Annotated in this window: 51 protein-coding genes and 3 pseudogenes (1 of these 54 cut by a window edge); 27 read left to right on the forward strand and 27 right to left on the reverse strand. The window is 60.9% G+C overall.

Annotated elements, in window-relative coordinates; all coding sequences use genetic code 11:
* Positions 1–91: 91 nt before the first annotated feature.
* Positions 92–829, reverse strand: a pseudogene (locus HMPREF9695_RS19535) (ArdC family protein); the annotation flags it as partial.
* A 571-nt stretch (positions 830–1,400) separates the two neighbouring features.
* On the opposite strand from HMPREF9695_RS19535, the gene HMPREF9695_RS19540 reads away from it, so the two are divergent.
* Positions 1,401–1,679 (forward strand): hypothetical protein, encoded by a 279-nt coding sequence (locus tag HMPREF9695_RS19540; RefSeq protein ID WP_006022624.1) that lies wholly within the window; start codon positions 1,401–1,403, stop codon positions 1,677–1,679.
* Positions 1,680–1,704: 25 nt separating this feature from the next.
* Here the strand turns inward: HMPREF9695_RS19540 and HMPREF9695_RS19545 are convergent, their stop codons facing one another.
* A complete protein-coding gene (locus tag HMPREF9695_RS19545; RefSeq protein WP_006022625.1) occupies positions 1,705–1,893 on the reverse strand; it encodes a DUF3606 domain-containing protein in 189 nt (62 codons plus the stop codon).
* Between the two features lie 104 nt (positions 1,894–1,997).
* Here HMPREF9695_RS19545 and ligD (HMPREF9695_RS19550) point away from each other — a divergent pair, with 104 nt between their 5' ends.
* Together ligD (HMPREF9695_RS19550) and HMPREF9695_RS19555 are read left to right on the forward strand one after the other, a co-directional pair.
* Positions 1,998–2,918, forward strand: coding sequence for a non-homologous end-joining DNA ligase (gene ligD / locus HMPREF9695_RS19550; protein ID WP_006022626.1), 921 nt, complete (start codon positions 1,998–2,000; stop codon positions 2,916–2,918).
* A 353-nt stretch (positions 2,919–3,271) separates the two neighbouring features.
* Positions 3,272–3,475, forward strand: a complete 204-nt coding sequence (locus HMPREF9695_RS19555; RefSeq protein ID WP_006022628.1) for a hypothetical protein — start codon at positions 3,272–3,274, stop codon at positions 3,473–3,475.
* Between the two features lie 95 nt (positions 3,476–3,570).
* Here the strand turns inward: HMPREF9695_RS19555 and HMPREF9695_RS19560 are convergent, their stop codons facing one another.
* Complete coding sequence (locus tag HMPREF9695_RS19560; protein ID WP_006022629.1) at positions 3,571–4,173, reverse strand: hypothetical protein; 603 nt, start codon at positions 4,171–4,173, stop codon at positions 3,571–3,573.
* A gap of 138 nt (positions 4,174–4,311) precedes the next feature.
* Between HMPREF9695_RS19560 and ligD (HMPREF9695_RS19565) the strand changes: the two genes are divergently transcribed.
* Positions 4,312–5,259 (forward strand): non-homologous end-joining DNA ligase, encoded by a 948-nt coding sequence (ligD, locus tag HMPREF9695_RS19565; protein ID WP_006022630.1) that lies wholly within the window; start codon positions 4,312–4,314, stop codon positions 5,257–5,259.
* Between the two features lie 52 nt (positions 5,260–5,311).
* On the opposite strand, the gene HMPREF9695_RS19570 is transcribed toward ligD (HMPREF9695_RS19565), so the two are convergent.
* From HMPREF9695_RS19570 to ku, 3 genes are all read right to left on the reverse strand, one after another.
* On the reverse strand, positions 5,312–5,776 hold the full coding sequence (locus HMPREF9695_RS19570) for a metallophosphoesterase family protein (protein WP_006022631.1): 465 nt from the start codon (positions 5,774–5,776) through the stop codon (positions 5,312–5,314).
* Positions 5,773–6,279, reverse strand: coding sequence for an NUDIX hydrolase (locus tag HMPREF9695_RS19575; protein WP_028145790.1), 507 nt, complete (start codon positions 6,277–6,279; stop codon positions 5,773–5,775). The genes HMPREF9695_RS19570 and HMPREF9695_RS19575 overlap by 4 nt, the downstream gene beginning before the upstream one ends.
* Before the next feature lie 284 nt (positions 6,280–6,563).
* Positions 6,564–7,496: a non-homologous end joining protein Ku gene (gene ku / locus HMPREF9695_RS19585; RefSeq protein WP_006022633.1), complete on the reverse strand. Its 933-nt coding sequence runs from the start codon at positions 7,494–7,496 to the stop codon at positions 6,564–6,566.
* 145 nt (positions 7,497–7,641) lie between these two features.
* On the opposite strand from ku, the gene HMPREF9695_RS19590 reads away from it, so the two are divergent.
* The 6 genes and pseudogenes from HMPREF9695_RS19590 (at position 7,642) to HMPREF9695_RS19615 (ending at position 15,740) form a co-directional block, all read left to right on the forward strand.
* Positions 7,642–8,037, forward strand: coding sequence for a hypothetical protein (locus HMPREF9695_RS19590; RefSeq protein ID WP_024337238.1), 396 nt, complete (start codon positions 7,642–7,644; stop codon positions 8,035–8,037).
* 46 nt (positions 8,038–8,083) lie between these two features.
* Positions 8,084–8,533 (forward strand): hypothetical protein, encoded by a 450-nt coding sequence (locus HMPREF9695_RS19595; protein ID WP_006022635.1) that lies wholly within the window; start codon positions 8,084–8,086, stop codon positions 8,531–8,533.
* 3 nt (positions 8,534–8,536) lie between these two features.
* The gene (locus tag HMPREF9695_RS19600; protein WP_006022636.1) at positions 8,537–9,262 is read left to right on the forward strand and encodes an SOS response-associated peptidase; all 726 of its coding nucleotides are present in this window, start codon (positions 8,537–8,539) and stop codon (positions 9,260–9,262) included.
* Positions 9,259–10,326 (forward strand): annotated as a pseudogene (gene dinB, locus HMPREF9695_RS19605) (DNA polymerase IV). Before HMPREF9695_RS19600 ends, dinB begins: the two are co-directional and overlap by 4 nt.
* A 234-nt stretch (positions 10,327–10,560) precedes the next feature.
* Positions 10,561–14,004 (forward strand): DEAD/DEAH box helicase, encoded by a 3,444-nt coding sequence (locus tag HMPREF9695_RS19610; protein WP_006022639.1) that lies wholly within the window; start codon positions 10,561–10,563, stop codon positions 14,002–14,004.
* Positions 14,001–15,740 (forward strand): phospholipase D-like domain-containing protein, encoded by a 1,740-nt coding sequence (locus tag HMPREF9695_RS19615; protein ID WP_006022640.1) that lies wholly within the window; start codon positions 14,001–14,003, stop codon positions 15,738–15,740. The genes HMPREF9695_RS19610 and HMPREF9695_RS19615 overlap by 4 nt, the downstream gene beginning before the upstream one ends.
* A gap of 311 nt (positions 15,741–16,051) precedes the next feature.
* On the opposite strand, the gene HMPREF9695_RS19620 is transcribed toward HMPREF9695_RS19615, so the two are convergent.
* The 9 genes from HMPREF9695_RS19620 to HMPREF9695_RS19660 all read right to left on the reverse strand — a co-directional run bounded on the left by HMPREF9695_RS19620 (position 16,052) and on the right by HMPREF9695_RS19660 (position 30,116).
* Positions 16,052–19,366 carry a UvrD-helicase domain-containing protein gene (locus HMPREF9695_RS19620; protein WP_006022641.1) on the reverse strand — a complete coding sequence of 1,105 codons (3,315 nt, stop codon included), beginning with the start codon at positions 19,364–19,366 and terminating at the stop codon, positions 16,052–16,054.
* The gene (locus tag HMPREF9695_RS19625; RefSeq protein WP_244432725.1) at positions 19,363–21,819 is read right to left on the reverse strand and encodes a PD-(D/E)XK nuclease family protein; all 2,457 of its coding nucleotides are present in this window, start codon (positions 21,817–21,819) and stop codon (positions 19,363–19,365) included. The genes HMPREF9695_RS19620 and HMPREF9695_RS19625 overlap by 4 nt, the downstream gene beginning before the upstream one ends.
* 194 nt (positions 21,820–22,013) lie before the next feature.
* Positions 22,014–24,044: an ATP-binding protein gene (locus tag HMPREF9695_RS19630; protein WP_006022643.1), complete on the reverse strand. Its 2,031-nt coding sequence runs from the start codon at positions 24,042–24,044 to the stop codon at positions 22,014–22,016.
* Complete coding sequence (locus tag HMPREF9695_RS19635; RefSeq protein ID WP_006022644.1) at positions 24,034–25,338, reverse strand: SIR2 family protein; 1,305 nt, start codon at positions 25,336–25,338, stop codon at positions 24,034–24,036. The genes HMPREF9695_RS19630 and HMPREF9695_RS19635 overlap by 11 nt, the downstream gene beginning before the upstream one ends.
* A gap of 18 nt (positions 25,339–25,356) precedes the next feature.
* On the reverse strand, positions 25,357–26,373 hold the full coding sequence (locus tag HMPREF9695_RS19640) for a nucleotidyl transferase AbiEii/AbiGii toxin family protein (protein WP_006022645.1): 1,017 nt from the start codon (positions 26,371–26,373) through the stop codon (positions 25,357–25,359).
* Complete coding sequence (locus HMPREF9695_RS19645) at positions 26,366–26,959, reverse strand: DUF6088 family protein (RefSeq protein ID WP_006022646.1); 594 nt, start codon at positions 26,957–26,959, stop codon at positions 26,366–26,368. Before HMPREF9695_RS19645 ends, HMPREF9695_RS19640 begins: the two co-directional genes overlap by 8 nt.
* Before the next feature lie 81 nt (positions 26,960–27,040).
* Positions 27,041–28,372, reverse strand: coding sequence for a hypothetical protein (locus HMPREF9695_RS19650; RefSeq protein WP_006022647.1), 1,332 nt, complete (start codon positions 28,370–28,372; stop codon positions 27,041–27,043).
* The gene (locus tag HMPREF9695_RS25315; RefSeq protein ID WP_006022648.1) at positions 28,372–29,484 is read right to left on the reverse strand and encodes a toll/interleukin-1 receptor domain-containing protein; all 1,113 of its coding nucleotides are present in this window, start codon (positions 29,482–29,484) and stop codon (positions 28,372–28,374) included. Before HMPREF9695_RS25315 ends, HMPREF9695_RS19650 begins: the two co-directional genes overlap by 1 nt.
* Positions 29,481–30,116: a hypothetical protein gene (locus tag HMPREF9695_RS19660; protein ID WP_006022649.1), complete on the reverse strand. Its 636-nt coding sequence runs from the start codon at positions 30,114–30,116 to the stop codon at positions 29,481–29,483. Before HMPREF9695_RS19660 ends, HMPREF9695_RS25315 begins: the two co-directional genes overlap by 4 nt.
* 93 nt (positions 30,117–30,209) lie before the next feature.
* On the opposite strand from HMPREF9695_RS19660, the gene HMPREF9695_RS19665 reads away from it, so the two are divergent.
* The 12 genes and pseudogenes from HMPREF9695_RS19665 to HMPREF9695_RS26790 all read left to right on the forward strand — a co-directional run bounded on the left by HMPREF9695_RS19665 (position 30,210) and on the right by HMPREF9695_RS26790 (position 41,793).
* A complete protein-coding gene (locus HMPREF9695_RS19665; RefSeq protein WP_006022650.1) occupies positions 30,210–30,764 on the forward strand; it encodes a hypothetical protein in 555 nt (184 codons plus the stop codon).
* Positions 30,765–30,776: 12 nt separating this feature from the next.
* A complete protein-coding gene (locus HMPREF9695_RS19670) occupies positions 30,777–31,700 on the forward strand; it encodes a hypothetical protein (RefSeq protein ID WP_024337236.1) in 924 nt (307 codons plus the stop codon).
* A 51-nt stretch (positions 31,701–31,751) separates the two neighbouring features.
* A complete protein-coding gene (locus HMPREF9695_RS19675; RefSeq protein WP_006022652.1) occupies positions 31,752–33,146 on the forward strand; it encodes a hypothetical protein in 1,395 nt (464 codons plus the stop codon).
* 55 nt (positions 33,147–33,201) lie between these two features.
* Positions 33,202–33,876: a phage exclusion protein Lit family protein gene (locus HMPREF9695_RS19680; protein WP_006022653.1), complete on the forward strand. Its 675-nt coding sequence runs from the start codon at positions 33,202–33,204 to the stop codon at positions 33,874–33,876.
* On the forward strand, positions 33,867–34,124 hold the full coding sequence (locus HMPREF9695_RS19685; RefSeq protein ID WP_006022654.1) for a phage exclusion protein Lit family protein: 258 nt from the start codon (positions 33,867–33,869) through the stop codon (positions 34,122–34,124). The genes HMPREF9695_RS19680 and HMPREF9695_RS19685 overlap by 10 nt, the downstream gene beginning before the upstream one ends.
* 18 nt (positions 34,125–34,142) lie before the next feature.
* Positions 34,143–34,646: a GIY-YIG nuclease family protein gene (locus tag HMPREF9695_RS19690; RefSeq protein ID WP_006022655.1), complete on the forward strand. Its 504-nt coding sequence runs from the start codon at positions 34,143–34,145 to the stop codon at positions 34,644–34,646.
* A 316-nt stretch (positions 34,647–34,962) separates the two neighbouring features.
* Positions 34,963–35,233, forward strand: a pseudogene (locus tag HMPREF9695_RS25950) (ArdC-like ssDNA-binding domain-containing protein).
* Between the two features lie 56 nt (positions 35,234–35,289).
* Positions 35,290–37,080 carry an SIR2 family protein gene (locus HMPREF9695_RS19700; RefSeq protein WP_006022656.1) on the forward strand — a complete coding sequence of 597 codons (1,791 nt, stop codon included), beginning with the start codon at positions 35,290–35,292 and terminating at the stop codon, positions 37,078–37,080.
* A gap of 39 nt (positions 37,081–37,119) precedes the next feature.
* Complete coding sequence (locus tag HMPREF9695_RS19705) at positions 37,120–38,985, forward strand: competence protein CoiA family protein (protein WP_006022657.1); 1,866 nt, start codon at positions 37,120–37,122, stop codon at positions 38,983–38,985.
* Between the two features lie 39 nt (positions 38,986–39,024).
* Positions 39,025–40,299, forward strand: coding sequence for a DUF4238 domain-containing protein (locus HMPREF9695_RS19710; protein WP_006022658.1), 1,275 nt, complete (start codon positions 39,025–39,027; stop codon positions 40,297–40,299).
* Between the two features lie 253 nt (positions 40,300–40,552).
* Positions 40,553–40,918, forward strand: coding sequence for a hypothetical protein (locus HMPREF9695_RS27010; RefSeq protein WP_237863170.1), 366 nt, complete (start codon positions 40,553–40,555; stop codon positions 40,916–40,918).
* Positions 40,919–40,959: 41 nt separating this feature from the next.
* Positions 40,960–41,793 (forward strand): DUF2971 domain-containing protein, encoded by an 834-nt coding sequence (locus HMPREF9695_RS26790; RefSeq protein ID WP_006022660.1) that lies wholly within the window; start codon positions 40,960–40,962, stop codon positions 41,791–41,793.
* A 50-nt stretch (positions 41,794–41,843) separates the two neighbouring features.
* Here HMPREF9695_RS26790 and HMPREF9695_RS19725 read toward each other — a convergent pair whose 3' ends face one another.
* The gene (locus HMPREF9695_RS19725; RefSeq protein ID WP_006022661.1) at positions 41,844–42,446 is read right to left on the reverse strand and encodes a hypothetical protein; all 603 of its coding nucleotides are present in this window, start codon (positions 42,444–42,446) and stop codon (positions 41,844–41,846) included.
* Between the two features lie 696 nt (positions 42,447–43,142).
* Here HMPREF9695_RS19725 and HMPREF9695_RS19730 point away from each other — a divergent pair.
* Positions 43,143–43,517, forward strand: a complete 375-nt coding sequence (locus HMPREF9695_RS19730; protein ID WP_006022662.1) for a hypothetical protein — start codon at positions 43,143–43,145, stop codon at positions 43,515–43,517.
* A 27-nt stretch (positions 43,518–43,544) separates the two neighbouring features.
* Here HMPREF9695_RS19730 and HMPREF9695_RS19735 read toward each other — a convergent pair whose 3' ends face one another.
* The 6 genes from HMPREF9695_RS19735 to HMPREF9695_RS19760 all read right to left on the reverse strand — a co-directional run bounded on the left by HMPREF9695_RS19735 (position 43,545) and on the right by HMPREF9695_RS19760 (position 47,725).
* Complete coding sequence (locus HMPREF9695_RS19735) at positions 43,545–44,312, reverse strand: thioesterase family protein (protein ID WP_006022663.1); 768 nt, start codon at positions 44,310–44,312, stop codon at positions 43,545–43,547.
* A 36-nt stretch (positions 44,313–44,348) separates the two neighbouring features.
* Positions 44,349–45,317: an NAD(P)H-dependent flavin oxidoreductase gene (locus HMPREF9695_RS19740; protein ID WP_006022664.1), complete on the reverse strand. Its 969-nt coding sequence runs from the start codon at positions 45,315–45,317 to the stop codon at positions 44,349–44,351.
* A 102-nt stretch (positions 45,318–45,419) separates the two neighbouring features.
* Positions 45,420–45,968, reverse strand: a complete 549-nt coding sequence (locus tag HMPREF9695_RS19745; protein ID WP_006022665.1) for a hypothetical protein — start codon at positions 45,966–45,968, stop codon at positions 45,420–45,422.
* Positions 45,969–46,063: 95 nt separating this feature from the next.
* A complete protein-coding gene (locus HMPREF9695_RS19750; RefSeq protein WP_006022666.1) occupies positions 46,064–46,645 on the reverse strand; it encodes a YqaA family protein in 582 nt (193 codons plus the stop codon).
* Between the two features lie 63 nt (positions 46,646–46,708).
* Positions 46,709–47,170, reverse strand: coding sequence for a phosphoribosyl-ATP diphosphatase (gene hisE / locus HMPREF9695_RS19755; RefSeq protein WP_006022667.1), 462 nt, complete (start codon positions 47,168–47,170; stop codon positions 46,709–46,711).
* 129 nt (positions 47,171–47,299) lie between these two features.
* Positions 47,300–47,725 (reverse strand): hypothetical protein, encoded by a 426-nt coding sequence (locus HMPREF9695_RS19760; protein ID WP_006022668.1) that lies wholly within the window; start codon positions 47,723–47,725, stop codon positions 47,300–47,302.
* A 232-nt stretch (positions 47,726–47,957) separates the two neighbouring features.
* On the opposite strand from HMPREF9695_RS19760, the gene HMPREF9695_RS19765 reads away from it, so the two are divergent.
* The 3 genes from HMPREF9695_RS19765 (at position 47,958) to HMPREF9695_RS19775 (ending at position 51,779) form a co-directional block, all read left to right on the forward strand.
* The gene (locus HMPREF9695_RS19765) at positions 47,958–48,998 is read left to right on the forward strand and encodes an ABC transporter substrate-binding protein (RefSeq protein WP_006022669.1); all 1,041 of its coding nucleotides are present in this window, start codon (positions 47,958–47,960) and stop codon (positions 48,996–48,998) included.
* Between the two features lie 291 nt (positions 48,999–49,289).
* The gene (locus tag HMPREF9695_RS19770; protein WP_006022670.1) at positions 49,290–50,732 is read left to right on the forward strand and encodes a metal-dependent hydrolase family protein; all 1,443 of its coding nucleotides are present in this window, start codon (positions 49,290–49,292) and stop codon (positions 50,730–50,732) included.
* A 192-nt stretch (positions 50,733–50,924) separates the two neighbouring features.
* The gene (locus tag HMPREF9695_RS19775; protein WP_245258797.1) at positions 50,925–51,779 is read left to right on the forward strand and encodes an Lnb N-terminal periplasmic domain-containing protein; all 855 of its coding nucleotides are present in this window, start codon (positions 50,925–50,927) and stop codon (positions 51,777–51,779) included.
* Positions 51,780–51,835: 56 nt separating this feature from the next.
* Here the strand turns inward: HMPREF9695_RS19775 and HMPREF9695_RS19780 are convergent, their stop codons facing one another.
* From HMPREF9695_RS19780 to HMPREF9695_RS19790, 3 genes are all read right to left on the reverse strand, one after another.
* Positions 51,836–52,078, reverse strand: coding sequence for a hypothetical protein (locus HMPREF9695_RS19780; protein ID WP_006022672.1), 243 nt, complete (start codon positions 52,076–52,078; stop codon positions 51,836–51,838).
* A 50-nt stretch (positions 52,079–52,128) separates the two neighbouring features.
* Positions 52,129–53,136, reverse strand: coding sequence for an NADP-dependent oxidoreductase (locus HMPREF9695_RS19785; protein WP_006022673.1), 1,008 nt, complete (start codon positions 53,134–53,136; stop codon positions 52,129–52,131).
* A 131-nt stretch (positions 53,137–53,267) separates the two neighbouring features.
* A complete protein-coding gene (locus HMPREF9695_RS19790) occupies positions 53,268–54,371 on the reverse strand; it encodes an alkene reductase (RefSeq protein ID WP_006022674.1) in 1,104 nt (367 codons plus the stop codon).
* Between the two features lie 154 nt (positions 54,372–54,525).
* Between HMPREF9695_RS19790 and HMPREF9695_RS19795 the strand changes: the two genes are divergently transcribed.
* On the forward strand, positions 54,526–55,008 hold the full coding sequence (locus tag HMPREF9695_RS19795; RefSeq protein ID WP_006022675.1) for a winged helix-turn-helix transcriptional regulator: 483 nt from the start codon (positions 54,526–54,528) through the stop codon (positions 55,006–55,008).
* A gap of 17 nt (positions 55,009–55,025) precedes the next feature.
* Here the strand turns inward: HMPREF9695_RS19795 and HMPREF9695_RS19800 are convergent, their stop codons facing one another.
* Positions 55,026–55,322 carry a copper-binding protein gene (locus HMPREF9695_RS19800; protein ID WP_006022676.1) on the reverse strand — a complete coding sequence of 99 codons (297 nt, stop codon included), beginning with the start codon at positions 55,320–55,322 and terminating at the stop codon, positions 55,026–55,028.
* Positions 55,323–55,524: 202 nt separating this feature from the next.
* A protein-coding gene (locus HMPREF9695_RS19805; RefSeq protein ID WP_006022677.1) for a hypothetical protein crosses the window boundary here: on the reverse strand, positions 55,525–56,728 show its 3' portion. 785 nt of this gene lie beyond the right edge of the window; only the last 1,204 of its 1,989 coding nucleotides appear in the window; its start codon lies beyond the right edge, outside the window; its stop codon occupies positions 55,525–55,527.

Below are 56,728 nucleotides of genomic sequence, written 5' to 3' on the forward strand. Positions count from 1 at the left end.
GCTTGACCCGGACGTCTGAAGAGCCTCACCGGAACCACCGGTGATGCATCTCCATGGCTGATTCTGAGACAGGATCACAGAGTCAGGATAAGGCGACCAGCTCTTCGAAGGCATATTTCTTGGTACCGTAGGATCCGCTCTGGTCGCGATTGAGACGCGACGGGTGCCCAGTCGCATGACCGAGTTCATGCAAGGCCGTACGGTGCCAGTTGATGGGTTCGAAATAGGCCTGCGGCGGCGGGACCTGAACATAGTCTTCGGCTGTTGCATAGAATGCGCGATCTCCACCGATCCGAAATGGAATTCCGCTGGCCGTGATCAGGGCATCGACCGTCGGTTCGATGAGGCCGGCCGGCGGCGGCGGCGCAGCGGTGGCAATGTCGTCGGGCAGTTGCTCGCACTGATCGGTGTTGAAAACGGTAAATCGCTTGAGGAACGGGATCGCCTGCGCGTCTTCGCCGGTCTCGGCGGCGCGGCGCTTTTCATCATTCGGCACGAAACGATCCGCGTAGACGACGGTAGTCCCGCGCTCTCCCTTGCGAACGTGGCCGCCAAGAGAGAGTGCCTGGCGGAAAGTGAGCCAACTTTGACCGGTAAATCCGCGTTCGATCACGACTCCCCAGAGGATGAGGATGTTCACACCACTGTATTGCCGGTTGGTCGACGCATTTTTCGGCATGGCCAGCGGCGCTTTCGCCGCGGCAGTACCCCAGGGCTGAACCCAGGGGACGCGTCCGGCCTCAAGCTCGGCGATGATCTTGTCGGTGATTTCGTTGTAGAGGTTCGCCCGGTCCTGGCCGGCGCGCGCGCAAGCATTAGGGTTTGACATCGCGGGTCTCCGCGACGGGCACCGCGAGCCTCTCTCGCAGATTGTAACCCGTCACGGAAAACCAGCCTGCACTCTTACTCTCAGCTTCTTGCCTTAGGCCGCAGGCCTGATCCGGCGTGCGCCAGGGGCGCATCGCCCCAAGAGAAATGGCACCCGCAGGAGCGTGAGCATAGCGACGCCGAAGGCGGCACGCGGGACCGAGTGCAGCGACGAGACCGGTTAAAAGGGCACCCGGGAACGGGGCAGTGATAACGATCGCCGCAGGCGAGCCCCTTTTCCGAGTGCCCCCGGCGAGGAGCACCAAAGCTCTGGCGCGAGGGATCGAAGCCGCAGGCCGAGACGCGGCGCGGCTCGGTTCACGAGAGCCCGGTGCGGCCCTGGCCGCACGCGCACAACCACTAAAAGACTTGAGCGAAAGTGATGCTGGCAATCCTGCGAGAACAGCCTGGCAATTTCACAGTGGTCTCAGAACGGGCGAAAACCTTGTCCTCTGCTGACTGAGAATCCCAGCCTTGTGTTAGCAGCCGGAACAAACGGCGGACCACTAGATTCGTGTATTCGGAGTTATTCAATGCTGATGACCAGTGAGCGAAGGCCGGCGATACGGACACTGCAGGGTTGGGCGATCCACGTGCTCCAGGAAGCGGGCGCCATCCGCGAATGCGAAGAGCATGGTTGGATGCAGGACCGCGCCGATCCGCATGCACGAGAGCGAGCCTTCGATATTGCCCGTCGAGACCCGCCAGCAGACGTCTCCCGTCAAGCCGCGGAGGCCGCGCTTCACGACGTGCTCGACTCGATTGGCGATACCTGCCCAGAATGCCCCCCTGACGAGGAGGACCCGCGCTAAGCACCGACGCCGACCCGTCTGCTACTCAGCGGCCTAGCCGTTTCTCCACCCGCTTGCGCGCGTTGCCGACCTTTTTGACGGCCTTTTTCACCGCCGGCGCCGACTTTCCGGTCTTCTTCGCCTCGTACTGCACTTCGTAGTCCTGCCCGCCTGCCACCCGCGCCCGGTCCTGCTTTCGTCCGCGCGCCGTTTTGCTCTTCTTCGCTGCCGCCATCGGTGCCTCCTGTTGGGACATCGAAGCAACGCGACAGGGATTCGCAGGTTCCGGAACGATTCGAACTGTGCCAATTTGAATCGGCTGTAGCGTGGAGTTCTTCAGTGGCGTTTCAGCGTAACAAGCCGGCGGCTATCGGCGTCAAGGCGCCTTTCCCCGCCTTCATCGAACCGGCCCTGGCATCCTCGACAGAGAAAGTGCCGTCGGGAGAGCGCTGGATCCACGAAATCAAGTTCGACGGCTACCGTGTTCAGGTCCATCTGGCCAACGAGACGGCGAAGATCTCCACCCGGCGCGGCCACGATTGGACGCACCGCTTCAAGAAGGTCGCTCATGACGCCTGGCGGATCAAGGCGAACTCTGCGGTGGTGGACGGCGAGATCGTGGTGCCAGCTGCCGATGGCACGACCGACTTCTCGGTCCTGCAGAACGAGCTCAAGGGTAAGTCGAGGAGCATCGTGCTCGTGGCGTTCGATCTGCTCTATCTGAACGGCCGAGATATCCGGAAGCTACCGCTTTTTCAGCGCAAGGCCGAACTCAAGAAGATCCTGACCGGCACCGACATCCAGTTCAGCGAAAGCTTCGCGATAGACGGCCGCGAGATGTTTGCGCACGCCTGCAAGCTTGGCCTCGAAGGTGTCGTCTCGAAGGTCCGGGACGGCGCCTATCCGGCCGGACGCACGAATGACTGGGTCAAGAAGACCTGCGTGCAGCGTGAGACCCTGACTATTGCGGGTTTCGCGCTCGATGGAACGAAGTGGGACGGCATCTACGTCGGCCGGCGTAAGGGCGACGATCTAATATACGCCGGGAAGGTGGACCATGGATTCGACAAGGCATCAGCCGCCGACCTTCAGAAGCGTCTGAAGCCGCTGATCCGCAAGACGCAGCCTTATGCAAAGCGGATTGCGCACAAAGGAATCTGGGTCGAGCCCAAGCTGCTGGCCGAGATAGAGTACCGTGCAAAATCAGCGGAGGGAAAAGTCCGTCATCCCTTCTTCAGGGGGCTTCGGGAGGATCTGTAATGGATGCCTTTGACCGCTTCTGGGAGTGGGCGGAAAAGCCGCTCGATAGTCCGCTGACGATCCCTGCGGAGCTCCATCGAGCGGTTATGGAGCTGTCTCCGGAGGACAGGCGGGACCGCGCAAAGGTCAATGAGGCCGCAGGGCGGGCGGTTTCCGACCGATAGTTACCAGCGAGCGCCCAGTCTGAGCGCGCCCGCTCGAGACCCACCATTCAAGATTGACCTGCTTGAATTGGACAGTGTCCGAATTCGCGAAACGGAGTATGATCTGGTCATCACCGGCAAAGGCACTCTGCCCGCGGGCACCGGTGACTGAGAGACCAATCGCGCTCCCGCCTGCAGCAGGAGCCACCAATGTCTCATTATTCCGAACGTGTCATCCTTGCCCGTCACCATGTTGCCAAAGGACGTCAGATCGTCGAAAGGCAGCAACGGATGGTCCGCAAGGGTGGCGCAAACATCGCAGAAGCTCTGAAGCTCCTGGCTCTCTTTGAAGCAACGCAAAATATCTTCGAGGATGATCTGGAGCGCATCTTGCGGGAAGAGCGCAACTGCTAAGGCTCGCGACTTGGCAGTTTAGAGTCTGGCAATTTCCGGTCTCGGCGGCAAATCAGGCGTCAACGCTAAGACACGAGATGGTCGCACTTTGAGACCTAGCCTCGCGCGCGTCGTAACGCGACTTCCAACCGGGCCTTCTCCTTTTCCCAACGCGCTTCCTCGTCCCGCGCGCTTTCCTCAAGAACTTCGAGCTGTTGTTGAATGTCAGCGGCCTTTTCTTCGTGCTTGCGACGGGCCGCGTCCAAGGCACTTTGCGCCTTGTCGACGGCGTGCTGCCGTCGCTCACGCTCCTTCTGCCGGACGGCCTCCTCCTTGGCACGTTCGCGCTCCCGTTGCATCTGCTCCTTCTCTAAAGCAAGTGCAGCCTTCCGGTCGGCCGCATCGTCGTGGGCCCGCTTAGAAGGCTTCCGCGGTTGACGGCGGCCTGTCTTCTTTGAGCTGCCGCTGGCAAGGTCGGTAGGTAGCTCGGCATGCTCCCTGAATGGCCCGTTGGAGCCGACGGGTCTCTTCAGAACGATGCCCGGCGCAGCCATAGTCGCCTCGATGACGTCCGGATCGTCGCTTTCCTTCGCCGCGCCCTGGTGGAAGAGATTGCTGTCAGCGCCCCAGGCTTCGAGGGCCGCTTTCATGGAGGGAGCGGCGATCGCCAGATCGAAGAAGCCCAGCGAGGTCTGATAGGTCTTCAGTTTTCTGGCCATCGGTCTGATCCGCCCTCGTCGATCGTCAACGTCTCGCACGCCACCATGCCTGCGGAACACGACGCGGCCCCGAAGCGTTCCCCAATCCTTGAAGGACGTCCATGCATTTCGCAACGCGCTCTTAAGGATTGGCCTTGAATGAGCCGGATGTCGACCCTGCCCAAGCGCCTGCAGCCGATGCTTGCTACGCTTACCGAGGCGCCGTTCGACGACCCCAGCTGGGTTTTCGAGGACAAGTACGACGGCTTCCGGATGATCGCGGAAATCCGGCGGGGCAAAGTTGCGCTCTACAGCCGCAACGGCAAGATAATCAGCCGCAGCTATATTGAGGTCGCCAAAGCGCTGGAGGGCGTGAAGGGCGACGCCGTGATCGATGGTGAGCTTGTCGCGATCGGTAAGGATGGCGTCTCACATTTCCAGTTGCTTCAAAACGCGCTGCGCCATGAGGCGAAGCTGCTGTACTGCGCCTTCGATCTCATGTTTGAGAACGCAGCGGACTTGCGCAACCACCCCCTCCTCGAGCGGAAGAAGCGGTTGAAGGCAATACTGCCGCGCGACAAGTTGATCGCCTTCAGCCATCACCGCAAAGCGAACGGCATGAAATTCTTCGCCGAGGCCGAGCGGAAGGGTCTGGAAGGCGTCATGGCGAAGCGCGCCGACAGCGCGTATGCGTCCGGAAGCCGGACGGCGGATTGGCTGAAGATCAAGACAGCAAAGCGGCAGGAAGTGGTGATCGCGGGCTTCACGGCGCCGAGGCGTACAAGACCATACTTCGGCGCCCTGGTCCTCGCCGTGCGGGAAGACGACACATGGCGCTATATCGGACATGTTGGCACTGGCTTCAGCCACAAGGTCCTGGAAGACCTCCACGCCAAGCTCGTGAAGCTGACGATCCCGAAATCACCCTTCCCTGCCAAAGTGAAGGACGAGGCCGCCACGACCTGGGTCAAGCCCTCGTTGGTCGCCGAGGTCAAATTTGCGCAGTGGACGAGCAAGGGCGAACTGCGCCAGCCCGTCTACCTCGGGCTCAGGTCCGACAAGCGGGCGAAGGATGTCGTGCGTGAGCGAGAACGTCCGCGCAAGTAGCTTCCCTTCGGCGAAAGCCGGCAAAAAGGATTGATGCACTCTCCGCCGACACTCACTCGCCTCCAAGGTCGTGGATTTCCGGTCGCATGCCGTCAGGCGTGAGTTCGAGCGTCGCAAACGTGATCGGCAGCTTGAAACGCCGAGGTCCCGCGCTGCCGGGATTCAGGTAGAGAATGCCACCGACCGTGTCGATCTTCGGTACGTGGGAATGCCCGGAGACGATGACGTCGAAGCCGGCGCCGAGATCGGTCTTCAGCGTCTTCAGGTCGTGCAGAACGTAGATCGACTTACCTGCCAGACGGACGAGTTTCGTGTCGGGGTAGTCGCGAGCCCACTTGCCACTGTCCACGTTTCCACGAACGGCCGTGACGGGTGCGATCCGGCGAAGCGCGTCGACGATCTCGGGGCGTCCCATGTCGCCGGCATGAATGATGTGATCGACGCCCGTCAGGCCTCGCTCCGCCTCGGACCTCAACAGGCCGTGCGTGTCCGAAATGACTCCAATCCTGAACATCATTTCCCGACGCTCTCAGCCGAGATCGCCAAAAGACGATCGAGAAACTCTACCTGAGCGGACAGCATCTTGGTCCGCGCTAACTCGATATCAAACCATTCCGCGCGGTCGACTTCGGGAAAGCTCTGCCGTCGACCGCTTCGAGGCGGCCATTCGACATCGAAGGTATTGCTGGTCAGTGCTGCCGGATCAAAGTGTCCCTCGCCGCCGAATGCGATGACGCGCTTGCCTCCTCGCTGTCGGACCTCCCCCAGCGCCTGGAGTGGACCAATCGAAGCGCTCGGGCCGAGTTCTTCGGCAAATTCTCGTTGAGCAACGTTCTCCGGAACATCATTGGCATCGATTTCGCCCTTTGGAATGGACCAGGCGCCATCATCCTTCTCACGCCAGAACGGACCGCCGGGATGAACGAGCAGAACCTCGAGCCCCCGAGCTCCTCCCTTGCGGTATGCGAGAATGCCCGCGCTCAAGGTCGATCTCCTGGAAGTCTTTTTCACCGCAGCCATATGGCTCCTACTTTGCAGAGCAATCGAGAGCCGGCGAGCCGTCGTCCCGCCATACGGGACCGCGTTCGCCAAGCGCCTGCTTAGCTTCGTCCGCGGTCCTATGCACCGTTACTTCGGCCTCGCGCTCGGCCGCCTTCCTGGCGCACGCACCTACCCGCCGGGTCGCCATTAGACGGCGACGAGATGATCTCGCGTGACCTCGTTGAGACGGATTTGCCATTCGCCAGAGCCTGCCACGGACGACGAAGGAGTGCCGTCCGGCGTCACCGGATGCTTCACGACACCTAAGCCGACTTCCGCTGCGGCTTGGCCGCCGGCTTTTTCGCCGCGGCCTCCTTCGCCGGCTTCTTGCCTGCGATCGGCATCAGCATTTCCTTCTGCCCGGCCGCCGCCTTGCGCGGCTTTTTTCCTGATTTCTTGGGTGCCTCTGTCGCTGAGGCGCCCTCTCTTCCGATGCTCTTTCGCAGCGCGTCGATCAGGTCCACCACGTTCTCGCCGCGGGGACGCGCTTTCGCGGTGATGGGTTTGCCGGCGCGCTTCTGATTGATCAGTTCGATGAGGGCGGTTTCGTATTGGTCTTCGAACTTGTCCGGCTCGAAATGGCCCGCCTTCTGATTGACGATGTGCTTGGCGAGATCAAGCATGTCCTTGGTGACTTTGACATCCTGAATGTCGTCGAAATACTCATCAGCTGAACGGACTTCGTAAGGATAGCGCAGTAGCGTTCCCATCAGGCCCTTGTCCAACGGCTCCAGCGCGATGATGTGCTCGCGATTGGTCAGCACCACACGGCCGATCGCGACCTTGTTCATCTCGCGGATGGTTTCCCGAATAACGGCGAAAGCATCGTGCCCGACTTTACCGTCGGGACGCAGATAGTAGGGGCGAATGAGATATCGCGGATCGATCTCGCTGCGGTCGACGAACTCGTCGATTTCGATCGTTCGCGTTGATTCCAGTGCGACGTTCTCTAGCTCCTCCTTCGTCACCTCGATGAAGGTGTCCGTGTCGACCTTGTAGCCTTTGACGATGTCCTCGTTGTCGACCTCCTCGCCGGTATCGGCATCCACCTTAGCGTACTTGATCCGATGGCCGGTCTTTCGATTCAGCTGGTTGAACGAGACCTTTTCGGATTCCGACGTGGCCGGATAGAGCGCAACCGGACAGGTGACGAGGGAAAGACGCAGGAAGCCTTTCCAGTTGGCGCGGGGGGCCATCGCGGGGAACTCCATTACTGATGCCGGATTAAAGACGAACGACCGGGCTTGGTTCCGACATCGCGACCCGCCCCACAGCGGGATTTTTCTCATCGGCCTGCCTGGCCGGACTCGACATTTGTTCTTGTTATGTTCTAATTCGGGCATGACCGACCGACCCGCGAGCTGGCGCATGCCGACCCCGAAACAGATGGAAAAATTGGCCGCTGAAGCCGACCGCAGACGAGCGCCGCCCGCTGCGGGTCCAGATGCCCCCCTCCCGGCCGAATATTGGGAATCGGTCCTGAAAGACGCACGCGCCGGCACGACCGGGGCTCAGATGCGGCAGCGACGTCTTTCCGAGATTCAGCGTCACGTGCTGCGCGTCTCCTGCCGCCGCTGCGAGCGGACCGTGGAAATCCAGACCGCTGATGCCGTTCGACTGTATGGCGCCAACGCGCTCTGGAAGGACGTCGCGCAGCGGCTGCTCGACAATACCTGCCGGCAGCGCACCGGCAGGCATGAAGAAGACGGGTGCTGGCCAGCGTTCGAGACGCCGTAGCCGCTCTGGATTTGCCGATCCGATCTCTTTGCGCCTGGATGTCTGGATGGCCCCGAAGTATCACCCTACGCCCTTGTCGGGCGGCGATCGCAAGGCTCTGGCGAAAGAGCTCGGCAAGGCACGCGCGATGGCCAGCATGCTGGCGACCCAATCGGCGGAGATGCGGGCCAAAGGCGGGGCGATGATCCAGCAAGCCGACAGGCTGCTTTGCGAAAGCTGGAACGAGCGGATGTGGAGTGACGGCGAACCGATCGATCCGTCGCCGACCATCGATCAGGCCGTAAATGGAGGCTTCCCCTGGCTGGAGATCAGGTGCGCGCGCTGCAAGACGCCGAGCGATGTCGACCTGGCCGCGATGAAGCACCCGCCGACCACCTTCGTGCACGATCTCGCCAGCCGGCTGCGCTGTCGCAAATGTGCCAAGGCCGGCCGGCGTCCATCCGCGACTCTGCTACAGTTGACCTGGCAGCCGCGCCACCCTCGAGCCGAATCCTGACCGATGTGCAATCTTTATTCGATCACGACCAATCAAGCCGCGATCAACGCGCTGTTCCGCGTTGTCAACCGATACGTTGGAAATCTGGCGCCGATGCCGGGGGATTTTCCCGACTACAAGGCACCGATCGTGCGCAACGGAGTGGAGGGCCGCGAGCTCGCTACGGCGCGATGGGGAATGCCGTCGTCATCAAAGGCGCTGATGGACGCCACGAAGAAGCGAGCCGAGAAGCTGCAGGCCAAGGGCAAGGCAGTGGATTTCAAGGAATTGCTGCGAATGGAGCCGGACGGCGGCACGACCAACATCCGCAATGTGAAGAGCAAGCACTGGACGCGATGGCTGGGGACTGAAAATCGCTGCGTGGTGCCGTTCAACTCGTTCAGCGAGTTCAACAAGGCCGAGGGCGGTGATATCTGGTTCGCGCTCGATGAGACACGTCCCCTCGCCTGCTTCGCCGGTATCTGGACCAACTGGACGTCCGTCCGGAAGGTCAAGGAAGGCGAGACGACCAACGACCTCTACGCGTTCCTCACGACGGAGCCCAACGCCGAGGTCGGCGCCATCCACCCCAAGGCGATGCCGGTGATCCTGACAACGCCAGATGAAGTCGAGACCTGGATGACGGCCCCTGCGGACGAAGTACTGAAATTGCAAAGGCCGCTTCCGGACGGAAGCCTCCGGGTCGTCGCTCGCGGCGTCAAGGAAGACCCAATAGGGCCGACGACGTGACGGACGAGACCGACTACCAAACGGGGCCAGCACCGCATCAGCGCAAGATCATTCTGTCGATATAGACATCTTCTACGCATCAGTGGAGCAGCGGGACAATCCGGACTTGCGTGGCAAGCCAGTCGCTGTGGGCGGGATCGAAAGAGCGCGGTGTCGTAGCTGCAGCGAGCTATGAGGCGCGAAAGTTTGGAGTTAGGTCGGCATTGCCGTCAGTGACAGCCAAACGGCAATGCAAAGAGCTAATTTTCGTAAAGCCGCCGCGCTTCGAAGTCTACAAGGAGGTCTCTCGACACGTCCGGACAATCTTCGCGGAGCATTCTGACGTCATTGAGCCCCTGTCGTTAGATGAGGCCTACCTAGATGTCACCGAGAACATCCAAGGCCTCCCAATCGCGACAGAGATCGCGACCTTGATTAGAGTCAAGATCCTGAGCGAGACAGGCCTGACCGCGTCTGCCGGCATCTCTTACAATAAGTTCCTGGCAAAACTTGCGTCCGACCAACGGAAGCCCAACGGACAGTTCGTGATCACGCCAAAGATGAGGCCGAGCTTCGTTCAGGATCTCCCAGTCGGCAAATTCCATTGAATCGGACCGGCGACCAGTGCGAAGATGCATGGCCTTGGCATCTTCACCGGCATGAATATGCGCAATCAGTCGCTCGAGTTCATGAACGCCAATTTTGGGAAAGCTGGGGCGTATTATTACTGGATCTCGCGGGGGATTGACGAGCGTCCTGTCCGTGCCAACCGAATCCGAAGGTCCGTCGGCGCCGAAAGCACGTTTCGCGGGACTTGGCAGACCACGAAGCGCTGACCATCGAACTGCGCCCACTGGTCGACAAGGTCCGGCAACACTGCGAGGCGACGGGCGCGCGAGGCCAAACGGCGATCCTTTTCAGATTTCGAGCTGATCACTCGCAGCACGTCCGTACGCATGAACGACACCGCGGACGATCTCTCTAGCCTGGCTCTTGAACTATTAGCGCAACTTATGCCGCCAAAGAGGCCGATCCGGTTAATCGGTATCTCTGTTTCGGGGGTTTGTTGGGTCAGGGCTCGATGATGATCAATTGCCACTCATGCTGGCTTGATTTGGCGGGTCCAACCGCATCTCGTTGCTGCTTGCAATAGGTGCCATCCACTCCCCCAATTTACACAGAGCATGCTTGGGAAAACGCGCAAAATATCGCTTTGCAGTCGATAACTCTGACCCAAAGCATATACTGCGCTATCATATACGAATCACCGCATTTGTACTGTTTCAAGGATGGATTACGGCGCTATGGCGCGAGCTACCATGCAAGGCAAAGCGACGCTCGACGCACGATTCAAGTTTGCTGATACCGCGTTTTCGAGCGGCACCGAAGGTTGGAATTCTCAACTTCGTTTTGCCACCGGCATCGCCGACGGCGAGGACTATCTTCTTCGTCTGTTCAAGAAGACCGGAACCCCGCTGGACGAGGACCTGAAGCGGCTCATCACGCACGGCCTCAGGCGTGTCCGGCGTGTTCTGTCGTCACGCCGTGCGCGCCAGTTATTGGTCGAGGTTCTTGAGATCGTCGAGGACCAGGAAGAGATCGGTATCTTAATGGTTGATCCTGGCAGTCCGATCTGCGGGTCATTGCACAGGGTTCGAGCGCGAGAAGGCCGGCTGCTTACGACGACCGGCCGCAAGATGTTTTGGCGCAATATCTTGCGCGTAGCTGAAGGACTTGCACTTTGTCATGATGCGGGCATCGTGCACGGCGCTGTCAGCGAACATACGATCTTTTCGCATAGCGATGAAAAAGAGGATTTCCGACTCGGCGGCTACGAAGCGTGCGTACACATTGCCGACGGCGATGTGGGCGGCGCGGGACATCTGCTGCGGCCCTCCGGCACCGTCTCGTTTCGCCGGGACTGGAGTGATCTTGGGCAGGCAGCGTCGCGGATCCTCGGCCTGACCGAGGACGGCGGCGGTCCTTCCCTGCTGTCGATCGAGCGACGCATGCTTAATCGTCTTGCCGATCCGCCACGCTACCAGCTTTTCGACGGAAGTATCGTGCTAAACGAGATCGCCGAGGTCGTGGCCGATCTTGACCGGTCGGGGTCAAGCGGCGAAGGCGAGCTAATTCTCTACCCTTCCACCCAGGTTACCCAAAGCGACCTTGCATCGCTTACATCGGGCACCATCCCGGCTGACGATAGGGATGCGGTCCTCCGTTTTGTCGAAGAGGATCTCAGCGGACCAACGGTACGCACTGTTGTCGTAGATGAGGCCTTCGTGCGTATCGTCACCGACCTTGCCGCGTATGGCGTGAAAGTCATCGATGACTATGTCGGCATGATCGAGAACGCCAACAAGAGGCGGCCTGACGACTACATCTATGATGCCGTCGAGGTTCGCCACCGGATTCATCTTGCGCGAACTCGGAGAAGCGCCGAAGAGCGAGTACGCAGGCTTGGCCCTGGCGCCAAACCGTGGATTGACGCGAGTGTCACAACAGGAGTGAGCCGATCAGTCGAAGAGATTCCCACTTGGTACGCCCTCATTCTTCTCGAAGCCTTTACTTGGCTGCGGGAGCAATTCCGAATCTATCCCGTCGAAGTGCTTCACCCGCCGTCCGGCGGGGATTCAGATTTGGCCTGGATCGCCTCCCGCGAAGATCCCGACCGGGACATGCGACGCAAGCTGATGGGACTGCGCCCGGCATACGACGCCTTGGCGCGCGAATTGAAGTACGACGACGGCAAACCAAATTGGACTCTTTCACGCAGCGACGCGCTCGCCGGCGATCGGGAGCGATTTCCGGAACTCAGTTATGAGGGAACGGGCGGTGTCGTCGACGGCCGCCTACCGTTCACGTTCGCGACAAGCGAAGCTGTTGTACCGGGGCAGCTTCTTTTTCTTCGTCCTCGAAGAGATGGTGGATTTGAACGCGCAATTCGCCGCCGCCTTCAAAATATTGTGGCGGCCCGGACGAATATTGAACTCTTGAGAGCGATTGACGATCCGGCGCAGGTCGCGCTGGACGAAGTATTACGTGATATTGCGACCCCGAATGCGGTGCCGCCGGACGAGATGGACGGTTCGAAAAAGGTGGCATGGGACGCAATCGTATCAGGCAAGTCCATCAATGTCGTTGTTGGCCCTCCTGGCGTCGGCAAGACGTTCCTAATTTCGAATCTTGTCAAAAGCATTCTGGACAAAACACCGGACGCAAGGCTTCTAGTGTCGGCGCAAAACCACGAGACCTTGATTCAAATGGAGGACGAACTCAAGGCGACACTGGCGAGCGGCACGAAGATCGTCGTTCGTGTCGAGCGGACACGATCGACCGATGAAGTCAGCTCCTTGCGTGCGAGCTCCGTTGATCTTCTTAGGTCCGTTTCGACGGTCGACCACGCCGCTGAAAGCATGATGGTCAACCAACGCTATCAAATCAAGCAGGCGCTCCGGCCCGTTGATGCGTCGGAAGCGACGGTTGCGGAACGCGTATTTCGCGATACCGACAATCTGCTGCTGCGCTCTTCCGATGTCACGCTTGCCACGACATCGTCGCACATCATCGAGGAGATGATTGCCGATGGCGATCAATTCGACTGGGTCATCGTCGAAGAAGCGGCCCGCGCCAACGGTGCGGAACTGATCGGCGCGCTATTGCTGGGCAACAGAAGAATCATGGTTGGCGATCACAACCAACTCTCTCCATTCGATGCCGCCCAGCGGCAACAATTCTACGATCCCGAGCGCGCAGTTGATCTGCTGCGGGACGCGAAGGAGCGGCTTGAAACCATCTCCGATCTACCGCCGGAAGTTACTGAGGCGCTTGATACAGTTAAGTCGAGCGAACATCTGATGAGGGAGGCTCTCGCAACAGCGGCGCGTCTTGAAGAACCGTTTCGATCAATAGCTGAGCGCGAAATTGAGCGCGAAAAGGACACGGGGCGTCCGAGCACGATCGTCAACACGCTGCTGGAACAGAGCCGCATGCACCCCGCCATCGGCGATCTCGTCTCGAATACTTTTTATGACAGAAAGCTCGCTCCCTCCGACCGCGTCAAGCGTCGCACGCTAACGGTCACGTCCACGGTCGCGTACCTCACCTCTCCAATCGTTCTTCTCGATTTTCCGCCCCTCAGCATGTCAAAACGGCGACATTTCGAACACAAAGTGGAGCGATCATTCCGCAACGAGCTTGAGGCGCAGGCCTTGATAGCGGCCTTGAAAGGGTTGCGGCCGATAGTTGGCGCGGACGGCCGCCGACCGACCCTCGTGATCATCTCGCCCTACGCGGCGCAGGTGAGATGGTTCAAGCGCTTACTGCGCGGCCAAGTCAGGAAAGACAAGACCTTGTTCGGCTTCGCGAGCCCGCGCAGTAATGGTGAGTTCGTCTTTACCAGCGATAGCTTCCAAGGTGGCGAAGCCGATGTCGTGGCCGCCAGCCTTACGCGCAACAATGTCATGGTGGGATCGCGCGCGCTCGGATTCGTCAAAAGCCCACAGCGCATGAATGTGCTGCTCAGCCGCGCCAAGCAAAAGCTGATTCTTGCCACAAGCCAGCGCTTCATTCGCGAAGTGGTCGAAGGAATCGATCCGGATGCAAAAAAGGACGATCTTGAATTCCTACGAAAGATGCTGAAGGAGCTCGCGACCCTCGCCGGGACCGATTACGAGCTCGTCAGGAAGGATGCTCCTAGCATTAAGGTGAAAGGCGCATCCATCGTCGCGATCGACGAGAACGGGAGGCTTCCGGCGTGAAAATCTACCTTCCCGCTTGGCACTATCGCGCGCGCGCCATCGTTCAACGCACATGGGGATGGAGTCCAATCGAAGAAATGATCCTGCTCGCGCTCGATCGCACCCCAGAAACGATCGAAGAGGTGGCAACGTCGCTCGGGATTCCAAGCCAGGTCGCGGGCTCGACCATCGCGCGGTTGATGCAGTTCGGCCTGGTCGAGCTTCGCCTGGCTCCTGTCCCTCAATTGGCGACAAGCGGCGTCGGTCAAGACTTCATCCGGTTGGGTGGCGCCTTGCCGGAGCGAACTGAAGATCGGGAGATTCACATCAGTCTAGTGCTGGAGAAGGTCGGACACTCGGTCTTTCGCAACCGCGACGTCGAGACCGCTCCACTCTATCGGATGACCCATACAGATCACAAGGTCAACTTTCCTCCGGGCCCAGATGAGACCGATGACACAATGGCGGTCCGCGTAACGCAGCTCGTCGCCGGCATGCTCCGTCCCGGCGAATGGCTGCGCGGCGTTCAAACGATCAACTCCGTTCTCGAAAGAAAATATCTCGCGATCGAACTGAACGACGTCAAGAACGGATTGCTCCCTGAGGGGGCCAGCCAGGACTTGATCGGCGCTCTTCAAGCAACAATCAGGACTGGTATTCTGCCGGAAGCTAGCGATCCGCAGCCAAGCCGGTCAGTGACCGTCGATACGATGATTGGCACCGATCAATTGATCGTCGGCGGCGAACAGCATCTCGAATGCTTCGAACGCATCGTGGGTCAGGCCGAGGAAGACGTTTTCGTACTTTCGACTTTTGTGACGCCTCACGGCGAAAAATACACGGAGCAACATGAACGCATTCGAAAAGCTCTTGAACAGGCTGCGCAGCGTGGCGTGCGCTGCCACTTGTTCTACGGTACTGCGCTAGACACCGACAGAAAGAACGCGATCGCGATGCAGGAGCTCAATATGCGGCTCTCGTCGGTCCGTCGCGCGCGTGGCTTTGTGTTCACGCAGCGCGATTCTGTTCGAAGCCATGTGAAATGCCTTGCCGCGGATGACGGCCACGGCGGCGCTGTCGTCGTGCTCGGCTCCTCCAATTGGCTGTCGTCGCCCTTTTCTGCCTTGGAGGTGTCTGTCGAGCTGACAGAGAACCGCGCGGCCGCGGCGGGCCTGGATCTTTTGCGTTCTATCGTGTCACCTCTTTCAAGCGCCAGCCGTTCGATTGAGACGCTCCAATTCATAGCATCGGATTTAAGGCGCTCGCGGAGCGCCTTAACATCTAGCGCCGATGCTGGAGGGAGTATTCCAGTTCGGATGAGCATTCTCCAGGCTGACGATCATGAGCGATTGATTCGGAGGGTTGCTCACGAAGCCGAAGAGCGATTTGTCTGCTGTACCAACAAGGTCGGAGCTCCCATGGTGCCGGCGATCTTTAACCCCGCCGAAATCGCAGGACGCCGACTCGACGACGTCCGTGTTTACTACTCGCGCCAGACCGGGCCGATCAAACGGCGGCACGTCAAGGCCCACCGCGAACGGCTACATGGTGTAGTCGATCTGATCGCCGTGGAGGATCCGCAAGTCCATGCAAAGTTTCTTTTGTGGGACAGAGATCACGTCGTGGTGAGCACGATGAATTGGGGCTCTCAGTCGGGTTCACCGGATAATCCTCTCGACGAGATCGGCCTCCATTTGGAAGGGCCTGGCATAGCCGAGTTCCTCCTAATGAAGTTCGAGAGTCAACTCGACGATTAGTATCTGACACGTATTTTGGGCTGCGTCCAAATTGTCAACGCGCTGCGCGCCAATTGCGCTGAAATTGCTGAGTTCTTTGTTCAAGGTGGAAAGAGAACCTTTCGCCATCTATCATCAGGCGCAGCCAAAACGCCTGATAAATACAAAGCAGACCGAGCTCGCCGATTTTCCTACAGACTACGACGAAGATCGGTATGACCCCCAAAAATCTGCCGTCGTGAAAGCCACGCCGTCATAACGCAACCCGTTTGCAGTGCTTAGCCGGGTGGGCAGCCCCGATCGGGAGCGTCCAAAAGACCGCCTCACGAATTTTACCGTGGCGTTCTAGTCGTGACCCACCGAATGACGCCATCCGTCATGTAAACCACGGCGCCCCGAGGTGCTCCTGTGGCACGAAGATAGTCGCTCAGCTGAGCGGCATGATCGCGCCTATCCTGCTCGCTGGGCGCGACATCGCTCTTCCAATCCAGGACAACGGCAGGCTGACCATCTTGAACAGCGATGGCATCTATCCGCCCAGCCAGCGCAGTCGCCGCGGGTGAAGCCGAGAGCATCGCATAAATTGGCCACTCCGGAGCGAGGCTTGGCCTGAGTGCGGCGATTTCGGGCAGTGCAAGGGTGCGCGCGACGGTCACCGCTATTTCCTCTGGGTCCGGAAGCTTCGCTCCGTTGTCAGCATCAATTATAAGCTGCGTCATCAGCACTCGCGCACGTGCAGCGACGACCGGCATCTCCTCGGCCAGTTCGCCGGTAAGCATCTCCTCCATCAGCTTGTGGAGAATAAGGCCCCGCACGCGGCCGGCGCCGACCGGCAATTCGGTTTCTGGGGCTTCGCCAGGCTCCATCGCGATCGCCTCACCTCTTGGCGCTCGATCAGGATCGTGATCGCTTGGCCGCAGCCACTGGAGCGGCATCGCCGCGGCGGCGATCGCGGCACGCTCTGCCCCGAACAGCTCCGGCGTCTGCGTATTCGGAGGCGCGACGTCGGTCACGCGGGCGACCGGCGTCAAGTGCGACAGGACAAGCTGCGGCAAGTCCCGATGCGCAAGATCAACGATCCGTGCCCAGGACCGCTGCTCAGCCTGAGGCAATTCCGGAACGATCAGAAGTTCGCGGGCGCGCGTGCAGGCGACATACCAGAGGCGCTCCCGCTCGCGGGCCAAGCTATCGTCTTCAGACTCGAGTGCGCGAAGCAGTTCCGGCGGAACCACGTCGCCAATCAGCCAATGCAGTGTTTCGTCGTCGGCGCGGTAGACGAATGCCTCGCGCGAGCGCAGCAAGGTGCCGGTGTTGATCGGAATTACCACCGGCCATTCGAGACCCTTAGCGCTGTGGATCGTGATGATTTCGATCGCATCGCCTTCCGCATCAACTCGTCCCTCATTGTGGGGCACGCCGTCGCGCCATTCCCGGGCGAGATCCCGAACGAACTTCCTGAGGCCTCGCACACCGTAAGGCCGCGCACGTTCCAGGAACGCTTCGAGATTGGCGGCCGCGCGCGCACTACGATCACCCTCGCGCGCGGCGAGGGTTGCACGGACCGCGAGGCGTTCGATCGCTTCGGCCAAGAGCAGCGCAGGCGTGGTCGCCCGCACGCGTTTTCTGAGGTCTTGTAGGATCGCGAGCGTGCGACGTGCCAGAGGATGGGCGACATGATCGACATCGGTCAGCACCGAGAAGCGCTGGGGCGCTTCGGCGCGATCGAGATGCGGCGGAAGACCCACGGTGATGTCGAGTAGCTCCTCCTCAGTAAGCCCGACCAGTGGGCCACGCAGCAGCGCGCCGAAGGCCAATGTGTCGCCAGCGTCGGCGAGTACGCGAGCTAGCGCGAGCAGGTCCTGCACTTCTTGCCGGCGGAACAAACTCTTGCCGGCCTGCGAGGCGATCGGCAGCCCGCGCTGCTCGAGCGCGCGCTCATAACGCCAAAGCTCGGCGCCAGTTGGCGCAAGCAGGGCGATGCCGCCGGCAGTGAGCGGTACGATTGCGCCGTCCTCGTCGCGGATAGGGAGATTGCCGATAAGGCGGGTGCAGAGATCGGCAACGGCTTCGGCCTCCGCGTCGCGGATTTGAGCGGGCCGAGAATCAGGCGGCACATCCACTGTGATTCGCGCCGCGCAGGGCAGATCATGATCGGGGTCGCCGAGCGTCGACGTGAGCGGCACGTAACCGGGCTGGCCTTCTCCCGACAACGGGCGCGCGAAGCAGCGGTTGATGTGCCTAAGGATGTCGGGACGCGAACGAAAATTGGCGGTGACCTGAACGATATTTTCCGGCAATTGCCGCTCAACAGCGGCGCGCGCCTGCGAGTATGAGCCGATATCGGCGCCTCGGAAGCGATAGATTGCCTGCTTCGGGTCACCGACCATGAATAAAGCCCCGGCACGCAGCACGCTGTCCTGCCAGCGTCCGGCGCGATCCTTCCCCGCGATCCCGAAGAGGATCTCTGTCTGAACAGGGTCGGTGTCCTGAAATTCGTCGACGAAGATGTGGCGATAGCGTTCTCCAAGCGCGCGGCGCACGTCGTCATGCTGGCGCACCAGCGCACGCGCCTTCTCGAGCAAGTCGTCGAAGTCCAAGACTGCAGCGGCCCGTTTGAAGGCGGCGTAGTCATCGAGTACTTCGTCGAGCTCGGCCGCAAGCTGGGCGACAAGCGCGGTCGCGAACCGACCAAGAACGGTCCGGTAGCAGCGATTGACCCGCTCAAAGCATGCGGTCGCCTCTTCATTGAGGAGCGCGCCTCGCTCTTTGCCCGCGACACGCTCCCAAGCTGATTTCCGTCTCGGCGTGAGAAGATCGAAACTGTGTCGGCGCATGCACGCGAGCTGTGGCGGATGGGCGAGACGCCAGAGCGTGGCAAAATCCGGTGGAGGGTCGAAACTACCGGCGTAGAAGTTGGCGAGCGTCTCAAGCTCTCCGACCAATTCTAGGGTCTTGGGCTCGACCGGCTGCGACGAAATCCAGCGTCGGAAGTCCGCGACGGCGTCGACCAGGTCGATGTCGGGCCGACCGCCGAGCTCGGCGGGCAGAGCGCGTGCGCCGCGATATCTGAGACGGAAGCGTGCGAGTTCCTGAAGAGTATCGACGATGCGACGCGGATCATCGCGCGAGAGTGTCGCGATGGCATCGCCTGGCCGCTCGGGCGCATTCAATCGCCGTTTCAGCCACTGCTCGAAGACGGAATCGAAGGCCGCCGCCGCCTGAACGGCGTCAAGAATGCGCGCGCCCGGATCAATGTCGGCCTCAACCGCATAGCTGGAGATGATCGTCTGGCAAAATGCGTGAATGGTGGCGGTTGTCAGTTCGTCGAGCTTCGCCGCTGCACCGGAAAGTGCGCGTCGTTGGTCCACGTTTAGTCCGTTGGGCAGAGCAAGCCGCAAAGGTTGAGGCACACGTCCCGCAAGCAGCTCCTCGACATAGCGTTGCACGCGCGTCGCCAGCCCGCTCGCGGCAAGCTCTGTGAAAGTGATCGCGGCGATCGCGCCGGGCTCGGTGCCACGCGCGAGCAGCATGGTCAGGCGTCCGGCCATTAGCGCCGTTTTGCCGGTGCCGGCGGCGGCCTCGACGAGCAACGTGGCGTCGAGATCAGTCAGGATGCGAAGCCGTGCGGGATCGTCGGCGAGTGTCATCGGCAGCCCCACACTCGTGCAAACCCTCCGAAAGCGCGCATGAACGCGCCGTTCTTGAGCTGAAGATAGGCTGCTGGCGACGACGGCAGGGCTATGCGGAAGTCATTGTGCTCTTCCTGAGCGTCGGGGCCAGGCAGGGCATGGCCACCGCGCAGGAGGGTGATGGCCGCCGTGACATGCCCGCCGAGTTCGGCGATCGCCTGGTCGACGTCCGGTAGGCGATAGGGCCTCGGCTCTTTGTTGCCGAGAAAGACGAGGCGCGCGATCACGCGCGGATTGTCGGGGAGCAACTGACTGGCCGCGACCGAATAGATGACGCGCTGAAGCTCCGCACCGCGGCCAAGCACGATCTCCTCCGCTCGGCGCGGTTCTACGCCGGTCTTATAGTCCGACACGCGCACGCCGCGACGGTCGCCGGTGAGATCGAGCCGATCGATATTGCCTCGGATGCGCACCTGGGTACCGGGAATCGTAACAAGGGAATCGGGGCGCCAGGGTAGATCGTGTGCCATCGCACCATCGCCAGCTTGACTGAAAGCAAGCTCCGTCCAGCTTCGCGTACCGGGTTGGAACGTCTCGTCAAGCGTCAGTGCCTTGAGGGCGAGCTGAGCTGCGGCAGCGAGCGTGTGTTTCCAGAGCAACGCGGGCGGCGCCGATCGCTTGAGTGGCCAATGCGTGCGGACCGTCTCCGTCGAGGTCGCGAGCGCAGCTTCGATTTCCTCCCGGGACGCACGCGCATAGCCCGGCACAGGTTCGAGCGCATCAACCGTGCGCTTCAGCAACTCATGGACCAGCTCACCATAAGAGCGTGCGTCCAGCGTGAGGGGCTGATCGTCTTCTGGGACCGCGCGCCAGCCCAGCGCGTAGCGCCAGACGAAGGCGAGCGGATCGCGCAACATCAGCCGCAAGGAGGTGGCGGACTGGACATCACCGATTGCGCGGACGATTTGGGGATGGTCTGCGCGAACCTGGCCATCGTGGGCGGTGACGATCGGGCGCCGCCAGTTGCGCCAGCAGAGATTGGCTGCGGTGAGCGCCGGCGATGTCGCCGCTTCGTCCGGCCGTGCAAGAAGACGATCGGCCTCGCTGAATGCATGCTGCGGAATGCGCGCCCGCTTCAGGATCTGCAAAGATGCGCTCTGCGGGATCAGCGGGCTGGCGGACAACTGCCCACCTTGAGCGTTACGCCGGCTTCGCGAGAGAACGCAGCCGCGCGCCGCCTGACTGGTGATGACGGCAAAGGCGCGTCGATCTTGCTCGGCGACGGGATCAGGGTCAAGCACAGAGCGCGGCAGGATGTGGGCCGGTATCAGTGGGTCCTCGGCCGTGCGGCGCGGCCAAGAGCGCGATGTCATGCCGAGCAGGCGCACCCAGGGACGCGGCGCACCTGCAAGGTGGCTCGCCGGGCACCAGACAGCGCTCGCGCCTGGATCGCGTCCATCGGGCAGCCGCAAGTCCTCTAGTGAGAATTCGAGCCCTTCGGCCGGCGCGCGTCGAAGCGCCTCGGTCCAGAGCGCACGGGCCGCTGTGCCCAATAGCATCGCGCCGGCCTGCGCAGCCGCCTCGGGGCCACTCGCAAGCAGCCGCAGAATGGGCATCACGACCGGTCTTGGATCGCCTGCGTCGGCGCGGCGGCCGGTCGCCTCGTCAAGCGCGCGCTGCCACTGATCAATCTCGAACAGCGCCGCACCAGGCTGGAGGCCGAGCGACCAGTCCGCAGGCAAGTCGGCCAAGGCACGGCTTCGACCCGCGGCATGGCCGAACAGTCGCCGGAGGCGATCCTGGCCAAGCCCGTTGAGCAGGACGTCGGCAAGTGCGGCGCACGCTTGTCCCTCGCGCGATGCGAGGACCGGCACGCCGTGCGAGAAATGGAGTGGGAGATCCGCGTCCGCGACGAGAACCAGGAAGTGCTCGTCCCAGTCCTCGGTGGCCGTGGCACAGATCGCGATCTCATCGGGTCGCGCGCGGCCAGAGGCAATGAGTTCACGCATCCAACGTAGCGCTTCGACTGCTTCGGCGCGCGGGTTCGCGCAGGAAACTAAGGATATGTCCGCAGCCATCTCGCGGTCGCTGGTAATTAACTGGCCCGGAAACCAGTTCGCATCGGAGGTTCCAGGATTGCGCCAAGCGAGTGGGACCGTCTTCGCGAGCGTCGCAAGAAGCGGACGCCAGACCGATGCAATCTCACTGAGCTGATCGATATCGATTGACCCGAGCGCTGCAGCCGCATGGGCCGCGTGCGCAATTGCGGCATCGCGCAAGTCGCGCGGTGTCAGAACCCCTGCTGGGAGGTTGGCGCGAACGCGGCGCTCGACCTCCGCAAGCTCGGCAAGCCGAGCATTGTGGCTAGCGAGCCCCTCAAGATCGAGGTCGGCTTGCCAAACCTTTGCGAGCGTGCGGGCGATTGACCGTGTCGTGCCCGGAAGCTGACGGATACCTTCGAGCTCCGTCAAGCCGCCGGCGGCGAGTGCAGCGCGAATGGCTGGGTCGAGGTCCTGGGATCGCGCCGGTCGGTTAAAGCCTCCGGCGAGACGTGCAGCAAGCAGTGGAAGTGTGAAAATCTGCAGCCCAGAATCCGCTCGCTGTGCGGCAGCGATCCGCGCTGTACGGAATGCAAGCGGCCCTTCGACAACTATCGATCGTCGACTCATTTCCCCTCAGCCGCGACGCTATCATCGCCATGTTCGAAAGTTGCCGGCGTAATGCGAACCTGAGCCGCTCGCCCCTCCTCATGGAACCACAAATCTCTAATTCTCGCGTCATCGCTTGCAGGCAAAGGATTTGCGTCGCGCACGCGAAAGGTCGTGGGAAGGTTCACGGAGGTGCCGAAGACCAGCGCATGCTGCTTCGGAAGCGACGGGAGCCGCTTCAGGACCGCCTCGGAGATGAACGGGGTCATCTGCCGTATATGAGCAAGGTCGTCGGGATTCTGGATTCGATGGATGACGAAATTCGAGCACTGCGAAAGAATGGTCTTCGAGAGTTCACTGGGCCTCTGCGAAGCGGCGAGAATGAACAGCCCGTACTTTCGCCCTTCCTTGGCAATCCGCTCGTAAACTCTGCTGGCGTCTATGGCATAGCGGGATGGCTTCTCCGCGATGTATCGATGCGCTTCCTCAAGAAGCAGATGGATCGGAAACCGATTGCGTGGATCTGCTTGTCGGAGCAGCCGAAAGGCCATTCTAGCGAGCACTGACGCTACGAGCTCGACAACCTCATCCTCCACCGCATTCATGTCGATGATGACGATCTGGTTGCGTTTGACCCAACCCGCTCCGTCGCGTGCCAAACCGAGGAGCTGCTCAAGGAAGTTTTCGAGCGACGGCCCAGCTTGGCTTCCTTGAAGGTCGTAGCGCAGGAACGCATATTCAGGTCGCTCCTCGAGCGACTTAAAACGCGTCAGCATCTGCGAGCAGTAATCTCGGATCTGACGGTTACCGTGAGCCTCCTCGTATAGGATCGCCAGATCGAGCGCCTCTCCCAACGCGGAAAACTCAAAGGGAAGGTTGGCATATGCCGGGAATTTCAAACCTTCGATGATAAATCCGCCGCCATTGGCGTTTCCCAACAAATAGGTTGTTAAACCGGCAGGGTTGGCCATCTGGCCGAAGCCGATTTTGATGAATGGCGCGATCTTTTGATTGTTGATCTCCGGCGTGTTGAATCTTTGCAGCAGACCGACCATGCGATCGTGTTTTGACGGACTGCCTGTGTCGTCACGAAGAATTTGGCTCAGGCAGGTTGCCAGAATGTGGTTCTTGATCCCCTTCAGCTCCGCCGCGCTGCCCGCTGAGAACAATGTTGCCAGCCCGAGCGCCATGCGCAGTATCGGTAGTTGGGTGCGCTCGCTGGCCTGCAGAAGCAGCTCCCACTCTGACTGCTCCAGAAACCAATGGGGCAGACGAAAACGCTCCGTGCGTGCGGTGCCGTCCAGAATGACATGGTCCACGCCGATCTGCTTGCGCTTTGCGAGCGGCGACAGCGCCTTCGCATATTCTCCATTGACGTCGAATACGACGAACGTGGCACCGCGAGCATGGTGTTCTTCCGCCTTTTCGAACAAGGATTGGAGGACCGATGCGACCGTGCAGGACTTCCCGCTCCCTGTGTTTCCCAGGACGGCAGTGTGTCCGCCGAAGAAATCATCGATCCTGACCTTAACGTCGTAACCCTCGAATATGACGGACCGGCCGATCGTCAATGCGCGATAGCGGGTGGCATCAGGTGGCGTGGGTGGAACATTGTCGATCGGGGGTGTAGGCTCCGAAGGATGATCGGTTTCGAAGACTCGATCCAGTTCAGCGTCCAGCGCATACAGTGCGTCGCCGTAGAGTGACGGGAACACGGAGACGCCGAAGCGAAACCTTTCGCGCCGATCTTGAGGCAGCATCCCGACGGGAACGACATCGAGGTACTTCGCCGAAGAAGCCTTATCCAGCTCCCCTTCACTGCGACTAACATGACCAACGTCGCGCTCACGCAGGCCGACGACCTCGACAACCACGTACTCGGTTTGCACCGCGACCATCAGGAACGATCCGAGCCTGGCGACATAGTGAACGTCGTCGAATCCGACGACGGTGAAGTTGTCGGTGCCCGCATGCATCTCGATCACGAAACGGTCGGCCGCGACCGAGACCACCTTGCCGATTGCGCGCTTCCGATCGTCACGACTCATCGTCATCCTCCCCCTTCTGGGGAGCCGCGGCCTCCTTCTTCGGGGCCATCGCCTCGATCACCTTCCGAACGGCGTCATCAATGCGCTCGCTCGGGCGTTGCGGCATGAACTCTTCGATAATGGTGTCGAAGTAATGGGCTTTGCGTCCGGCGCTGCGTCCGGCACCCCCAATGATCCAAATTCGTGGATCATTTAGCGCGCGAAGCTTCGCAATCTCCCCGTCCAAATCTGGATCTACAAAGATCACGAGCCGGAACGTGGGAATCGTCAGGGCCTGATAGATGATATTGTTGATGTGCTCGTCGCCGAAGGCATACCCCATCGTAAATAGCACGCTCTGTTCGCGAACAATGCGTGACTGGAATTCCCGAAACAGATCGGCATAGGGAGACCCAAGGCTCGAATTCTGCTTGGCAGGCGTCGGATAGATCATCACCTTGCCCGGTTCTTTGGAGACGGCCGTTTCTCGGATCGGGAAAAGTCCGTGATCGTCCTCTGTCCAACTAATGGACCCATGAATCTTACACAGATAGACAAAGCCATCGACCGCAGACCACTTGCGGCTGGTGACATCGAGCTGTTCAGCGAGGGCGTACCGAAACGTCGCTGGATTGAACCGCCGTTCGACAACGCCGGAGAAGCCGTTCGTGTATGGCAGGCCGAGCCTATCCATTGCGGTCTCGTTGAAGAGATCGTAGTTCGTGGTGAACACCCAAGGACGCGGAAGAGATCGGTCGCGCAGCACAAGCTTGCGATAGAAGGATTCATAAAGGCCAACGACGGTATGGTCGCCATTCGCGAAGGCGCCGTTCGTGCATTTGGCCCAAAGAAATGTTTGAACCTTCTTGATGATCGATTCGACAGTCTTGAGTCTTGTGGCGGCATCACTCAGCGAACTGCGCACTAAGACGAAGCGCAGGCTGAAAAGAAGCTCCATCAGCCGCTCTAGGTTGCGCGCATACTCCGCGGCACCGAGGTCGATTCCAAACTGCTTCAACAGAGCATCACGTTCGTCGGCTGTCGGGAACGATTGATCCCCTTCCTTCGGTGCCGCCGTGAATTCCTTCGCGAGGGGCGCCATCGTTGGGATGCCGACCTCCTTGTCATTAGCCCACGACGAAGAACAGCCAGCTCCCAGGAGGAACGCCACATTTTTGGCATTCAGTGACTCAGCCAACGCCTTTCTGACAATATCCGCCCCATCAGGCCAATCATAATCAGCCTTCTCACCCTCGACGCCGCGAATAAACTTGAATGTGAGCTTCGATGGCTCCGTCTTGTCTGCATCCGCCACCGCATTCCCCCCAAATCTCTATTTCGCCGCCTCGTTTGCCCGGCGCGCGACATCTGCACTCCGCGCCATGAGGACCTCGAAGGTTTCAGCATCTTCCAACAGCAGACCGTCCTCGACCATGCGACCATAATCTTCTTCCAGCGCCTTCGCGGCATCACCGCCAGGCACGAGCTGCAAACCGCCATTCACGGCAGCCGCATAATCGATCGGACTTCGATCGGCCGCCCTCTCAACGAAGAACATGCCCTTGTGGCGCGCGACCGCGTTCGCCAGCTCCCTATCGGCGAAAGCCGCATCCGCCAGGCCGGCGTCATCCAGACGCGCTATGTCATGCCAGTGGCGTGCGAAGCGATCACCGCGCAGCCGCTGCTGGAGGCAGAAGACGTGGACAGCCGTCGCCTTCTCCCAGAAGGTCCGCTCGGCGTGCATCACGCGCGGCCGCGCTGTTGGGAACGTTACGCCTTCAACCAGGCCGGATGCATCGCATTTGATGTCGCGGAGGCTCGCCGGCTCGCCCGTTGATCGCGCCCCGAACTCCAGCATCACACTCGGTGCGACGTAGCCCGAGCCAGCGGTGGTCGCCTCGTAGTCGACAAACAGCTTCTCGCCTTCCACGCGGACGGCAGCCGCCAACGTCGCGGCAGCCAACGCGTCCGCGACGACCGGCTGCGCGGTGCCCGCCACCCAATCCGGCAAGCGCTTGCGCACCTCGCTCGACCAGCGCTTCTCCTCGCTACGTGTTTTCGGCAACGCCTCGCCGTTGCCGTCCACCAGGTCGGGCGCGATCGCCCGGATGTCGTAGGTCAGGTCGACGTCCTCGGAAAACCGCCGGATGACCCCATAGGCCTTCGACAGTGACGTGCCGCCCTTGAACACCAGATGCTCGCCGAGCGCCGACCCGTAGAGCGTGGCGAGCGCCCAAACCACCCACACATCCTTCTCGAGAAGGTGCGCCGGTCGTCCCGACTGATCGGCCGCGACGCTTAGCGCCTCGCGGCGGTCAGCGACCGGAAGGTGGAGAAAGGCGTCAGCCATGCGCCGCCTTTCCTACGCTGCGCGCGAGCCAGGTCGGAAGCTGCGGCGCTGCCGCGACCAGTTCGCTGAAAGTGGACGGCGAGAGCTTCCGCTTCAACGTTTTCAAGGCGGCTTCCGCTTTCTCCGGCCCAAGCCAGGCCAACGCCCGCACCGCCTCGCCAGCCGGCTTATGAGCCAGGGCGAGTTGCCAGCGCGGAGCATGACGAAGTTCGACAACCTGTTTGCCGAGATTCATCGTTCGGCTGCGGCCGGAGGTTAGATAGACCGACCGAACCGGCACCTGGGTCGTCAGGCCGAGAGTGTTGGCCGCCGCCGCCCCGCTCGGGACGATGACTTCGCCGCGCTGGTTGGCGAGCGCCTCGACCGCTTGCTGGACGGAGGGGGCCCTCGTTCCGAACCGGCTCGTGATGGGACGGAGATAGACGCCGCGACCGGCCCGGATCAGTTGGCCCCGCTCAGTCAGACGCGACAAAGCCTGATCCACCGCGGCGCGATTACCGAGGTGAAGCAAGCTCTTAGCCGCCACGGGCGTACCTTCCGGCAACCCTTCGGCATGCGCGAGAATCTGTTCGGTTAACCGTTGCATGGCCGTTCTCCTGTCAGAAATATACGCGGTTTTCTGACAGTTTTCAAGCCAGCGGACTTGCTGGGGAGCCGTCTATTTCGGCTAGATCAAGGGCGAACCCCTGTCGAGTAGACCATCCAGGAAATCCTCCCGCGAGCTGATCGGCCCCGCGAGCGTCGCAAGGATCAACGCCTCGACGATCTGGCGGGCCAACGACCGCGCCATCACCCGCTCTTTCGTCGAGATGGCGGTCATGGCTCGGCCGTGCAGGAATGCGCTTCGCACGTTGAAGAGCTGCTCATACTGATCGGCGAAGCGTCGATCGCCCAGCAGGCCGGCCACCCGTCCCCGAATTCTATTCGTGGCGCGCATCCCTTTGTGGCGGTCAGGCGCGATGCGAAAATTCTTCTGATAGTCCGCGCGCAAGCCGAGCGCCGCCTCGATCGTCGTGATGTGCGCAAGGAATTCATCCACGCCCTCGGCCAGGAACGCGCGGACGAGGAAGTGAGGGATCGGCGTCTCAAACAAAACCGATTGCTTCGCCTGCTCGACGGTCGTCCATCGGCTCTGGTCCCACACCGTCAGCTCGGTCTTTGCATCCTCTTCTAGGTGCAGCTCGACCGGGCGCTCTTCCTCGTATGTCCCGCCATAGCCATCGTCGTAGACCCGGTCCTCCCAGCTCAACGTGTCGGGGGACGGCGGCGAACTGGGACGAACGAAGATGTCGCTGTCGATCGTGTAGACCCATGGCACACGGAAGCCCCGCCAATCGACTTCCTGCATGGTCGACCAGCTCTCCCAGGGGGCCAGCAGGAGGAAGAACAGCGCTTCTTCCAAGGCAGTCGGGAACCGCCCTTGATGCGGTTCGACCCGCCCCAGATCTAGGCTCAGGTCCATGAACAGGACCGGGACCGCGCGTTCCTCCGGCTCCTGCTCGAGCACCACGACCTCCTCAACGATCAGCCAGTGGAATTCGGCGAAGCGCTCGGCATCGAAGTCCTGACGCGGATAAAGCCGCCTCAGCCGGCGCGCATCGATCACGCCGCGCAGCTCGTCGGCGCTCAACCGGCACACCCTGGCCGGACCGAATGCGTGCGGCGGCAGGTCGGCGGCAAGATCGAGCGGCGCAAGGTGAATGCGCCTGGCCCGGGTAGCGCGCAGCGCCGCGTCCAATCCCTTCGCCGCTTCCTCCACAGGCATGGCAAGATGGGCCGTGTCCTTCTGCAGGTGACATGGAAGGCCCAACGCCCGCAATGCCGTCGAGAGCGCGAAGTTCGGCCCCTTCTTGCCGGCGTTTGGGTAGTCGTCGCGGCAGATCTCACGCAGCCGCATGAAGGCCGGGTGCGCAAGAATATTGTCGGGCCCGGGCGGTCGTATGCGCCACAGGTCCGTCATCGCCATCAGCATCGCCATTCTCGGACCCGTCTCGCTCATCAGGAGATCCGGAGCCGCCGCAAAAGCTTGCCGAGGACCGCCTCGTACTCCTCGGGCTTGGAGAAATCGGCGTAGAGCTTGCCTTTCAAGAACTCTGGCAGCTCACATTCCTCGTAGAGCAGCGGCAGCACGACCACCTCGCCGCTCGCGATCTCGCGGTTCATCGCCACGTCGAGCTCCTTCTTCACCCAAGGAGCGCCGATCGACTTTTTCGACAGGACGACGGCGATGTAGCGGCTGAGCTTCATCCCCTCTTCGATCTTGGCGATCAGCGAGTCCCCGATGTCGATTTCGGCCTCGTCCAGCCACACATGCTCTACGCCATGAGCGAGCAGATCCTTGCGAAGCTGGCGCACGAAGGGTTTGTCGACGCCAGTATGGCTCAGGAAGATGCCGTGATACTTCTCATGCGCCGGATCGGCCTTCTCCAACGCGAGGCTGTCGCGAACGAGCTGGTTCTGGGCTTCCTGCGACGTCGGCGGCGTCAGCAGCCAGCCCGTCGGGGTGCCGAGCATCAGCTGACCGCCGAGGCTGTAGCCCTCCGGCGTCGCGGCGATCGACCCATAGCCTTCGCCGGGATCGGATAGGCACAGCGTCCAGCCGCCGGTCCGCGACAGAACCTCGAAATAGCGCGCGAAGGGGCTGTCGAGATCGACCGGCCCCATCCTGCGCCCCTTCTTAATGAGAAGCTCCGAACGCTTTACGAAACTCGCCACTTTCGGCGCCACATATCCAAGATGGGTTTCGCGATAGCCGAAGAAGTTCACCCGCTTCGGCTCGGACAGGCACCAAACGACCGTCGCGCCACCCGCAATCGCGGCCTCCATCTCCTTGCGTCGGTCCTCGCCATCGAAGGCGGAGTCGAGGTCGTAGCGGTCATTCTGCCCCTTCAGCTTGCCCAGCTCGTAAAGTTCGTTCGAAAACTCTCCGGCCTTACCGAACAGAAAATGCGTGTAGCTCTCCGGATTGATGATGATCGTGTCGTATTCGTAGAGCGGATAGGCCGCCCGCTCTCGATCGACATCGGGCTGGCAGAGCCCGAGATTTTCGATCTCCACGCCATCGATCTTGTCGCCGGTGTAAGTCAGCCCGACAGTCAGCACCCGTTTCACGTGTCGTTCCTTTCCGCCGCCTGCTTGGCCGCCTCTCTAGCTTTCACTTCCAAAACCTCGCCGCGGCTGCCGACGAGCGCGATCTCGATGCCGGCCAAGGCGCACCGCGGCGCGAGCCGCTCGGCCAGGCGCAAGGTGCCGTCCGTCAGCGGAACCACGGCCACCTGACGCCCCTGCGATGGCGTGGCCATCAGCAGGCCTACGGTCTCGCAAAGACCCCGGTAGAGCCGCGACAACTGGCCTGGATGCCGCGCGTTGATAATGCCGCCCTTGCATTCGGCCGAGATGACGTGGTCGCCGATATTCGCGACGACATCACCGAGCCCGGACTTCGGGTTGACGGTGATCGTCTGGCCCGCCGGATTTCGATAGACTCCGCCATAGGCGGTGCTACCGACGCCGGAGACCTTGGTGAACGCTCGCCGCCCCAGCCAGCCCGCGAAATCGAACTGCTTTCCGTGCTCGCCGTCGGGATGGACACGGACGTCCCGTGCGCCCTGCGTGCGGAGCAAGTGCATCGCGTAGGCGACCATCACCGCGCCCTCATACAGATGATGTTCGTGGGCGCCGTCCGATTTTCCGGCGCGGTTCGGCGGCGGCTCGAGCGCCGTCACGAGATCCTCGAAATCCAATCCAGCCTCCCCGCGATATCTGCGGACGCGCAGCGCGCACCATTGACAGGAGCTTATAACCGGCCATATTTGCCCGGTAAAGGAAGGCCTGTCATGTTTACCTATAGCCCCGAAAAATTTGCGTCGCTCTACGCCTCCGAACTTGGCCAGCGCATCTGGGCCTTTCTCACGCGGCCCGAAAACGTCGCCCGCCTGGAGACCGCGTCCGAACTCGGCAAGCCCGCGGTCGAAGGCATCGAGGAGCAGCTCCTGGCGGAATTCCGCGAGGAGGTCTTGGCCGACCGCGTGAAGCAGATGGTCGGCCATATGGTGCGGCAGATCCTGGAGCAGCGAGATTGGGTGCTCGACCAGACCGATGTGAAAGTTCAGTCGGTGCCCTTCAGCAAGGCGGCACGCTATCGCCGGCCTGACTGGTTCACCTTTCACGCCTTCCGCAACAGCAGTGATCCGCGCGACGTCGTTATCACCGATCGCCGGCAAAATCCGACGCTGCCGAACGGCGCGCGCTGGACCTTCTACGCTACCTTCGCCAGCCCGCTAAAAGCGGCGGTGGCGTTCGGCGTCAACGACATCAAGCAGCTTCGTCAGCAGGTCCATTCGCACGGCTTCCACCGTGTTCGCATCGAGCGGATGCTGCGCCGGGCATGAGACGAGCAGATGATGACTGATCTATTCGATGTCGACGGCGCCAATCTCGATCGCGGGTTTGAAAACCTGAAAGCCGCCGAGCTTCCGATCGAGCAGCAGCTTCACGCCATGCTGCAAGAGATGTGGGGGCGTTACGAGCCTTATGCCGACCCCGACTTTCGGCAGGGTTTCGCACGCGATGTCGATGGCCGATTTTGGGAGATGTATCTGGGCTGCACGCTGCTCGAGGCGGGCCGCACCCTGCTTCCCGTCGTCGAGCGCCAGCGCGAAGGCGGTCAGCCGGACCTCTGCGTCCTGGAAGATGGCCGCCGAATCTGGATCGAGGCCATTACCCCAGATGAAGGCGCACCGGGTCCTGACCAGATCGTGCGTCCGGTCCCCCTCAACGAGGGCGGCGGCCTCTTCGCCGCACCGATCCGTCAGGCGCAGTTGCGCACGTCCGGGGCGTTCTGGACCAAGGCGCAGAGGATCGCGCGCTATCTCGAACAGGGTGTGATCGGCCCGGAAGACACGAGGATCATCGCGATCAGTGCGAGCCGCTTCGGCGTCTATGTCGCCGACCAGCCGTTGCCGCTGATCATGACCACGTTATTTCCGATCGGAGATGCCTACATCACCATCGATCGCGAGACCGGCAACGTCGTTGACGAAGGATTTCACCCGGCCCCCTTCATCGACCGCGAACGCAATCCGATCCCGCGCACGGCGTTTCTCGACGAGCGTTTCGCTGACATCTCAGGTGTGATCTGGTCGCGCGTTGGCCTCGGCAACCTCTCGCGTCGAAGCCGCCCGCTGACCTATGTCCACAACCCCTTGGCGCAGGTTCCGCTGGCGACAAGCTGGGGCGTCTGGGATCGCGAGTTCGTCATCACGCCGCGCGGCGACGAGTGGGAGGCCAACGACATTCTGGCGCAAGCCGCAGCGGAGGCATCATGACGATGCGCCCGAGTGCCCGCGTCTGGCGCCTTCCGTTCCGTGAGGTTGATCATGGCCGTCGGCGATGAGCAGCGACTGATCACGCCGATCAGCCAGCGGCAGTTTGAGCTCTATGCGCTGTCGCTCGAACGTGGGCCCAATTTTGATCCCGCGCAGATCTTCGGGAGCTATCAAGCCGGACACGGCAGCGCGAGCGGCTGCATCCTCCTCGATCCGGAGCGCGGGACCTTCACCGCCCTGGCCTTGCGCAGGCGTGTCGATCATCGCTGGGTCCGCGTCGATGAAGGCGGCCCCTATCCCACTCCCGAAGCCGCGCTGGATCAGCTCACCATCAGCATGCGCGCTGGCGAGCCGCCCGAGCCATTGCCGCCGGGCGCACGGCGACGGCCGCTTCTGCTGAAGACCGGATCGCGAGGCACATCGCCGGAGTTCGACCTGCTGACGAGCACGATCAGCCATTTCCCGGCGCTGATGGCGGTCGGCGAATGCTACCTCGCGCTTCCCAATCCGGATGCCAATTTCGTCCCCGATCTGCAGACCAGCAATTTCGCGTCCCGCCTCTTCGAACTCTATCTTCTTGCCTGCTTCCGCGAGCAAGGCCTGATCGTCCGGCAGAAGCATGTCTCACCGGACTTCCTGATCGAGAACGATGGCGCCGCCTGCTGGATCGAAGCCGTGACCGCGAATTCCGAGACGCCCCGCTCCGGCGGGATCGGGGACTGGGTGCATGCTCCGGTCGATCGAAATGAACGCTTAACCGGCGCGCCAGCTGAGCGCTTCGCCAAGACGCTGCGCGGCAAGCTTCAGCGCAACTATCATGAGCTGGATCATGTAAAGGGGATACCCTTCGCTCTGGCGATCGCTGACTTCTATGAATCCGGCTCGATGGTTTGGAGCCGCGAGGCTTTGCCGACCTATCTCTACGGCCTGCGGGCAGATGTCGAAGGCGAAGGCGCCGGGCGACGTGCGATCGGCACGCCGATCAACAATCTTACGGGCAGGCACGGCATTCCGGCCGGGCTATTCCGCGATCCCGACTTCGCTCACCTCTCTGCCGTCATCTTCAGCAACGCGGCGACGCTCGCCAAATTCAACCGCATGGGCTTTCTCGCTGGATGGCGGCCGCCGGGCCTCACGATGACCCGCCGCGGCATTCTCTTCGACCGAACGCCGGGCGCGCTGGAGCCCATTGATTTCGATCTGTCGGTCGACAGCGCCGAATACCAAGCGCTCTGGCCTTGGGGCGAAGCCTGGTGTCAGGAACTGGAGGTCTTTCACAACCCACAGGCGACGCACCCCATTCCCTTCGATCTCATACCCGGCGCGACCCATTGGTTCGAGCGCGGCGGCGACGTCGAGTGCAACACCATGTGGGCGAACTCGGTCATTTCATCGATCACTCATCTGCGCATGGCCGGCGCGCAAGGCGAAAGCGAGCGGCCATGATCTGCCCGCCATGCATGCGTCGCCGTCCTCGCCCATCAAAGGAGCATCGTTGAACATGGAAACGGAACCATCCGACCGGACCATCGTCCTCCATCTCCTGCGCGGGGCTGTACCCGAGCGCGCCGACGAGATCAGCGGCCTATGGAGCCAGTATGGTCATGGTGTGGAAGTCGCGCCGAGCACCAAGGGCGTGACGATGAAGGCCGATGACAAGCGCATCCAGTTCGACACCAAGACGATCGACTTTTTCTGGCTGCTCGGCTTCAGCGCATGGCGTGCCATCGAGGTGTATTCGCCGGCCCTGCTGGTGGCGACATGGACCGGAATGCCGCTTGATCAGGCCCTCAAGATCGATGCCGAACGGGGGCAATACGAATTCGATTACAAGCAGCGCGTCAGCACCGCTCAATCGCTCATCGCGGCCGAACAGACCGCACAGATTTCCTGGCCTGCGGACATCCCCGAGCCGACCGCTGACCGCGACAGCTTGGGAGATGTCCAGCACAAGACGATGTTCGACCTCGTCGCGTTTGCCCTGGCCTTCGCGCTGCTGCACGAATTCCGGCACGTCATGTATTGCGCCGACAAGAGCGCACCGTCGACACTGCCCGAGGAGGAAATCGGCTGCGATAACTGGGCCCGCGAGTTCATGACCAGCGGCCTCGCCGCCTATGCGAAGGAGCATAGGACAACTACGCTCAAGTCCAGCAGAAGCGCGCGATGGGAATAGCGCTCGCCGCCGTGATCATCCATGCGATGACGCCGACCCACGCGCATTGGGGCAATCGGCAGTATCCACCGATCGCCGAGCGGCTGACGGCGATGATCGGAGGCTACAATCTGCCGCCCGGCTCGTCCTTCTGGCCCTTCACGGCCTGCCTTTTGATCACGCTGATGAGGCAGGAGGGCCGGCCGCTCGACATCATCGCGTACTCAAATCAGGAAATGGTCGAGGCCCTGCTCGACCGGCTCCGTTGACGCTGCGGGGAGCGCGACGTGCCGGTCTATTTCATTGGCGAAGATGAAAACGGATGCTCCCCGATCAAGATCGGCGTGGCGAAGAACATCGAGGCGCGCCAGCGCAACCTCCACACGGGGAATCCTTTGGAGCTGCGACTGCTCGGGTGGATCGAAGCGACCGACGCCTTCCAGCTTGAACGAGAGCTGCACAAGCATTTTGGATCGACCCATGTGCGTGGAGAATGGTTCGACATCGAGCCGGGTGACATCCTGGCCATTCTCAAGCGCGCCGGCCGCGCTGGATTTGTCGCCAAGAACGCCGATGCTTTCCAGATCGTCGGTTATGATCGCGACGCCATTCCCGAATACCTCGGCGTGTGGGAATGGGCCGATCTGGAAATCGACGAATGCTGCCCGTTCTGCGGATGTCTATGCGGCATGCATTTTCAGGAAGCCTCGCAGATGTACTATTGCATCCGATGCGACACGCTGACCGACTTTTCCGAGCTCGATCCGCGTGAGTATCCGCCGGACGAGTGATGTCCTGAAAGGCGGAAAGATGCCAATCCTGAGAAGCTGAAACCCGGCTTTGCGCTTCTGAGGGGAACGCCATCCCCTGCGGCCGGCCTTCGTCTCAGCCGCCCCCTTTTGCGGGGAGCCCCCGCAACGCCCCCTTCAGAGTGAGAGTGCGGACCGGCTTCGCCGTGACGGGTTGAGGGCTGAAAGAGGGGCCCCGGCGCCGGTCGCGGAGATCGGTGATGTCCAGAAAGACCTGACAAGCTCGGGCTGGCCAGGACCGGGCGAGCTATACGATGAACTTACCGACAATATCATCGCAGAACTTGAGGCCGGGCGCGTGCCTGGGTCCAACCTTGGAGGACGGCGGCTGCGAAGGCGCCACTTGCCAAACGCCGCGACCGGGCGGAATTATTCCGGGATCAACGTGCTGATCCTTTGGAGCGCCGCGGCACGGCTTTTCGGGCCAGAGCGGGCCCACCTTCCGCCAGGCGCTCGCGCTCGGCGGCAATGTCCGCAACGGCGAGCGCGGCACGTCCGTCGTGTACGCCGACCGATTCGTACCCGACGACGAGAAGCGGCGCGCCCGAGCAGGCGCGAGCGGCGATTGATTGCTGCGCAATCTTGCTATGCTCGGACCCTTCCCTCCTAGTGATTCGCGCCTGCCATGAGCATTTTATCAAGCGATCCGATTACTCAGCTCGCATTCTCGATGTTCGAGAGCAAGGGTGTCTATGCTTTGCTTCTCGGCTCTGGTCTCTCTCGTGCAGCCGGGATTCCAACTGGATGGGAAATCACTTTGGACCTAGTTCGACGAGTCGCGCTCGCGCAAGGCGTCAAGAATCAGTCCGATTGGGCGACGTGGTATCGCAAAACGTATGGTGCGGAACCCGATTATTCAGCGATTCTAGCAGGACTGGCGGCCTCGCCTGCCGAACGGCGATCCATCTTACATTCGTACATCGAGCCTGACGAAGACGATCGTGCAGAGGGTAAGAAACTTCCGACAGCCGCGCACCATGCAATCGCGGGCCTGGTTCGCGACGGGTATGTCCGAGTGATACTAACGACCAATTTCGATCGGCTATTAGAAAATGCACTGCGAGAAGTTGGCGTTGAGCCAACTGTCGTCACCTCCGTCGACAGCTTGTCAGGAGCCGAGCCGCTCACACATAGCCCGTGCTACGTGCTGAAGCTTCATGGTGACTACAAGGATGCACGCATCCTGAATACCGACGAAGAGTTAGGCGTGTATCCGCCGCAATACGATGCGCTGCTCGACCGCATTTTGGATGAGCACGGTCTTATAGTTTGCGGTTGGTCAGGCGAGTGGGATGACGCGCTACGGGCAGCATTGTTGCGCGCTCCTAACAGGCGTTACCCTACTTTCTGGAGCATACGGGGGAAAGTTGGGAGCGGCGCAGAGCCCATCATCAGTCAGCGTAAGGCTGTGACCATTCCGGTTGCCGACGCCGATAGCTTTTTTCTGAAGTTGGCCGAGCTGGTGAAAACACTCGCCGAGACTCGGAAGCAGAGTCCGCTGACGATTGATATCCTCGTCGGCTCTATCAAGCGGTACGTTGCGAGGCCGGAATTTCGCATTCGACTCGATGAAGTCATCACACAGGAAGTTAACAAGCTTTTCGACCGCCTCGACGCGAAGGAGCTCTCTCCGCAGGGTGTGTGGTCCGTTGAGGAATTCCGCCGACGCCTTAAACTCTATGAGGCCACTACCGAGCCGCTCGCGAAAGCCTTTGGTGTTCTCGGACGATGGGGGGATGACGCCGAGCTTGCACTCATTGCCGATACGATCCGCGGCGTCGTTGCCAGGGCGAACAAGGTGGGCAGCGGCCTGAATATATGGCTTGATCTAAGGACGTATCCGGCCGTTCTGCTCATGACTGCATATGGGCTCGGACTTGCGAGAGCAGAGCGTTGGAAGACCTTGCATGACCTGTTTTCTCTCTCGATGCCTAGGGACGAGCGGGACCCAAAACGTCTCGTGAATTCGCTCTTCCTGTGGGACTGGAGGGGGTCAGACGACAATCTCTGGAATAACGTTGAAGGTTTCACGACAGGCAACAACCGCCGAAAAACACCACTCAGCGACCATCTATTCGACGTATCCTTCGAGTGGGGCACGGCGTTTTTGGGCGTCCCCACAGACAATGCTCTGCTGTTCGATCGTTTTGAGGCGCTGGGGGCGTTGGTCCACCTTGAAGAGAACAGTGAAAGGGCACTGAAGGATCAACTGGAGAACGGCGACAGGAAGGCTAGGATGTCTGTCGGTCGCATCGGCTGGCGAAGCGAGGGGCGACGCTCAATAGAACACGAGCTGAAATCAACTCCTACCAGGCAACAACTGCTTAAAGCAGGGTTCGCATTGGGCAGTGAAGCATACCTCGATCTATTCTTGGAAAACCTATCACGGGTAGCACGATGGATGGAGTGGCGCTGACACTCCACCTGGCGATACCGGCCAGGGAGCAGCCGGACGATGTCTATACGCCTGAGAGAACTGTTTGCCTGTACGGAGCAAGGCGGCGCTTTCGTCGCCGAATCTGCCGATGGTCGACTCCTGCATATTGGCGAGGTGCCCTCCGGGCTCGCCTGCAACTGCGTCTGTCCCGGCTGCGGAAGGCGGATGGTTGCGAAAAAGGGAGATGTGCAGGCCCACCATTTTGCGCACAATGCTCAGCAAGATGGCCGGTCATGCGCGTCCGCCGGCGAGACGGCCCTGCATAAGTTTGCGAAACTCATTTTGGATGAGCGCCTGGAAATTACTTTGCCAGCGCAGGTCGTGGAGGAGCAGAAGGATCGCGAAGTTGTTGTCCGGGCGGCGAAGCGTACTTTCGATCGAGCGATCCTAGAAACCAAAGATGGGCAGATCGTTCCCGACGTCGTGCTGCTCTTACGCGATCGCAGGCTCATCGTAGAATTCAAGGTCACTCATCCGTGCGACTCAATAAAAATCGCCCGGATCCAAGCGATGGATGTCGGCGCAATCGAGATCGACCTCTCCCAGTACCGCGACCACAAGCTCAGCGAGATCGGAGACCGGATACTTTACGACGCGCCGCGAACATGGCTGCACAATCCGCGGGAACGTGAAGCGCGCGCACGCCTCGAAGTGAGAGCGCTACAGCGAGCAGAGGAGAGGCGGACGCAAATCGAAAATTACCGCGGCTCCTATCGCCATCGTTCACCGTCAGAATCCCCGGGAAGCGGGGCATGCGAATCTTCGGCCCGGAAAAACGGCCTCGCCGACCTCATCAATCTGCCGGTATATGGGGCTGGTTGCTTCACAGTGGCCGTTGCGGAATGGCAAGCGGCTATTCTGGAAGCATTGCTCGCTCCAACGAAAACGCCTTTCCGAACTCGAAATGGGCTCGCGGCACTCCGAAGCAGACGATGGCTCGACTCATCGTTTGCTGACATTTCGGACGAAATCGTATGTGGGGTGCGAGCGGCCGGGATTCCGTTCAACTCCCCCTTCCAGGCCGTCGAAGCATATCTAACGCAACTCGAGCGCCTTGGCTTCGTTCATTCGGATCCGACTGAGATTTGGCGGCCCTCACATACGCTACAGGCACGGATCGATAAGGCGCGCGAGCTCCGCGCGCGACCGGTCAAGCGTACGCGCGAGCTCCGTCAATTAGTTGAGGAGCTGATTGCCACTCTTCCAGCGGATGAGACCGCTGCTTTCGTATTTGAACAATGGTGGAGTTCAATGCTCCCGGAACGCGGCCATTCACCTCGTGATGCGATCGACTTCGATGAAACGAAGTGGCGATCGCTCACGAACGACCTGGATAATATCGCGACGCAAATCCGGTTCTCGCCGCGAGAACGCTTAGACCTTTTTGGGCTTCCCTACCACGGCGCCCTGGCGCGCGCACTTGAGCGCAAGCATGCAGAAGAAGCCGAACGTCAACGCGCCAATCAAGCGAAAATCGAGGCAGATAAAGCTGCCCGCGTCGCCGATCTGCAGCATCGCGCGCTTCGACAGATCGGGAGAGAAGCGGAACTCTGGCTCGTGACGACAAACTCTAACACTGGGGGACGCCCTCCCATCGAGGTCGCTTTGGATAGCGAAGCTGGTCACGAGGATGCGGTCCGCGCGCTCCATTACCGAGCAAGAGAGATTGAGGTTCAGCATCGAGCAAGCGAGCGGAAGGCAAAAGCCGTGGCGGAGCTCGCCGCGCTCGCCCAATCCCGGTATTACGACGACGAGCGAGCTAATTTATGGATGCGAGGCAGGAGGCGGGAATTAGGTGGTAAATCGCCGGAGGAGTTCACGGTTGATGATGCTACCCGGCAGCGGTGTAGTGAGCTGCTACCTACGAAACGTTCGCGTCGATAGGAACTCGGATGTTCTGTGTCAATACACCGCATAGAGACAATGAACCGGCCTTCTAAAAAGCACCACTTCGTACCACAGGCGCAGCTTCGAAATTTCTCTGCGGACGCGGAGCGCCGTTTTCTCTATGTGCTCGACAAACAAACGGATCGATCATTCCGAACTTCGATCCTCAACGCTGGCTCAGAGAACGACTTCAACACCATCAGTCTCGGCGCCAGCAAGTGGAACTTCGAAGATCTGTTCCAGGAAGTCGACACCCGGTCGGCTTTGCTTATTGCGGAGATCCTCTCGCGCAAATCGCTAGCCTGGCTATCCGAGGATGATCGGCTTGCTTTGGCCGACTTGTTCGCCACCCAGATGCTTCGCACGCATTTCAGTCGAACCACGCGGGCGCACCTCGCTGATCGTCTTCGGGAGATCACACGGCAGCTCGGCTACGATCCGGATCAGAATCCGACCATGGCGACGCCCCCCGATGCAGCACTGCGCCTCGGCGCAGTACGGACATTCCTTGATCGCAGCGAGCAGGTCGTCGCGCTTCTGCGCCTGTATCCCGCCTTATACCGAGCAAACGGGGACCATCGGTTCATAATCTCTGATCATCCCACCGCAGTGATGAATGCTTTTCCCTATGGGGAACTCGGACTTACTTCGCACGGCATACTAGTCGTCCTGCCGATCTCACCAGAGATTATGATTGCCTTGCACTGCCCGACAATTGTGAAGCGCTATGAGTTCGCTGAACAAGCGAGTCTCGAGGCAGATCAAAAGGAGCGAGTGTTCCGATACAGAGACGGCCTCAGGTCCGGCAATCCGATCGATATTGATGAAGATGCGGTCCTGTTCCTCAATCATCAGCAAACGGTTCATAGTGCGCGGTACCTCTACGCGGCCACCGACACATTCGATCGCGCGCGTGAAGCGTTGGAACAGCAACCTCACCTTCGGTCCGTCACGACACACCTTACGTTCGGCGAAATGGGACGGCCGTCTAAACGACATTCAGAGATGCAATCGGGAATACACCTCGTAGTACGCGGTCCTGCCGATCACGGGATCCTCACAATCGAGGAAATCGATCCTTCCGGAGAAGGGATCACCGCTCGGACCGGCCAGATCACATTGTTAGCCCAAATGGCATCGGATCAGGGCATGCTCCGTGTCGAACTCTACGTCGATGGACGCCCCATGCGCACCTTGGGCGCTGCCATGGTGGAGCCTCTTGGAAACACAGCCGATGGCTGGTTCCGCGTAGTTCACCGCGATGCCAGTTTGAGAGAGTTAGGCAAGCGTCTCGATCGCAACCGCTTGTAGCCTTCCATTTCCGGCGAGCAGGTCCCCGATATCAAACTTCGAGCAGTTGGCAGCACAGGCCTGTTCCACAGCATGCAGCGCAACCTCTCACGTCAAAAGCACTAGGTGACAATACAAGCGTCCGCGAGCCGCGCTTCCTCGTCCATCCGATTTGCACGCTACAGCACTCTGGACTTGGGGGCGGCATCAGGGGACCCTTTGTTTGGCATCGTAGACAATTTAGATCGATGCATGGCAATTGGGTTACGCGTAGATGGCGCCGAAACGGGTCAGCAGGAATCTCGTCAGCCACCACAACGGTAGGTCTTCTGGCGAGCCCGCACCGACAGCGTCGCGCCATGGATATGCGCATCTCACTCAGCGCGGTTTTGATCTTATCGGGGGATCATCGAAGCGCTTGCAGGGACTCATGGTTGAGAGTGATAACAACAAGCGGCGCCGGCTCGTCGAGTTCAAGGATGGTTGCCGCTATGGCAAATTTGGAAGAACTAAAGCTTATGAGCTGATCGCCCACGAGAGGATCAGGGCCTACAAGATGGGGGGCAAGACCATGATTGATCTCAACAGCATAGATGAATATCATGCTTCGCTGCCGAGGGTCGAAACGAGAGCAAGCTAGGCCGCCGATCTGCGCAGCCGCTAAGTCCTCACACTGCTGCCATGACCGAAAACACCGATAATGCTCCGTTCGACCCCGCGCTGGGGGCCATCGAACCGCACGCCGGAACGCTGACCGCACCGCCGGACGGGCAACAGCTTTACAAAATCATGACGATTGAGAACCTGCTCCGGTCGGTGAGCGGCGGATACCTCTATTTCAACCGGGTCGATAGCTACAAGGACTTCCGGAATGCCGACGGGCATGACGGTGAGCAGTTGCAACAAGATCGCGCCGCCAATGAGGCCGCCAAGTTCGAAAGGGCACCCGATTTCTCTGGGGCGGACTATTATGACCGCTGCCGAAACCGGACCTATGCGTGCTGCTTCTCGCTGGAGAACTCCGACTACATCTGGCACGAGTACGGGAACGGCAGCGCACATGGTAAAGTCGGCATCGCTTTCGATTTCGCGAAGCTGCGTGCCGTCATCAATGAGATCATGAGCGTCAGGAATGGACTGCTGTACCGGGGAAACGCCTGCAAGCAGATATTCTCCGTAAACTACGGAATCGTCGATTATTTGTCGTGGGAAGAGGTGCGGGAAAATATCGATCGGATGCCCAATCCGATCCGCTACACCTACGTCAAGGACAAGAGCTATGCTGATGAGCGCGAGTTGCGTATTTCGCTTTCGGCGATTGGCATGGGACATTTTGTCTTGGCCGATGGCACGAAAATGGAATTTGCCCCCGGACTCGAACTCGGCTTTGATTATCGAAAGGCCATGACAGATGGCACGATCACGGAGGTTTTTCCCGGCCCCGGCTGCGACCTCGATTTCCTCCGCGATGAACTCGGCAAGCTCGGCATCAAAGCGGTAGACGGCGCGGCCTAAAGGCTAGGCAGATAATCCAGCGGCACTTCGCCGCCGCTGTGCGTCCCAATCTATAGGTCTTGTTCGGGCGCCGGCTTCTTTAAACCGCGCGGCTCCAGTAATTCGGCGGGGGTTTCTTGCAGGCCACAGAATGCGCTTATCCGGTGATTACCGTCGAGGATGCTCAAGCCATCGGGAAGCCTTATCGCAACTAGCGGCTTTTCGAAGACGCCATTCTTCATCAGGTAATCGGCCCCCCTCTTGAATCGCCTCCCGGTCTCCTCATCAATGGTGCCGCTTGCTTTCTCCATCAATATCTGCGCCACAATGACCTTCGTACCCTGGCAGAGATTTGCAAAGCCACAGTCAGTCGTTTCGCGCTTCCAGCTAACCTCTCGCCACCATGAAAGGGGCCTGTATCCAAGGATGGCTGCCCATGCGTGATTGCCGAGCGGCTCCGGCGGCGGCCAACCCGTATCGCCAGCGCTGCGGTTTGCGAGGTAGAACAGCCACAGTTCAATGACTGCATCGGGCCAATGCGGAAGATAGCGCTTTATATCGGCTAGAGATACCTCCGGCGGTCGCCACTTCTTCTTCAGAATCTCGGCGAGTTCTATAGCTTCGAGCAGCGTTAAGCTCCACAATTCCTCGACGAGCTTCGGCACATCAGCCATGGCATGATCCTGCGGTCATGATTTCATTACCACTATCACGCAAACGCCAAACGGAGGCGCACGGCGGCTTTCTGCTTTCCGGTTGCCGACGTGCCCTCATCGTTAAGCAGGGTCGAGGCGATCGAGCGGAAGCCGCGGGCGTAGTGGTCGCTGCCGGCGCTTTCAGTGTTGGTCTGGCCAGGCGCAACCGACTCGCCCCGAAGTCGTTCAACACGAGGTACGTATCTCGCTCGGCATCGTGGGGCAAAGTGTAAAGACTACGCATGACAAGGCGCTCCCTTGACCTCGCGATATCAAGTTTGGGCGATCCTATCGGGATTCGAGTCGGAGCCGGGTTCGATTCCGGTCGTGGCGCTTGTGGAGACCAGAACGGCATGGGGCGCGCCTGCTGCCGGGGAGCCTGCTGGCTTATTTTTTGCCAGCGAGTACCGCGCGTCTCAGCTTGCTGGTATTTCTGCTGGTATCGGCAGCAATCCGTGACTAAAATCGCCATAAATTCGGATAGTTAAGGAAATAGGTGACTGCCGGCCAGGGGCACCAAGACCTCTATACTAGGCTTTTGTCTAAAGTCCGGCCCATCGGAGAGACCCTCCGGTGACGTTATGCTTCTTCTGACTGCGCGAACACAAACTACCGACGATACAAGGCGTCACGCTCGAAGGCCTGACTTCAGCGGCAATACCGGAATGACAGCGCATGCAACACCAGACCAGCCCGCAGCCGACAGCGGCCTCCGATAAACCTCTGCTTCAGGGCCTGTACAAAGTGGAATTTGAAACGCCGCGAGGGAAAGCCTTGGGCGTGATCCATGCCGAGAATGGAAAGCTCCGGGGCGGAAGCTCCGCTTTCGCATATACGGGATCCTACACCCAGGATGGCCCATCGTTCGTGGGCAACGTGTCCAGCATCCGGCACACGCAGGATTCCACCCACCCTTCGGTGTTCGGTTTCGACGAGGTCAGGATCAGTTTCAACGGAACGGTGAAGGGTAGCTTTGCGATCTGCGAAGGAACAGCGGCCGAGTTTCCGAGCCTCGCGTTCAAAGCCGTGCTCACGCGGATTGTCGACTGATCCAGGACGCACGCCTGCCCGCTTTGCTCAGCGGGGCTCGACCACAAGACACTGTATCGCCGAGCCGAAGTAACCCTGAGCATCGCCGAGGCGCGAGACCGCGAGCCCTGCGCCATCGGCGCCCAACATCATCTCCGAGTTTAGTAGAATCCAGTCGCCCACTGGCGGACGCGCGAGCGTCACCGTGAGGTCGGCGTTGATGAATGTCCATTTCTTGAAGTCGAGCACCGATCCGACGCCGTTACCGCAATCGGCGGCGAGAACCGTGCGCATCGCCTGCGATATGGATGATCCTTCGACAATCGGGCGATTGGGACGAAACCAGATCGCACCGGGGCCCAGCCGGAGGAAGCCGCCCTTCACCGCGCGCATGGAGACGCCGGCGAGGAATTTGTTGGAAACCTGCGGCTCATCCCGGCCTGCCTCGGGACCCGGCACATCGAGCGGCACCGCCGGCACGGTATCGGGCAAGTCGATCGCCAGCGCCCTGACCTTGAGAACGGTGGCGCGCACAACCTCCACGCCCTCCGCGAAAAGGCGAACTGCACAGAGTTGAATCTTGCGCCCCTCGCGAACCACCTCGGTCTCGAGGGTGAGCGGCGCCACCGGCACCGGACGCATCAGATCGATGGTCAGCCGTACGACATGCATCGGCTGCGGCGTCGGAATTCGCTCTGCCGCCCAAACAACGAGGGATGATGGCGCGCCGCCATGCTGCATGCTGGGGTGCCACGGCCCCCCCGCACGCTCGCTCGTGAACACGCGATCACCCTCGACGCGGAAGACCGCTTCCATCGTGGTAGCCGGTACAGGCAACGCGATATCTGCCAGTCAGAGCGGCGGGTCGATGGCGGCCTCGTATTCCTTCTTGAGGCGGGCCACGAGTTCGGAAACCGGCTGCACCTTGTCGATGCTTCCGATGCCCTGTCCGCTGCCCCAGATTTCCTTCCAGGCCTTCGGCTTGTTGCGTTCGCCGCTGGCGTCGGTGCCGAAGTTCATCTTCGACGGATCCGACACCGGCAGATTGTCGGGATCCATGCCGGCGGCCACGATCGACGGCTTGAGATAATTGCCGTGCACGCCGGTGAACAGGTTGGAATAGACGATGTCGTCGGCGGACGACGACGCGATCATTTGCTTGTAATTTTCCGGAGCATTGGCTTCGAGCGTCGCGATGAACGCCGAGCCGATATAGGCGAAGTCGGCGCCGAGCACGCGGGCGGCGCGGATGGCGCGCCCGGTGCCCATGGCGCCCGAAAGCGCGATCGGGCCATCGAACCACTGGCGGGTCTCCGCCACGAACGCGAACGGCGAGATCGCACCGGCATGACCACCTGCGCCCGCGGCCACCAGCACGAGGCCGTCGGCGCCCTTCTCGATCGCCTTGCGCGCAAACTTCTGATTGATCACGTCATGGAACGTGATGCCGCCCCAGGCATGAACTGCCTGGTTGAGCTCCTCACGCGCGCCGAGCGACGTGATGACCATCGGCACCTTGTGTTTCTCGCAAACCGCAAGATCCTGATCGAGACGGTTGTTGGACTTGTGAACGATCTGGTTGACCGCGAACGGCGCGGACAGACGGTCCGGATGCGCCTTGTCGTGCGCTGCGAGTTCTTCCTTGATCCGGTGCAGCCATTCGTCCAGCAGCGCAGCAGGACGTGCATTCAATGCCGGAAACGAGCCGACGATTCCTGCCTTGCATTGTGCGATGACGAGGTCAGGTCCCGACACGATGAACAACGGCGAACCGATCGCCGGAATTGAAAGACGATTTTTGAACAAGGCGGGCATCGACATCGGAAAATCCTCTTCCGCAGAATGAAACACGCGCGAGCACCAAGGCCGCAGCACCTGCCACGGTCTTAGGGGCTATAGCCATTTCTTGAAAGAGGCTTGCGTTTACTGGCAGACGGCCCGGGTGACGAAATTTTCTGTCCGGCACGCACCCTGTCCTGAAAAATATGATTTTGCCGAGCATTTCTGGGTGGATTCGATATCGACGCTCCTGCCCTCGGCGTAGCCTCTTTCCTTGCAGAGCTGGTCTGCCCCGCGCTTGCAGTCCGGCGCGCCATTGGCCGCGGGCGGACAAAGGGTGCGCCCGCTGGCCATCGTCTGGCCGGACGGGGGTGCGATCCGTTTCAAACTGTCGCTTGCATCCTTGGCGCTGGAATTCAGACCTTCGAGCGCCCGGCCCGGACTGGGCAGCGTCGACGTCAGACCCGATGCCGAGTCCTTCAGTAACTTGCCGATCTCCTCGACCAGTCCTGGATTGTTGGGTGGCGGTGCGGGAGGCTCTGGCGGAGCGGCCTGCTGCGACGGCGCGATCTGAGGCTGCGGGTGCGCCTGCTGCGACCAAGCCACCGTCGTTCCAAACACGGCTGTGAGCATGGCGATCAGGACAATGCGTCCCCGAACGTCTACAAACAAATCGCTGGAGTGATTGGACATGACTTGAGCGTAGCCCGCCTTTGCCGAGGGGAAAAGGCTTTATGTTCGGCGTGTTTCGTCACGCAAACCGCTGCCGCTTCGCTTGAAGATAATTCCTAGAATAGCCTGAACGCGACGATGAAGCCGAGCACCAGACCGCCGGCCAATATCGCGACCCAAAGACCAAGGCGCTTCTCGATGACTTCACGAATCCAGGTGCCGTAGCGATTAAGCACGATCGCGACGATGAAAAATCGGCCGCCACGCGCGATGACCGAAAAGACAATGAACAGCAGAAGGTTGTAATTGGCGAAACCGGACGTGATGGTGACCAGCTTGTAGGGGATCGGCGTCAGGCCCTTCAGCAGGATGATCCATGCGCCGTATTCGGCGTAGGACGCGCGGAACGCCTCCACCTTGTCGCCGTAGCCATAGAGATTGATCAGCCACTGTCCGACGGAATCATAAAGCAACGCGCCGATGGCGTAGCCGACAACGCCGCCTGCGACCGACGTCACCGTACAGACCAGCGCGTAAAGCCACGCCTTCTGCGGCCGCGCCAGCGACATCGGGATCAGCATGACATCCGGCGGAATCGGAAAGAACGAGCTTTCCGCGAAGGACACAGCGCCCATCAGCCAGAGGGCGTAAGGTTTATCGGCGGCGGCAATGCACCAGTCATACATTCGTTTCAGCATGGCGCGATCAACCACCGTCCAGCCGATTTGTCCATGTATGGAAATGTGTAATTTTGCGGCTAATTAGCGCCGTTTCTTGAGCCGGCCGCCCTGGAGCGCGACAATTGGTCGCCGAGCCACCTTTTCCGGGGCCGCCGCGGCGATTTTCGGCGGCGCCTTCGCGGCAGCGCGAGGCTTGTCGGCAACAGCCTTTTGCACCGGCTTGTCCGCATAGACTTTGGGCAGCTTCTCGGCGATGCCCTGGACCCGCTCACGGCGATCCATTTCGGCCCACACATCTTCCGGGCGAACACCTGCCGCCACCCAGAGAACCGACAGGTTGTAGAGCAAATCGGCGCTTTCCCGGACCACGGCGTCAGAGTCGCCATTGACGGCATCGATCACGACTTCGATGGCTTCTTCGGCAAGTTTCTTGGCCATTTTAGCTGGCCCGCGTTGAAACAGCCGTGCTGTACGCGACGTTGCCGGATCGAGATCCTTGGCCGCGATAACTGCGTGATAAAGCCGTTCTAGCGAATCACTCATTGTTCGAACCTAGATCAAAACCCTCGCCAGCGTGTTAACGCCGCCCCAACTGGCTGAAAATGCTCCAAAAAGCAATCGCCGGGATTCCTCCCGGCGAGGCCGATGACCGCAGCGCGACTGGTCCGACGCTCAGTAGTGCGGGACGGCGTAGTAGCCGCCACCGACATACGGATTGCCGCCGTAATAGGCCGGCCCACCGTAGTAACGGCCACCATAATAGGGACCACCGCCGTAATAGTAATTGTCGCGATAGTAGTCGCGGCGGCGCTGTTCGGCGACGATGGCGCCGACCGTACCCAGCGCCAGACCCATGAAAGCGGCTCCGGCAGCGTTGTTGCGATAGCTGCGGCGCACGACCCGGCGACGGGCGCGCGCGCTCAAATCGGTGGCCTCGCTGGCGTTCGCGGGCTCGGCGGACGAGGTTTTGGCGGCCGATGAAGCGAGCGGATACGCCTGAGCGACAGGCGGAACAACTAGTGTCGAAACCAGCGCGGCAGCCGTCGCCAGAACCACAGCTCGGCTGAAGCGTGAAGGCAAAGTCTTACGAACGAACATTTCAACGTCCTCACAGGCCATCCCTGGCCTGAATGACCAGTCGACGGATAACCCTTTTTATTACATTAGGTTCCCGGACCTGAATGCAAGCTGAAGGGCAAAGGGCAGAACTGCGGCAAACCCGCGCGGAAAGGGCCAAAAGGTGACGGACGCCGCCTTGTGTGCTTGTCATCATACCAACACAGCCGATGCTCAAAAGCCGCCCCACGCTTCCCAAGACCAAGTGCCGCGCATGCCCAAAAATCCGGACCGCATCCTCTATAAAATCGTCCCGCTGCTGATCGCGCTCCTGTGCGCGCCCTTCCTCGGCGCGATGCCCGGCGTGGCTGCGTCGGCCCTGCACTTTTCGTTCGACCGGCCGATCGATGGCTCGGCGGCACCATTTATCCTCGCATCCAGCAAGGGCCTGTTTCGTGCGGAAGGTCTTAACGTGACCACCGATGCCGCGACCGGATCACAGGATGCCATTGCACGCGTCGCATCCGGCAACAGCGACATGGCGCTGGCGGACATCAATGCGCTTATTCGCTATCGCGACACGGAAGGCAGCCTGCCGATCAAGGCGGTGTTCGTCGTCTACAACAAGGCGCCCTACGCAATCATCGCACGCAAGAGCCGCGGCATCGCGACCATGTCGGACATCGACGGCAAGACCATCGGCGTGGTGGACGGCGATCTCGCCGCGCGGATGTGGCCGACCATTGCACGCAAGAACGACATCAAGCTCGACAAGGTCCGGACGGAGAAAATCAGCGCCGCGGTGCGCGAACCGATGCTCTCCGCCGGTCAGGTCGACGGCGTCACCGGATTCTCGTTCCTGTCCGCGATCAATCTGCGCGACCGCGGCGTTCCGGCCAATGATCTTGCGGTGCTTCGCTTCTCCGAATTCGGCAACGAGGTCTATGGACACGCGCTCATCGTCAATCCGAAATACGCCGCCGCCAATCCGGAGGCCGTGAAAGCATTCGTGCGCGCGACGATCGCCGGCCTGCGGCTCGCGATCAAGGAGCCGGTGCGTGCCGCCGACGAGGTGGTTACGCAAATGAGCGGCGGCTCGCGCGAGCTCGAACTCGAGCGGCTGCGCGCAGTCGTTCACGACAACATCGTCACCGACGAGGTGAAGCGAAACGGGCTTGGCGGCATCGACGCCGTCCGCTTCGACATTGGCGTCGGCCAGATCGCCGATACCTACGAATTCCGCAAGCGTCCGTCGGTCAGCGACATTTTCGACGATGCGTTCCTGCCGCCGCCGAATGAGCGGAAGCTCAACTAAGCTGCGTACTTGCAGATTAAATTGAATGATAATGGCCCATCAAATTTTCTCCTATCGACAGACATTCCACCAGGTCCGGGAGCCATCGCAGGCTCGCGTTCCTGCGATAGCTTGGGCAGGCAGGCGATGATAGAGTTCACGCCGTTCAAGCTGCCCGACATGGTGCTGCATCAGTGACCGGGATCACAGCGTATGACGAGTTCCATGCGATCTCATCGATGCTGTGCCCTTGCGAAAAAGTCTCCGCTATCAGCTTCAGTTCTGGAGTCAAAAAGCAAAGGAGATCGCACAATGAACTCAAAAGAAGAGTCGAGCACGTTGTGTGGCCTGATGACGGCCCGGAAGCTAAAACAGCTATGCGGTCTATCGCTGGTGACGGCCGCGATTTTCATCGGACTTTGCCAGGCGGGTCTGGCGCAGAAGACGCCGGAAGCGCCGGGCTCGGCCCCTCCTTCCACCTTGACCGGCGACGCAGTCACGCTTTTTCAAAACGTCCGCATCTTCGACGGGAAGAACGCTGCGTTGTCCGATCCGGCGAATGTGCTGATCCGGGGCAACCAGATCGAAAGAATTTCCCGCGCGCCTATTGCGGTGGATCGCGGCGCAACCACCAGCATCATCGACGGCGGCGGCAGGACGCTGATGCCGGGCCTGATCGACGCGCATTGGCACGCGATGCTGATACGGGCGACCCCGGCGCAGGCGTTCGGTGACGTCGGCTACAACAATCTCTTGGCTGGCGACGAAGCGACCGACACCCTCATGCGCGGCTTCACCACCGTTCGCGACGTTGGCGGACCGGCGTTCGGTCTCAAGCAAGCCATCGACGAGGGCATCGTCAAGGGTCCGCGCATCTATCCGTCCGGCGCCATGATCACGATCACCAGCGGGCATGGGGATTTCCGCAAGCTCACCGATCTGCCCCGCACGATCGGCGGCATGCTCACCCGCATGGAGCTGATCGGCGGCGCTGTGATTGCGGACAGCCCTGACGAGGTCCGCGTGCGCACCCGCGAACAACTCATGCAGGGCGCCTCCCAGGTCAAATTGACGGCGGGCGGCGGCGTGTCGTCACCTTTCAGTCCGATCGACGTGACCACCTTCACCGGCCCCGAACTGCGCGCCGCAGTTGAAGCGGCCGAGAATTGGGGCACCTATGTCGCCGCGCACGCCTTTACGCCGGCCGCGATCCAGGGGGCTGTTGCGGCTGGCGTGAAATGTATCGAACATGCCACGCTGATGGACGAAGCAACCGCCAAGCTGCTTGCCGAGAAAGGAATCTGGGTGAGCATGCAGCCGCTCCCCGACGCCTTGAGGCTGGGCTTTCCGGTGGGGTCGGTCCAACGGGCCAAGGCGGATGAGATCTGGCCCGGCATAGCGAGGTCTTACGAACTGGCAAAGAAGTACAAACTCAAGACGGCGTGGGGTACCGACGTGCTGTTCTCCCGCGCGCTGGCGCAGCAACAGGGCGCCATTCTGGCCTCGCTTGTGCGCTGGTACACGCCGGCCGAAGCGTTGATCATGGCGACGTCAACAAATGCCGAACTGCTGGCGCTGTCCGGAAAACGCAATCCCTATCCGGGCAAGCTCGGCGTGGTGGAGCAAGGCGCGTTTGCCGACCTGCTGCTGGTCGACGGCAATCCGCTGGACAATATCAGCCTCGTCGCCGATCCCAAGAATTTCACGATCATCATGAAGGACGGCGTCATCTACAAAAACGCACTGGCGAAATAAAGACCAAGTAAGCATCAAAGCGAGGGCCGATTGAGTTCACATCGCGGATTGCTGTCCAGAATCCTCGGCTGGTTGATTGCTGGACTCTGGTTTCTTTGCCGCGTCGTGCTCATCGCGTGGGCTGCGCTTGCCATCTATTTTTCAAACCTGCCATGGACCGAGCTGCGCCTTGCACTGGCGGTTGCCTTTGCGGTGTTTGCGATCTGGGCCCTCTGGTTCTCGCGTCAGCGGCGCATGCCGGCGGTCTTCGGCGTGCTGTTTCTCGGCGTGGCCGCGTGGTGGATATCGATTCCGCCCTCACACGACCGCCCATGGCGGCCGGAAGTGGCAGTGATGCCGCGGGCATTCATCGACGGCGACCGCGTGCGTATCACCGGGGTGCGCAATTTCGACTACCGCAGCCGGAATGATTTCACGGAGCGCTGGGAGGAGCGCGAAGTGTGGCTGTCGCACCTGACCGCCCTCGATTTCTACGTGGCCTACTTCCACGAAGGGCCGGTCGGGCATACGTTCGTGAGCTTCATCTTCGACAATGCACCGCCGCTGAGTATCTCCATCGAGACGCGGCCGGAGGTCGGTGAGGGCTTTGCGCCCGTTGCGTCCCTGTTCAAGCAATTCGAGCTGATCTATGTGGTGGGCGAGGAGCGCGACCTCGTCGGCGTGCGCACCAACCATCGCGGCGAGCCCGTCTATCTCTATCGCCTCAACACCTCCGCCGACGATGCGCGCCGGCTGTTTATGATTTACCTGACGCGGATCAACGAACTCGCCGACCGGCCAGAGTTCTATCATCTGCTGACCAACAGCTGCACGATCAACATCGTGCGTTACGCGAATGCGGCCGGACGCGCCGGCCGGTTCGACATCCGTCATCTTTTGAACGGTCTGATCGACAGCTACCTCTACCACTCGGGCCGGGTGGATACGACGCTGCCGTTCGACGAACTGCGGCGGCGCTCCCTGATCAACGAGGCCGCCCGCGCCGCCGGTGACGCACTCGATTTCCCGAAGCGCATTCGCGCGGCCCTGCCGACGTTGTCTCGCTGACACGTCCACGGCTTTGCGAGCGCGCGGGATCACTGAGCCGCGGTTCAGATTGCAAATCAGACGCCGCCAAACTTGGACGGATCGTCGTAGGAAACCGGCTCGTCGTGGTCCCTGCGAAAACCACCCGGAGCGGTGTCGTCGCGGTAGACCCGTCCACCACGCGGAGTGACGTAGGCGGGCGCAACAGACTGACCGGAACGCGCGATGTCATGCCGCGATTTTGCGCGATGCGTTTTTGCGGCAGCGGTGGCGGACACACAGAGAGCGATCAAGAGACATAATGCCAGGCTGGTGCGCATTGCATTTTCTCCAGTCGGCTTGCCCCCGTCCTTACATGGTCCCCGCGCGTCTACGATGGGATGGTGACAACCACTTTCCCCTTGGCACGTCCGCTTTCGACGTAGCCGAGAGCGTCGGCAATCTGCGCAAATGGATACGTTTTGTCGACGATGATCTTCAGCTTTCCCTGTTCGATGAGTCCGGAAAGCAGCGAAAGATCGGCGCCGCTTGGATGCATGAACAGATAACGATAGTGCACGCGCGCACGCCGGGCCCGGGCCCGGATGCTGTAGCTCAACAGCCAGAAGATGGCGGCAAGAGTCCGGCGCCCGCCAAGATCCCTGATCGCGGTTTGCGGCTCGGGCAAAGCGGCGACGGAAACGATTGTCGCTCCCGGCTTCATGACCTTGAACATCTGGTCCAGAGTCTGGCCGCCGATCAGATCGAACCCCGCATCAAACCTTTCTTTGACGCTGGAGATGTCCTGTGACGTATAGTCGATGACCTCGTCACAGCCGAGCGAGCGCACGAGCGCTTCACCTCGCTTCGATGCTGTCGTTGTTACATTCGCGCCGAGCCATTTTGCGATCTGAATCGCAAAGGTGCCGACCCCTCCGGCCCCGCCCGAGATAAACACTTTCTGTCCCGGTTTGACGTGGAGTTCATCCCTCAGCGCCTGCAGAGCGGTCAGCCCCGCGAGGGGGACAGCCGCGGCGGATGTGAAATCCAAATTCCGGGGCATATGCGCGGCGTAATCCTCATCGACGCAAGCCTGCTCAGCAAATGCGCCGGCACTGTCCTTCGCAACCCGGGCAAACACACGATCGCCCACGCGGAACCGCGTGACCTGGCTGCCAACGGCAATCACTTCGCCCGCAAGTTCGTTGCCGAGCACGAGCGGAAGCCTTGAGCGCAGGATGACCCGCAGCATTCCTTGCCGGATCTTGAAATCCACCGGATTCAGGCCCGCAGCGCGCACCGCAATGAGAATATCGCGCGGCCCCGGCGTGGGCGCCGGGACATCCATCAACAGCGAGCCTTCAGGGCCGCCGTATTTTTTCAGAACATATGCGCGCATGTGTCTCCACCCTGAAAAGAATGTGCCATATCGCCGTTGGAACAGCGAGGCTCCATCATGGAAGGCCGATACAGGCCTTCGCCGAGGCTGCTTCCAGCCTCGGCGAATTTGTGATCACGCCGACTTCCGGCTTACTCCGCGGCTTGCGCCGTTTCCAGCGCGGGATAATCGACATAGCCCACGTTGCTGCCGCCATAGAACGTCGCGCGATTGTACGGATTGAGCGCGGCGCCAAGTTTCAGGCGGTGCGGCAGATCCGGGTTGGCGATGAAGTGCCGCCCGAAGGCAACGGCGTCGCCCTGACCGGCACGGATCGCCGCATCGGCGGACGGGCCGATGAAGCCGCCGGCGAGAATCAATGTGCCCGGCCAGAACGGACGAAGATCACTGATCGCAAGCGGTGCGCCGACTTCGCCGGCATCGGTGTTGCGGGATTCGATCAGATGCACATACGCGATGTTGAGCGTGGCAAGACGGGCCAGGACGTGGCTGTAGAGTCCGATCGGGTCCGCTTCGCCCGCATCGTTGACCACGCCGAAAGGCGACAACCGGACGCCGACGCGATCTGCGCCCCAGATCTCGACCAGCGCCGTCATCACTTCCATCAGCAGACGGGTACGATTTTCGACCGAACCGCCGTACGCATCTGTGCGCTGATTGGTCTTGCTGTGAAGAAACTGCTCGATCAGATAACCGTTGGCGCCGTGCAGTTCGACACCGTCGAAGCCGGCGGCCAGCGCGTTGCGCGCGCCTTCACGATAAGCCTCAATGATCGCCGGAATTTCTCCGGTGTCGAGCGCCCGCGGCGTCTCGAACGGCACCATCTCGAATGACGGCGTGAAGGCCTTGCCTGCCGGCGCAATCGCCGACGGCGCGACCGGCTGCACGCCGCCGGGCTGGAAGCTTGGATGGGAAATGCGGCCGGTGTGCCAGAGTTGCAGGAAGATGATGCCGCCCTTGGCGTGCACCGCGTCGGTGATCTTCTTCCATCCCGCGATCTGTTCGGCGGAATGGACACCCGGCGTTGCCGGATAGCCCTGCCCGTAAGGCGTGACCTGTGAGGCTTCGGCAATAATCAATCCGCCGGACGATGCACGCTGCGAATAGTACTCGACGGCAAGATCTGTCGGCGTATTGCCGGTCGAGCGCATGCGCGTGAGCGGCGCCATTACGACGCGATGCGCGAGTGTGTAGCGGCCAAGCTTGAGCGGGGCGAACAGGTGCGCGGAACTCATGGATTATCCCTCGGGGTTGAGAACGGGTAGAAGCCGCCTGGCATCCGCCGTTTTGGTTTAATTTTGAAACCGGATGACAACATGATGCAAATGGTTTAAGTTTGCAACCAGTATTTGGATTGGGCCGCCCGGCGGGCCGCAGACAAGGAATGCAGTGAAAGGCAAACGCACCAGCCTTGACGGCACAGCCTGCGCCATTGCGCGGTCGCTCGGCGTGATCGGCGACTGGTGGTCGCTCCTGATCATCCGCGATGCGCTGGCTGGAAAGCGGCGCTTCGGTGAGTTTCAGAAAAGCCTCGGGACGGCGAAAAACATCCTGTCTGCCCGGCTGCAAAAACTTGTCGAGCATGGAATCCTTGCCACCGCTCCGGCGTCGGACGGCACCGCCTACAAGGAATATGTCCTCACCCGGAAGGGAAAGAAGCTTTACGTCGTCCTGATTGCGCTGTGGCAATGGGGCGAGGAATTCTGCTTCGCGCCGGGCGAACTCACCCACGACATGGTCGACAAGGATACGCAGAAGCCGTTTCTCCCGCTCGAACTCAAGGCGCGGGATGGCCGCGTGATCGGACCGGCGGATATGCGGGCCTTGCCGCGCCCGGCTCCGAAGCAGCAGCGCAGGGCTTCATCAAGCTGAGTGACGGATGCGAAGGTCTACTGCTTCTGAAGTTTTGTGATCGTCTTCATTCCACCGGTGTCGATCACTGAATACGTGACCTTGTCACCTGCATGCACGGCATCCAGCGACGCGCGATCCTGCGCCTTGAACTCTTCCGCGGCGCCGCCGGTATTCGCTCCGACGGTCCCGCTTTGCTCCTGTTGAATCGCGATCGTGCCCTTGGTCCGGTCGATTTTCGTCACCAGTCCGGTGAGACCTTGCTGGGCCCAAGCTGCCGCGCTGATCGTGGCGAGGATCACCGTCCCGGCCACAGCGATGTTTGCGAGTTTCATGGCGGTCTCCGGTTTTGGGGTATGCCGGACAAACCCTGGTAGCCCGATTGGTTCCTCGGAAAGACAATGCACCTGCACTCGCCGTGGAGATTTCGGCGATGCGTTTCTGCGGCTTTCATCGCCGTGAACTGCGCCCGTTGAGAAGCGGGCGCCTCACTGGATAGCCTTGCCGTCCGGCGGCGCTATCCGCCCTGCTCGCGACCTAAGTCCGCGTCGGCCAGTGCCGCTCGCGGAACCAGGCGCGATAGTCCGACGACATCTTCGCGCGCTGCGCCTGCGGCGCATGCCGCTTGCACGTCGAAGCCTCATCGGTGTTGTCCCGCGCCGCCCACCGCAGTTCGGCGCAGTCGTTCGGATTGTAGGCCATCTCGAAATCCGTCATCCGGTCGAGGACGTCCTTCAACGACAGCGTCCATGGCGAACCGTCGCTGCGGGTATAGGTGATTTTTCGCGAGGCGAGTTCGGAGGCGAGCACGCCCTGCAACTCGCCTTTCACGGACTCGATGCTTTTGCCGGCCGGCACCGCGTAACGCGCCGCCCGCCGCGCGAAGCGATCCGGAAATCCGCGCACCACATCGATCGCAATCAGCAGACGGAAATCGCGAGCCGGCGTGGAGTAATCCTCCCAGGCTCCCGTGGTCTGGAAGATCGAGGGGCCGTTCGGCATCGCGATCTCGCCGGGTTTCTTCTCCTGATACTTTCGTCCGTTTTCCACCGAGGTGACGCGCGTCTTCACCTGCTCGTGAAGGCTTGCGATGGCGTCCGACATCGCCTTCACGGGATCGAGCGGATCGGGCGACATCACGTCATCCATGCGATCGTAAAAGTCCTCGACCTTCATCTGCGACGGATCGAGTGAGAAATCTCCGTAGTTCGGATTTTTGGCGATCTCGGCATTGGCCAGCCGCCGCAACGGGCCGTTCCTGTCGCGCACGATCGGCCGGAAGCGTTTGAAGCCCGAACTGCCAAGCGCAGGATCGTGGACGAACAGAAAATTGCCGCGCCAGAACCGCTTTCGGGTGATCGAGCCATCAGGCTCGGCGTCGACGGCGAGGAAGACGCCGGGCTTGCCATCAACCTCCGGCTCACGATGCACCAGCATCAGCACATGCCCGTAGGGGTCGGCGTAGACCGTACCCGGCCGCAGCGCGTGCTCCGTCAGCGCCACAGTGTAGAAGTCGGTATTGTCGTCGGCACCTGCCACACGCACCGCGCCGGTGTGAACGACGTCGCCGACATCCTTGAGATATTCGCCGAACGTCGCCGGGCGCTTCGGCGCCGGCGGCGTGACAGGCAGTGGCACCGGCATTTCGACGGGCTGTGCTCCGGCGAACAAACTCCGAGGCGTCGGCGCGGCCGGTGTCGCTGGCGCAGCCGATGCGCTGTCCGGTTCGGGCGGCGGCGGC

The organism is Afipia broomeae ATCC 49717, from assembly GCF_000314675.2.
GTDB lineage: Bacteria > Pseudomonadota > Alphaproteobacteria > Rhizobiales > Xanthobacteraceae > Afipia > Afipia broomeae.

Excerpts from the sequence above, each read along its gene's own strand:
- HMPREF9695_RS19705 (WP_006022657.1), top strand. The coding sequence starts at position 37,120 with ATGTCTATACGCCTGAGAGAACTGTTTGCCTGTACGGAGCAAGGCGGC.
- HMPREF9695_RS19760 (WP_006022668.1), bottom strand. The coding sequence starts at position 47,725 with ATGTTCGTTCGTAAGACTTTGCCTTCACGCTTCAGCCGAGCTGTGGTT.
- HMPREF9695_RS19680 (WP_006022653.1), top strand. The coding sequence starts at position 33,202 with ATGGAAACGGAACCATCCGACCGGACCATCGTCCTCCATCTCCTGCGC.
- ku (WP_006022633.1), bottom strand. The coding sequence starts at position 7,496 with ATGGCCCCCCGCGCCAACTGGAAAGGCTTCCTGCGTCTTTCCCTCGTC.
- HMPREF9695_RS19640 (WP_006022645.1), bottom strand. The coding sequence starts at position 26,373 with ATGGCTGACGCCTTTCTCCACCTTCCGGTCGCTGACCGCCGCGAGGCG.
- hisE (WP_006022667.1), bottom strand. The coding sequence starts at position 47,170 with ATGAGTGATTCGCTAGAACGGCTTTATCACGCAGTTATCGCGGCCAAG.
- HMPREF9695_RS19710 (WP_006022658.1), top strand. The coding sequence starts at position 39,025 with ATGAACCGGCCTTCTAAAAAGCACCACTTCGTACCACAGGCGCAGCTT.
- HMPREF9695_RS19545 (WP_006022625.1), bottom strand. The coding sequence starts at position 1,893 with ATGGCGGCAGCGAAGAAGAGCAAAACGGCGCGCGGACGAAAGCAGGAC.
- HMPREF9695_RS19645 (WP_006022646.1), bottom strand. The coding sequence starts at position 26,959 with ATGCAACGGTTAACCGAACAGATTCTCGCGCATGCCGAAGGGTTGCCG.
- HMPREF9695_RS19740 (WP_006022664.1), bottom strand. The coding sequence starts at position 45,317 with ATGTCGATGCCCGCCTTGTTCAAAAATCGTCTTTCAATTCCGGCGATC.
- HMPREF9695_RS19735 (WP_006022663.1), bottom strand. The coding sequence starts at position 44,312 with ATGGAAGCGGTCTTCCGCGTCGAGGGTGATCGCGTGTTCACGAGCGAG.
- HMPREF9695_RS19560 (WP_006022629.1), bottom strand. The coding sequence starts at position 4,173 with ATGGCCAGAAAACTGAAGACCTATCAGACCTCGCTGGGCTTCTTCGAT.
- HMPREF9695_RS19590 (WP_024337238.1), top strand. The coding sequence starts at position 7,642 with ATGACCGACCGACCCGCGAGCTGGCGCATGCCGACCCCGAAACAGATG.
- ligD (WP_006022630.1), top strand. The coding sequence starts at position 4,312 with ATGAGCCGGATGTCGACCCTGCCCAAGCGCCTGCAGCCGATGCTTGCT.
- HMPREF9695_RS19765 (WP_006022669.1), top strand. The coding sequence starts at position 47,958 with ATGCCCAAAAATCCGGACCGCATCCTCTATAAAATCGTCCCGCTGCTG.
- HMPREF9695_RS19770 (WP_006022670.1), top strand. The coding sequence starts at position 49,290 with ATGAACTCAAAAGAAGAGTCGAGCACGTTGTGTGGCCTGATGACGGCC.
- HMPREF9695_RS19555 (WP_006022628.1), top strand. The coding sequence starts at position 3,272 with ATGTCTCATTATTCCGAACGTGTCATCCTTGCCCGTCACCATGTTGCC.
- HMPREF9695_RS19630 (WP_006022643.1), bottom strand. The coding sequence starts at position 24,044 with ATGAGTCGTGACGATCGGAAGCGCGCAATCGGCAAGGTGGTCTCGGTC.
- HMPREF9695_RS26790 (WP_006022660.1), top strand. The coding sequence starts at position 40,960 with ATGACCGAAAACACCGATAATGCTCCGTTCGACCCCGCGCTGGGGGCC.
- HMPREF9695_RS19595 (WP_006022635.1), top strand. The coding sequence starts at position 8,084 with ATGGCCCCGAAGTATCACCCTACGCCCTTGTCGGGCGGCGATCGCAAG.
- HMPREF9695_RS19610 (WP_006022639.1), top strand. The coding sequence starts at position 10,561 with ATGCAAGGCAAAGCGACGCTCGACGCACGATTCAAGTTTGCTGATACC.
- HMPREF9695_RS19540 (WP_006022624.1), top strand. The coding sequence starts at position 1,401 with ATGCTGATGACCAGTGAGCGAAGGCCGGCGATACGGACACTGCAGGGT.
- HMPREF9695_RS19600 (WP_006022636.1), top strand. The coding sequence starts at position 8,537 with ATGTGCAATCTTTATTCGATCACGACCAATCAAGCCGCGATCAACGCG.
- HMPREF9695_RS19685 (WP_006022654.1), top strand. The coding sequence starts at position 33,867 with ATGGGAATAGCGCTCGCCGCCGTGATCATCCATGCGATGACGCCGACC.
- HMPREF9695_RS19570 (WP_006022631.1), bottom strand. The coding sequence starts at position 5,776 with ATGATGTTCAGGATTGGAGTCATTTCGGACACGCACGGCCTGTTGAGG.
- HMPREF9695_RS19800 (WP_006022676.1), bottom strand. The coding sequence starts at position 55,322 with ATGAAACTCGCAAACATCGCTGTGGCCGGGACGGTGATCCTCGCCACG.
- HMPREF9695_RS19725 (WP_006022661.1), bottom strand. The coding sequence starts at position 42,446 with ATGGCTGATGTGCCGAAGCTCGTCGAGGAATTGTGGAGCTTAACGCTG.
- HMPREF9695_RS19575 (WP_028145790.1), bottom strand. The coding sequence starts at position 6,279 with ATGGCTGCGGTGAAAAAGACTTCCAGGAGATCGACCTTGAGCGCGGGC.
- HMPREF9695_RS19785 (WP_006022673.1), bottom strand. The coding sequence starts at position 53,136 with ATGCGCGCATATGTTCTGAAAAAATACGGCGGCCCTGAAGGCTCGCTG.
- HMPREF9695_RS19670 (WP_024337236.1), top strand. The coding sequence starts at position 30,777 with ATGACTGATCTATTCGATGTCGACGGCGCCAATCTCGATCGCGGGTTT.
- HMPREF9695_RS19675 (WP_006022652.1), top strand. The coding sequence starts at position 31,752 with ATGGCCGTCGGCGATGAGCAGCGACTGATCACGCCGATCAGCCAGCGG.
- HMPREF9695_RS19750 (WP_006022666.1), bottom strand. The coding sequence starts at position 46,645 with ATGCTGAAACGAATGTATGACTGGTGCATTGCCGCCGCCGATAAACCT.
- HMPREF9695_RS27010 (WP_237863170.1), top strand. The coding sequence starts at position 40,553 with ATGGCGCCGAAACGGGTCAGCAGGAATCTCGTCAGCCACCACAACGGT.
- HMPREF9695_RS19730 (WP_006022662.1), top strand. The coding sequence starts at position 43,143 with ATGCAACACCAGACCAGCCCGCAGCCGACAGCGGCCTCCGATAAACCT.
- HMPREF9695_RS19780 (WP_006022672.1), bottom strand. The coding sequence starts at position 52,078 with ATGCGCACCAGCCTGGCATTATGTCTCTTGATCGCTCTCTGTGTGTCC.
- HMPREF9695_RS19745 (WP_006022665.1), bottom strand. The coding sequence starts at position 45,968 with ATGTCCAATCACTCCAGCGATTTGTTTGTAGACGTTCGGGGACGCATT.
- HMPREF9695_RS19620 (WP_006022641.1), bottom strand. The coding sequence starts at position 19,366 with ATGACACTCGCCGACGATCCCGCACGGCTTCGCATCCTGACTGATCTC.
- HMPREF9695_RS19665 (WP_006022650.1), top strand. The coding sequence starts at position 30,210 with ATGTTTACCTATAGCCCCGAAAAATTTGCGTCGCTCTACGCCTCCGAA.
- HMPREF9695_RS19790 (WP_006022674.1), bottom strand. The coding sequence starts at position 54,371 with ATGAGTTCCGCGCACCTGTTCGCCCCGCTCAAGCTTGGCCGCTACACA.
- HMPREF9695_RS19650 (WP_006022647.1), bottom strand. The coding sequence starts at position 28,372 with ATGAGCGAGACGGGTCCGAGAATGGCGATGCTGATGGCGATGACGGAC.
- HMPREF9695_RS19700 (WP_006022656.1), top strand. The coding sequence starts at position 35,290 with ATGAGCATTTTATCAAGCGATCCGATTACTCAGCTCGCATTCTCGATG.